General features: G+C 60.0%; 52 protein-coding genes and 1 tRNA gene (2 of these 53 only partly in view). 26 read left to right on the top strand and 27 right to left on the bottom strand.

What is annotated here, in order from left to right:
* Positions 1-851, top strand: the 3' portion of a protein-coding gene (locus RHM69_RS01580; RefSeq protein WP_020303199.1) for a LysR family transcriptional regulator. Its footprint begins 28 nt before the window's first position; 851 of the gene's 879 nt are visible here — the last part of the coding sequence; the start codon falls outside the window, past its left edge; its stop codon occupies positions 849-851.
* 205 nt (positions 852-1056) lie between these two features.
* A complete protein-coding gene (locus RHM69_RS01575) occupies positions 1057-2331 on the top strand; it encodes a glycoside hydrolase family 68 protein (RefSeq protein WP_200599412.1) in 1275 nt (424 codons plus the stop codon).
* Positions 2332-2538: 207 nt separating this feature from the next.
* Here RHM69_RS01575 and RHM69_RS01570 read toward each other — a convergent pair whose 3' ends face one another.
* Positions 2539-4248 (bottom strand): polyurethanase, encoded by a 1710-nt coding sequence (locus RHM69_RS01570; protein WP_038449729.1) that lies wholly within the window; start codon positions 4246-4248, stop codon positions 2539-2541.
* Between the two features lie 103 nt (positions 4249-4351).
* Positions 4352-5611, bottom strand: a complete 1260-nt coding sequence (locus RHM69_RS01565) for an MFS transporter (protein ID WP_200599410.1) — start codon at positions 5609-5611, stop codon at positions 4352-4354.
* A 102-nt stretch (positions 5612-5713) separates the two neighbouring features.
* On the opposite strand from RHM69_RS01565, the gene RHM69_RS01560 reads away from it, so the two are divergent.
* From RHM69_RS01560 to yecR, 5 genes are all read left to right on the top strand, one after another.
* Positions 5714-6682: an AraC family transcriptional regulator gene (locus tag RHM69_RS01560; RefSeq protein ID WP_058410182.1), complete on the top strand. Its 969-nt coding sequence runs from the start codon at positions 5714-5716 to the stop codon at positions 6680-6682.
* Positions 6683-7593: 911 nt separating this feature from the next.
* Positions 7594-7893, top strand: a complete 300-nt coding sequence (locus RHM69_RS01555) for a hypothetical protein (protein ID WP_014718001.1) — start codon at positions 7594-7596, stop codon at positions 7891-7893.
* Between the two features lie 432 nt (positions 7894-8325).
* Positions 8326-8934, top strand: a complete 609-nt coding sequence (locus RHM69_RS01550; RefSeq protein WP_014718000.1) for a hypothetical protein — start codon at positions 8326-8328, stop codon at positions 8932-8934.
* A 42-nt stretch (positions 8935-8976) separates the two neighbouring features.
* The gene (locus tag RHM69_RS01545; protein WP_020303194.1) at positions 8977-9393 is read left to right on the top strand and encodes a hypothetical protein; all 417 of its coding nucleotides are present in this window, start codon (positions 8977-8979) and stop codon (positions 9391-9393) included.
* Positions 9394-9571: 178 nt separating this feature from the next.
* Complete coding sequence (yecR, locus tag RHM69_RS01540; protein ID WP_282376524.1) at positions 9572-9754, top strand: YecR family lipoprotein; 183 nt, start codon at positions 9572-9574, stop codon at positions 9752-9754.
* Positions 9755-10017: 263 nt separating this feature from the next.
* Here yecR and ltrA read toward each other — a convergent pair whose 3' ends face one another.
* The 6 genes from ltrA to RHM69_RS01510 all read right to left on the bottom strand — a co-directional run bounded on the left by ltrA (position 10018) and on the right by RHM69_RS01510 (position 15621).
* Positions 10018-11439 carry a group II intron reverse transcriptase/maturase gene (gene ltrA, locus RHM69_RS01535; protein WP_011805433.1) on the bottom strand — a complete coding sequence of 474 codons (1422 nt, stop codon included), beginning with the start codon at positions 11437-11439 and terminating at the stop codon, positions 10018-10020.
* 469 nt (positions 11440-11908) lie between these two features.
* Positions 11909-11984, bottom strand: a tRNA-Gly gene (locus RHM69_RS01530).
* Between the two features lie 60 nt (positions 11985-12044).
* The gene (gene pgsA, locus RHM69_RS01525) at positions 12045-12605 is read right to left on the bottom strand and encodes a CDP-diacylglycerol--glycerol-3-phosphate 3-phosphatidyltransferase (RefSeq protein ID WP_003190391.1); all 561 of its coding nucleotides are present in this window, start codon (positions 12603-12605) and stop codon (positions 12045-12047) included.
* A 32-nt stretch (positions 12606-12637) separates the two neighbouring features.
* Positions 12638-14461 (bottom strand): excinuclease ABC subunit UvrC, encoded by a 1824-nt coding sequence (gene uvrC, locus RHM69_RS01520; protein ID WP_019821446.1) that lies wholly within the window; start codon positions 14459-14461, stop codon positions 12638-12640.
* Position 14462: 1 nt separating this feature from the next.
* Positions 14463-15104, bottom strand: a complete 642-nt coding sequence (gene uvrY / locus RHM69_RS01515; protein WP_003190387.1) for a UvrY/SirA/GacA family response regulator transcription factor — start codon at positions 15102-15104, stop codon at positions 14463-14465.
* 151 nt (positions 15105-15255) lie between these two features.
* Positions 15256-15621 (bottom strand): helix-turn-helix domain-containing protein, encoded by a 366-nt coding sequence (locus RHM69_RS01510; protein WP_003190384.1) that lies wholly within the window; start codon positions 15619-15621, stop codon positions 15256-15258.
* 82 nt (positions 15622-15703) lie between these two features.
* Here RHM69_RS01510 and RHM69_RS01505 point away from each other — a divergent pair, with 82 nt between their 5' ends.
* Entirely contained in the window at positions 15704-15943 is a 240-nt protein-coding gene (locus RHM69_RS01505) for a DNA-binding protein (protein ID WP_003190382.1), read from the top strand.
* Positions 15944-15978: 35 nt separating this feature from the next.
* Here the strand turns inward: RHM69_RS01505 and RHM69_RS01500 are convergent, their stop codons facing one another.
* A complete protein-coding gene (locus tag RHM69_RS01500) occupies positions 15979-16425 on the bottom strand; it encodes a GNAT family N-acetyltransferase (RefSeq protein ID WP_032905025.1) in 447 nt (148 codons plus the stop codon).
* On the bottom strand, positions 16426-17175 hold the full coding sequence (locus RHM69_RS01495) for a carbon-nitrogen hydrolase family protein (RefSeq protein ID WP_200599404.1): 750 nt from the start codon (positions 17173-17175) through the stop codon (positions 16426-16428). It abuts the gene before it with no gap.
* Between the two features lie 828 nt (positions 17176-18003).
* Between RHM69_RS01495 and RHM69_RS01490 the strand changes: the two genes are divergently transcribed.
* Entirely contained in the window at positions 18004-19083 is a 1080-nt protein-coding gene (locus RHM69_RS01490; RefSeq protein WP_014717995.1) for a 3-deoxy-7-phosphoheptulonate synthase, read from the top strand.
* 290 nt (positions 19084-19373) lie between these two features.
* On the opposite strand, the gene RHM69_RS01485 is transcribed toward RHM69_RS01490, so the two are convergent.
* The 6 genes from RHM69_RS01485 to RHM69_RS01460 all read right to left on the bottom strand — a co-directional run bounded on the left by RHM69_RS01485 (position 19374) and on the right by RHM69_RS01460 (position 29012).
* Complete coding sequence (locus RHM69_RS01485; protein ID WP_032903477.1) at positions 19374-19796, bottom strand: hypothetical protein; 423 nt, start codon at positions 19794-19796, stop codon at positions 19374-19376.
* Between the two features lie 134 nt (positions 19797-19930).
* Positions 19931-23503, bottom strand: a complete 3573-nt coding sequence (locus tag RHM69_RS01480; protein WP_416151970.1) for a transporter substrate-binding domain-containing protein — start codon at positions 23501-23503, stop codon at positions 19931-19933.
* Positions 23504-23556: 53 nt separating this feature from the next.
* Positions 23557-24183, bottom strand: coding sequence for a response regulator transcription factor (locus RHM69_RS01475; protein WP_014717992.1), 627 nt, complete (start codon positions 24181-24183; stop codon positions 23557-23559).
* Between the two features lie 289 nt (positions 24184-24472).
* Complete coding sequence (locus RHM69_RS01470; protein ID WP_200599402.1) at positions 24473-25189, bottom strand: MgtC/SapB family protein; 717 nt, start codon at positions 25187-25189, stop codon at positions 24473-24475.
* Positions 25190-25356: 167 nt separating this feature from the next.
* Complete coding sequence (gene mgtA, locus RHM69_RS01465) at positions 25357-28062, bottom strand: magnesium-translocating P-type ATPase (protein WP_038449715.1); 2706 nt, start codon at positions 28060-28062, stop codon at positions 25357-25359.
* Between the two features lie 434 nt (positions 28063-28496).
* Positions 28497-29012, bottom strand: coding sequence for a GNAT family N-acetyltransferase (locus RHM69_RS01460; protein WP_369124984.1), 516 nt, complete (start codon positions 29010-29012; stop codon positions 28497-28499).
* A gap of 72 nt (positions 29013-29084) precedes the next feature.
* Between RHM69_RS01460 and RHM69_RS01455 the strand changes: the two genes are divergently transcribed.
* The gene (locus RHM69_RS01455) at positions 29085-30047 is read left to right on the top strand and encodes an IS30-like element ISPpu17 family transposase (RefSeq protein WP_004577240.1); all 963 of its coding nucleotides are present in this window, start codon (positions 29085-29087) and stop codon (positions 30045-30047) included.
* Between the two features lie 129 nt (positions 30048-30176).
* On the opposite strand, the gene RHM69_RS01445 is transcribed toward RHM69_RS01455, so the two are convergent.
* The 3 genes from RHM69_RS01445 to RHM69_RS01435 form a co-directional block, all read right to left on the bottom strand.
* Positions 30177-30518: an FKBP-type peptidyl-prolyl cis-trans isomerase gene (locus RHM69_RS01445; protein WP_032903474.1), complete on the bottom strand. Its 342-nt coding sequence runs from the start codon at positions 30516-30518 to the stop codon at positions 30177-30179.
* Positions 30519-30686: 168 nt separating this feature from the next.
* A complete protein-coding gene (locus RHM69_RS01440; RefSeq protein ID WP_003190361.1) occupies positions 30687-31307 on the bottom strand; it encodes a hypothetical protein in 621 nt (206 codons plus the stop codon).
* 78 nt (positions 31308-31385) lie between these two features.
* Complete coding sequence (locus tag RHM69_RS01435; RefSeq protein ID WP_019821429.1) at positions 31386-32354, bottom strand: hypothetical protein; 969 nt, start codon at positions 32352-32354, stop codon at positions 31386-31388.
* Positions 32355-32557: 203 nt separating this feature from the next.
* Between RHM69_RS01435 and RHM69_RS01430 the strand changes: the two genes are divergently transcribed.
* Both RHM69_RS01430 and RHM69_RS01425 read left to right on the top strand, forming a co-directional pair.
* Positions 32558-34054, top strand: coding sequence for a PAS domain S-box protein (locus RHM69_RS01430; RefSeq protein ID WP_014717983.1), 1497 nt, complete (start codon positions 32558-32560; stop codon positions 34052-34054).
* A gap of 102 nt (positions 34055-34156) precedes the next feature.
* Positions 34157-34429, top strand: a complete 273-nt coding sequence (locus tag RHM69_RS01425; protein ID WP_003190355.1) for a DUF1652 domain-containing protein — start codon at positions 34157-34159, stop codon at positions 34427-34429.
* Here the strand turns inward: RHM69_RS01425 and RHM69_RS01420 are convergent.
* Together RHM69_RS01420 and RHM69_RS01415 are read right to left on the bottom strand one after the other, a co-directional pair.
* Positions 34392-35585, bottom strand: a complete 1194-nt coding sequence (locus RHM69_RS01420) for an MFS transporter (protein ID WP_200645961.1) — start codon at positions 35583-35585, stop codon at positions 34392-34394. The two genes, RHM69_RS01425 and RHM69_RS01420, sit on opposite strands and share 38 nt — an antisense overlap.
* Before the next feature lie 88 nt (positions 35586-35673).
* The gene (locus RHM69_RS01415; protein ID WP_014717981.1) at positions 35674-35982 is read right to left on the bottom strand and encodes an RcnB family protein; all 309 of its coding nucleotides are present in this window, start codon (positions 35980-35982) and stop codon (positions 35674-35676) included.
* 142 nt (positions 35983-36124) lie between these two features.
* Between RHM69_RS01415 and RHM69_RS01410 the strand changes: the two genes are divergently transcribed.
* From RHM69_RS01410 to RHM69_RS01400, 3 genes are all read left to right on the top strand, one after another.
* The gene (locus RHM69_RS01410) at positions 36125-36682 is read left to right on the top strand and encodes a helix-turn-helix domain-containing protein (RefSeq protein ID WP_044483173.1); all 558 of its coding nucleotides are present in this window, start codon (positions 36125-36127) and stop codon (positions 36680-36682) included.
* Positions 36683-36693: 11 nt separating this feature from the next.
* Positions 36694-38040 (top strand): glutamine synthetase family protein, encoded by a 1347-nt coding sequence (locus RHM69_RS01405; RefSeq protein WP_019821422.1) that lies wholly within the window; start codon positions 36694-36696, stop codon positions 38038-38040.
* A gap of 179 nt (positions 38041-38219) precedes the next feature.
* Complete coding sequence (locus RHM69_RS01400) at positions 38220-40079, top strand: DUF3857 domain-containing transglutaminase family protein (protein WP_322255464.1); 1860 nt, start codon at positions 38220-38222, stop codon at positions 40077-40079.
* A 132-nt stretch (positions 40080-40211) separates the two neighbouring features.
* On the opposite strand, the gene RHM69_RS01395 is transcribed toward RHM69_RS01400, so the two are convergent.
* Positions 40212-41105 (bottom strand): LysR family transcriptional regulator, encoded by an 894-nt coding sequence (locus RHM69_RS01395; RefSeq protein ID WP_014717977.1) that lies wholly within the window; start codon positions 41103-41105, stop codon positions 40212-40214.
* A 128-nt stretch (positions 41106-41233) separates the two neighbouring features.
* On the opposite strand from RHM69_RS01395, the gene RHM69_RS01390 reads away from it, so the two are divergent.
* From RHM69_RS01390 to RHM69_RS01365, 6 genes are all read left to right on the top strand, one after another.
* Positions 41234-42901: a GMC family oxidoreductase gene (locus RHM69_RS01390; protein ID WP_122301695.1), complete on the top strand. Its 1668-nt coding sequence runs from the start codon at positions 41234-41236 to the stop codon at positions 42899-42901.
* Between the two features lie 91 nt (positions 42902-42992).
* Entirely contained in the window at positions 42993-44615 is a 1623-nt protein-coding gene (locus RHM69_RS01385) for an MFS transporter (protein ID WP_060767509.1), read from the top strand.
* Positions 44616-44832: 217 nt separating this feature from the next.
* The gene (locus RHM69_RS01380) at positions 44833-46782 is read left to right on the top strand and encodes a DNA topoisomerase III (protein ID WP_200599398.1); all 1950 of its coding nucleotides are present in this window, start codon (positions 44833-44835) and stop codon (positions 46780-46782) included.
* 129 nt (positions 46783-46911) lie between these two features.
* Entirely contained in the window at positions 46912-47352 is a 441-nt protein-coding gene (locus RHM69_RS01375) for a CBS domain-containing protein (RefSeq protein WP_014717973.1), read from the top strand.
* Positions 47353-47361: 9 nt separating this feature from the next.
* Entirely contained in the window at positions 47362-48207 is an 846-nt protein-coding gene (locus RHM69_RS01370) for an NAD-dependent protein deacetylase (protein WP_200599396.1), read from the top strand.
* A gap of 597 nt (positions 48208-48804) precedes the next feature.
* Positions 48805-49134: a hypothetical protein gene (locus RHM69_RS01365; protein WP_003190335.1), complete on the top strand. Its 330-nt coding sequence runs from the start codon at positions 48805-48807 to the stop codon at positions 49132-49134.
* A 58-nt stretch (positions 49135-49192) separates the two neighbouring features.
* Here RHM69_RS01365 and RHM69_RS01360 read toward each other — a convergent pair whose 3' ends face one another.
* Positions 49193-50095, bottom strand: a complete 903-nt coding sequence (locus tag RHM69_RS01360; RefSeq protein ID WP_200599394.1) for a LysR family transcriptional regulator — start codon at positions 50093-50095, stop codon at positions 49193-49195.
* Between the two features lie 133 nt (positions 50096-50228).
* On the opposite strand from RHM69_RS01360, the gene RHM69_RS01355 reads away from it, so the two are divergent.
* Genes RHM69_RS01355 through RHM69_RS01345 form a run of 3 tightly spaced genes read left to right on the top strand, consistent with a single transcriptional unit; the run spans position 50229 to position 52811 of the window.
* Positions 50229-50927: a CoA transferase subunit A gene (locus tag RHM69_RS01355; protein ID WP_003190329.1), complete on the top strand. Its 699-nt coding sequence runs from the start codon at positions 50229-50231 to the stop codon at positions 50925-50927.
* Positions 50928-50958: 31 nt separating this feature from the next.
* On the top strand, positions 50959-51618 hold the full coding sequence (locus RHM69_RS01350; protein ID WP_005786928.1) for a CoA transferase subunit B: 660 nt from the start codon (positions 50959-50961) through the stop codon (positions 51616-51618).
* An 11-nt stretch (positions 51619-51629) separates the two neighbouring features.
* Positions 51630-52811 (top strand): acetyl-CoA C-acetyltransferase, encoded by a 1182-nt coding sequence (locus RHM69_RS01345; RefSeq protein WP_200599392.1) that lies wholly within the window; start codon positions 51630-51632, stop codon positions 52809-52811.
* Positions 52812-53073: 262 nt separating this feature from the next.
* Here the strand turns inward: RHM69_RS01345 and RHM69_RS01340 are convergent, their stop codons facing one another.
* The 3 genes from RHM69_RS01340 to RHM69_RS01335 form a co-directional block, all read right to left on the bottom strand.
* Positions 53074-53898, bottom strand: a complete 825-nt coding sequence (locus RHM69_RS01340; RefSeq protein WP_370706148.1) for an IS3 family transposase — start codon at positions 53896-53898, stop codon at positions 53074-53076.
* 8 nt (positions 53899-53906) lie between these two features.
* The gene (locus tag RHM69_RS30995; protein ID WP_014717988.1) at positions 53907-54209 is read right to left on the bottom strand and encodes a transposase; all 303 of its coding nucleotides are present in this window, start codon (positions 54207-54209) and stop codon (positions 53907-53909) included.
* A gap of 92 nt (positions 54210-54301) precedes the next feature.
* Entirely contained in the window at positions 54302-54724 is a 423-nt protein-coding gene (locus RHM69_RS01335) for a PaaI family thioesterase (RefSeq protein ID WP_014717969.1), read from the bottom strand.
* A gap of 157 nt (positions 54725-54881) precedes the next feature.
* Between RHM69_RS01335 and RHM69_RS01330 the strand changes: the two genes are divergently transcribed.
* Positions 54882-55676, top strand: coding sequence for a DUF4349 domain-containing protein (locus tag RHM69_RS01330; protein WP_014717968.1), 795 nt, complete (start codon positions 54882-54884; stop codon positions 55674-55676).
* Here the strand turns inward: RHM69_RS01330 and RHM69_RS01325 are convergent, their stop codons facing one another.
* Positions 55677-56762: a DUF1615 domain-containing protein gene (locus RHM69_RS01325; protein ID WP_200601158.1), complete on the bottom strand. Its 1086-nt coding sequence runs from the start codon at positions 56760-56762 to the stop codon at positions 55677-55679.
* Positions 56763-57035: 273 nt separating this feature from the next.
* On the opposite strand from RHM69_RS01325, the gene RHM69_RS01320 reads away from it, so the two are divergent.
* Positions 57036-57671, top strand: the 5' end (the start) of a protein-coding gene (locus RHM69_RS01320) for an RNase A-like domain-containing protein (protein ID WP_200601162.1). The gene runs 4032 nt beyond the window's last position; the window shows 636 of its 4668 coding nt (coding positions 1-636); its start codon is at positions 57036-57038; its stop codon lies beyond the right edge, outside the window.

Genomic DNA, 57671 nt, shown 5'->3' with positions numbered 1-57671 from the left:
CTGTTGCGCGGGAAGGCACTTTTGCCGCTGCCGGCAACAGAATCGGCCTGACCCAGGCCGCTGTGAGCGCGCAAATCCAGCGCCTCGAAGCTGAACTGGGCGTTGAAATTTTCGACAGAAAAGGACGCTCTGCGCATCTCAATAGAATGGGCCACCAGGTACTCTTGCAAGCTCAGGAATTGCTCAATCTTTACGACAACCTGGGCTCCTCGACAATGGGACAACCCACCCACGAGCGGGTGACTATCGGCGCTATCGCGTCGGTGCAGCGCTCATATTTGCCCGAATCGCTGGCCAGGTTTCACCAGCAATGCCCGCAATGTCGCACGCGAGTCATTCCAGGGCTGTCGATGGAATTGGTCAACCTCGTCGACGCTGGCGAGATCGACATGGCCACCATCATTCGCCCACCCTTCTCGCTTCAGAGTGACCTGCACTGGACGACGCTGGCGCGGGAGCCCTACCGGCTAATAGTACCGAGCGAAGTGCCCGGTGAAGACTGGTCGGCGCTGTTGTCCAGCCATCCTTTCATTCGCTATGACCGCTCATCGTTCGGCGGCAGGCAGGTTGATCGTTTTGTGCGGCAGATGCATTTCACGCTGCATGAGGTGTGCGAACTGGATGAGCTGGAGGCCATCCTTCAATTAGTCAAAAAGGGCGTAGGCGTCGCATTGGTGCCGCAAACGTGCAGAGATCCGGAGTGGCCTATGGGTGTTCGAGCACTCGATCTGGGCATACACACCTTTCACCGGGATATCGGACTCATACACCGTTCTCGCCAAAGCCTTACCGAACCCGTGCGGATGCTGGCTGACCTGATCAGTGACCAGTTCATGCGTGGCTTGAACTAACCACCCTCTCGCTCATGGCCATCACTGCGCCACGCCAATGGAATAACTTCTGTAAACGGGACAAGGTGAAACGTATCAGCTGAATGAAAAACTCAAAAAATGCATAAATGCATTTTTATCCTTGACCCACAGATCCGAGTCTTTTAAATTCGAATTACTGTATATAAATACAGTGACTTGAATCCCTACATGGACGAGGTTTCCTATGAAAAACACCCCTTCGAAATTTGGAAAAACACCCCATCAACCCAGCCTGTGGACCCGAGCCGATGCGCTTAAAGTGCGTGCGGACGACCCCACCACCACCCAGCCACTGGTCAGTGCGAACTTCCCGGTATTGAGTGACGAGGTTTTTATCTGGGACACCATGCCGCTGCGTGATATCGACGGCAACATCACCTCCGTTGACGGCTGGTCGGTGATCTTCACCCTCACTGCGGATCGCCACCCGAACGACCCGCAATACCTCGATCAGAATGGCAACTACGACGTCATCCGCGACTGGAACGATCGCCATGGCCGGGCAAAGATGTACTACTGGTTTTCTCGCACTGGCAAAGACTGGAAGCTCGGCGGCCGAGTGATGGCTGAAGGGGTTTCACCCACCGTGCGCGAATGGGCTGGTACACCGATCCTGCTGAACGAACAAGGCGAAGTGGACCTGTACTACACCGCCGTCACGCCCGGCGCGACCATCGTCAAAGTGCGTGGCCGCGTGGTGACCACCGAGCATGGCGTCAGCCTGGTGGGCTTCGAAAAGGTCAAGCCGCTGTTCGAGGCGGACGGCAAGATGTACCAGACCGAAGCGCAAAACGCCTTCTGGGGCTTTCGCGATCCATGGCCTTTTCGCGACCCGAAAGACGGCAAGCTGTACATGCTGTTCGAAGGTAACGTGGCCGGCGAACGCGGCTCGCACAAGGTCGGTAAAGCCGAAATCGGCGACGTGCCGCCAGGTTATGAAGACGTCGGTAACTCGCGCTTCCAGACCGCCTGCGTCGGGATTGCCGTGGCCCGCGACGAAGACGGTGACGACTGGGAAATGCTGCCACCGCTGCTGACCGCGGTCGGCGTCAACGACCAGACCGAACGCCCGCACTTTGTGTTCCAGGACGGCAAGTACTACCTGTTCACCATCAGCCACACCTTCACCTACGCCGACGGTGTAACCGGCCCGGACGGGGTATACGGCTTCGTCGCCGATTCGCTGTTCGGCCCGTATGTGCCGTTGAACGGCTCTGGCCTGGTACTGGGCAACCCGTCCTCCCAACCGTTTCAGACCTACTCGCACTGCGTCATGCCCAACGGCCTGGTGACCTCCTTCATCGACAGCGTACCGACCGACAACACCGGCACGCAGATCCGTATCGGCGGCACCGAAGCACCGACGGTGGGCATCAAGATCAAAGGGCAGCAAACGTTCGTGGTCGCCGAGTATGACTACGGTTACATCCCGCCGATGCTCGACGTTACGCTCAAGTAACGGAGGCTATGAGGTAGCGGGTTTGAGCTCGATGACAAACCCGCGGTAGATATCCGCTGCTCCCGTAGCGGTCTGACAGCCGCCATCGCAGGCAAGCCAGCTCCCACATTTTGGTCCGTGGGGCGTTAGGTAGGTATGTGTCGGCTGAGGGGCCGTCACGGGAGCAAGCTCACTCGCCACAGGTTCAACAGCCCATTGTGTGGGTATTCAGGAAATATAAATGCCTGCACCATTGAGTTGAGTCATGTTCACGCCAACCAACGTCACCGAGTTGTCGCCAAAGGACAACAGCGCATTGTCCTCGAACATCGAGACATGGGAACGGTAATCGTATTGCTGGCCCAGGTCAGGAATCCCCATGAACACCAGCTTATCGCTGGCCTGGTAGCCCTCGACCCGATCATTGCCAAAGAGGCCGTTGAACAGGAAAGTGTTGCTGCCCCCGCCCGACACCATCAGGTCATTGCCTGCCCCGCCGACGAAAACATTACTACCCTGCCCACCGATCAAATGATCGTCGCCGCCCAGACCGAACAACCATTCCCCCGCAGCATGAGCGGTGAGGACATTGTCCTGCGCATCGCCGTTGGCAGAGGCCGTGTAGGGCGTCAAGGCTGTGCCGGCCAGCAGGCCTTGGCCGGTTACGTTATAGGTGACGTCGTGGGTGCCCCAGGGGATTGAATTCCACATGATGTAGGACTGCTCTTGGCTCACCAATGCACCGATATCGCGGGTCATACTGATGCCGCCATAGGCGTCGTTGATGTAGAGCGTGCCATCGCCATCGTTGGCAAAGCCGAAGCTGGCCAGTGGCTTGTGCAGTTCGAAGACGTTATCGCCCTGCCCGCCCAGCAGGATGTTGTAGCCGCCATCATCGCGAAAACGATCATGACCGGCGCCGCCTTCCAGGAAGTCGTTGCCGACACCGCCCTTGAGCAGGTCGTTGCCCTCGGTGCCGAGGATGAAGGTATTGCCAGTGTGTTTTTCAGCGTAACGGTTCAGGTCTTGTACCCAGGTGGTTTCACGCGCAGCCTCGGTCAGGCTGGAGACCACGATGGTCGAATCCTTGCTGGTCAGGTCGTAGAACTCGGAGGACGCGATACGCCCCAAACCTTGGATGTAACCGTCCAGGGAGTGAGCCTTGGCCACGCCCCAATTCAGACTATTAGGTAAATGTGCCGAGAACGACGCGTAATTATCGGTAAAACTGACGAGGTTGTTGGCGGCCGCATCCCAGCCCCGGTCGTTGCCCCAGAAGAGTGCCGAGGTATTGATGCCTTTGCCATCAATGGCTTTGAACACCGGGTCATTTTCATAGCCAATATTCAACACCGGGGTATCACCCGAGCGTTGAGCGGGTGAGGCAAAGGTTACGTAGTTGGCATCCTGATAAAAGCCGCCCCAGTGATCGTGGCTCAAGGTCGCCAGGCTGTTGGCGCCCAGTGCGCCGAGGCTATGGCCGGTGACCAGGATATCCTTGCCGCTCAAGCCCTGGCTCGCGGCGTAACGAGCGACGTTTTCGAGCAAGGCGCTGAAGGCGAACTTGGCGTAATTGGCGGCGTATCCAGGCAGTGCTGCGGCCGCCAGGTCGCTGGCCACGTCACCCGCGCCATCCCAGGTCAAGCCAAAGGACGTGCCACGAAAGGCAATCCCCATGGCGATCAGCCTGCCAAGCCCATCGTACTGCCCCAGAATCTCGACGTTGGCCGAAGGGGCCAAGGCTGTCTCGCCCCAGAAGGTGCCTTGCTTGTCCACATGCTGCGTCACGCCCAGGGCCTGCGCACCGATAGGCGCCCAGCCACCGGTTGCCAGGGGTTGGCCGGTGGAATCATACGCGTACTCGGATAAAGCCAAGGCGTTGCTCAGCAGCGCCTTGGCGGGGTCGCCCTTCATGCCCTTGTAATCGAAAACGCCCATGCCCTTGGTCCCTTTTCAGATGACGTGCCAGATGGCCTCGATTCGGATGGCCGGGGTCGATTGAGTGCGCGTCACGGGGGACCGTCAAGGGTTACCTAGAAATTCAATAGTGCTCATTTTGAGCGCTAGCCCTCCCAGCATTGACGACATGGACAGAAGGCACCCGGACACGCAGCGCAATCAACAACGCAGCCAGCAACATCAGCACCGCCGCCGCTATAAAGACGCCCGCGCTGCCACCGAGGCTGAACACTGCACCGCCAGCGGCGGCGCCCATGGCGATGGCGGACTGCACAGAGGCCACCACCATACCCCCGGCGCTTTCCGCCTGGTCAGGTACCGCGCTGGCGACCCAGTTCGACCACGCCACCGGCACACCGCCAAAGGCCAAGCCCCATATTGCCAGCAGTACCGCCTGCCCCGGCAACGAGGGTGGCAACAGCACCAACGCCAGTGCTGCAACCCCGACCAGCGCAGGCATTAACACCAGAGTCGCCAGCGGGCGGTGCTCCAGCAGCCTGCCAGCCAACAGCGTGCCGAAGAAGTTCGCCACGCCGAACCCCAACAACATCAGCGACAGCCCTTGCGAGCCGATGCCGGTAGTACCTTCAAGAAATGGCCGAACGTAGGTGAACATCGCGAAGTGACCGCTATGCACCAGCACACAACCGAACATCCCCATGGCGATGCCTGGGCGCTGCAACACGTCGAAAACCGTGCGCAGACGTGCCGGCCGGCGCGGCGCGAGGCGCGGTAAAGTCAATGACTGAAACGCCAGGGTCACCATGCCTACCGCCGCCGCTGCAAAGAACGCGCTGCGCCAGCCGTATAGCCCGCCCAGATAACTGCCCAGTGGCACGGCAACGACCGTCCCGATGGCAATCCCACTGAAAATGATCGACAGCGCCCGAGGCAACAAAGCACTCGGCACCAAGCGCATCGCCACGGCCGCAGCCATGCTCCAGAACCCGCCCAGGGCAATCCCCAGCAAAATGCGCATCAACAGCAGCACCGCAAAGCTGGAAGAAACGGCGACCAACAGATTGGAGGCAACCATCAACGTGGAAAACCCCAGCAACACCCAACGTCGGTCGATGCCGCGGGTCAGGCCTGGCACCAACAAACCGGCGAACAACGCTACCACTGCTGTCACCGTTACCGCCTGGCCAGCCAGCGCTTCGGACACGCCCAGATCAGTCGCCATCAGTGTTAACAAACTGGCCGGAAGGTACTCCGCAGTCAGTAATCCGAACACTCCCATTGCCAGTGAGAAGACGGCCATCCACGCGGGGGCCGCAGGCTCTGCCTCCGAGAAGGCACCGGGATGGCGGTTGGATACGGCGTCACATACACAGTCAGTCATTACAGGGATCTCCCAATCATCATTGCGACCCGCAGTCTAGGCGCGCGAATCTGGATGATCTATGATCCAAAATCTCTCATTTTTGACTAAAACACCTGAACAATGTCTGCAGAACAGTTTGCTCTTTCCTCGGATCTCATCAACGAACTGTTGCGCGGTATGCGCCTGCGTGGCGTCGAATACCGGCGTATACAAACGAGTCCGAGTTTCGGTTTGGGCTTCGCTGAAAAACCTGGGCATGCCTGGTTCCATTTCATGGCCGTCGGCAATGCGGTACTGCGAATGGAGGACGGCACCACCTACGCGCTGTCTGCCGGCAACGCCGTGTTCATCTCCCACGGCGCGGCCCATCAACTGTATTCCCATGCGGACGTACCCGTTCAGGACATCGACCGCCTAGACGGCGTCCCCCTCGGTGACACCGTGAGCGCGGTGCACACCGGAACCGATGCCAGCCCAACGCCGAGCACCATTTTGTTCAGTGGTTGTATGGAGTTTGAACTGGGCAGCATCCATGGCCTCGGCAAACTGATGCCGGGCCTGATGTTGATTGATGCCGACGGCCAGCGCTACCCTGGACTGGTGCCTATCCTGACCACCATGGAACGCGAGGTCAGCGCCGCACGTGTGGGCTTCGCCGGTATCCTCGCGCGGTTGGCCGACGTGGTGGCCGCCATGGTCGTTCGCGGCTGGGTAGAGTGTGCCTGCGGTAATGCCTCTGGCCTGGTCGCCGCCTTGCGCGATCCACGCTTGGCCGGTGCACTGCTCGCGCTCCATCAACAACCGGGCCGCGACTGGACCGTTGCGCAATTGGCAGAGCAATGCAATACCTCACGCTCAGCCTTCGCGGATCGCTTCCAGGTGACGATTGGCATGACGCCGCTGCGCTATGTCACCGAACTGCGAATGCGGCTCGCAAGCCAGTGGCTGACCCTCGAAAGGCTGCCGATCGAAGAGGTAGCACAACGCTTGGGCTATACATCCCAGGCCGCTTTCAGTCGCGCGTTCAAACGTGTTACGGGCAAGACACCGGGGTTAAGTCGCAAGGTGAGGCAGCCCATTGTTACTTGACGCTGAGCGCACGTAGTCGACGGTCTGTGCCTCTGAATCATTTAATGAAAACCGCTCGTGACTACCTGATCGAAAGCCAGCACTGGGACCTCTCAGGCACCGCATAGGACCCGATCCGCGGTAGCGTCCCCCCTATCGCGTGTTTTCCACCGCCTTTGAAAGATCGCTCCTACACTTTCTCCAAACACTTCCGACGGCCCCATCTGAAATACCCAACAGTCACGAAAAACGACAAGCCCTTTTCTAAAATAAACGTTATGTATTCAGTTGTTCTGGGCAAGAAGCCCACGTCTCCATTCACCTCATGAAGAACTTGGATCATGCTAAATACCTCATTTTTTCCCTCATTGCGTACCGCCGTCAGTACAGCCCTGCGGTCCCGACAACTCAATCGAGAAGAAGAGCGCCTGGTCCACTACTACCGTTGCTTGTCGGAACAGGATCGTGAAGCGGTGCGCTGCCTAATGTTTGCGGTCAGGGAAACCAGCGAGGCGAACACCCTCCCCCATAAGAAGTGATGCCGTCATGGGTCAGCGAACGATGGAAGTACCTGCGGGTTTGACATCTAGCCGGCAGCCTGTCACTAACACCCTCGCGATGGATTTTTCTACCCAGCTAGAGCATGCCTGCGAAAGCCCCATCGCCGTGGAGGATCTGCATATCCCCATGCCCACCTTCGTCACCCTTCAGCCTCGATTTTCCCTCGGTGGCCTGACCCTCTCCCGCTCGATTTCCGTCAACTCCAACACGCTCCACCGTAGCCTCCGTCTCGATTTCCTCCAGGTGATTGTGGGGGTCTTTTACGCGCTCCTAGACTCCGCCGCCGTAGGGCAAATCCCTGTTCCCTCATGATTCCCACAGGCGGCACGCGCGCAATTTTCCTGCCGCCGTCACTCGCAAGGAGCCTCACGATGACCAAGACCTCAACCGCCCTCCTCCTGCTTGCACTGGCCAGCCTGCTGGCGGGCTGCACCACCAACCCCAACGTACTGCAGATACACAAAGTCACCGCAGAGGCGATTGGCTTGGCCTCTACGGATGAGCTGACCATGGGCCCGGTCACCAAGAGCAAGGAGGACTTCCTGGGCGGCGCTGAACTGAACTTCAAAGCCACGACCGCCAAGGGCCGTGTGTTCAACTGCTCGACGGTCATGACTCCAGGCATCCTGCTTGAGCCGCCGAAGTACTCGCGCCTGACCTGCACGAAGTAACCCTGACAGCCGGTGCGGGCATCGCGCGCACCGGCCTATGGGAACGGACGTCGGCGTGCCGGGCGCGCCACATGGCGGCGTTGCCGGCAAAGATGGTGTTCATGCTCAGCACGCTAAACCTGCGTCAGCGCTCAGCATTCGATAGATGGCCGTTTGAGGCATAAGAGTGCACGCAGTCGGCTGCCGAGGGTGAAGGGCGCCCCCAACACTTAGACACCCATTCAATTTCTGGGGCGTTTTCAATGCTTGGATAAGTCACGCACAACGCTATTGAAAGACACCTCCTACAGACCCAGCGCATGGGTTCGCAGGACGCGTCCTGATTGCGCCCACATTATTGAATGGCACGGGCGACGCTGCCTAGGATGTGCCCGCTCGCTCATTTCGTTGAGCTCTAGCCCTCCCCGCGTCCACGACAGGAGTCGATTGACCATGTACAACAACATCCCCCTCGGTTTGCGAAAGCGCCTGCTCGCAGGTTCGACCTTCGCCCTCTTATCGCTAAGCGCAGCCCCCGCAGTGGCCACCGACTGGTGGATGATCTTTGGCACCGGCGACACGCCCAACAGAGACCTGTTCTTCGCCGATGCACAGTCGGTAAAAGCCACACAACAACACCCGCAAAACACACAGCTGACGGTCGTGCAGGTATTCGAAAGCCCCAACAGCCCCAACTACGTGAGCTACGCGCTGGAGCTGCAATGCCCGGAGCGACAGCTCAGGGTGAACTCTGCCACCGCCTACCTGCGCGCCGGGGCGACCACGGTGCTGCCGGCGCCTAAACGTTGGGTGCCGGTGCCCAAGAGCTGGCTGGAGCGTGGCTATGACTTCGCCTGCGCACCGGGCAAACGCAAGTCCAACGCCATGATGCCGATGGGCGTCGGCTCCATCGATAACGCTCAACTGGTGGCGATCACGCAGCAAGGCCTCTTCAATCAGTTGCCGGGTAATCAGCCGATCCGCATTGAGTCCAAGAAGAGCAGCACCGAGGACGTGATGCGCGACCTCAACTTCCTCTTGGGCGCACCTGAGAAAAAATGACCTCCAGCGTCAACCGGCACGCTTGAATAATGAGTGATCAACATGAAATACACAGGTGCATTGGCCTTGGCCCTCGCGCTGCTGCAGACCGGCTGCGTCAGTTTTGACACCGTCCCGGAAATGTACGCGCGCAGCCAATGGAAAGGCCGCCCGGCGCAGGACGCCATCAATTTCTTTGGTCCACCCCAAAAAATGGATCGCACCGCGGACGACCAGCATGTGGTGATGCAGTGGTACCGCGACACGTCTTACAACAGCAATGAGGTGGTGGCACAAAGCGCGGAAAGGCAGGGCAATGTGATGGTGCACACCAACTATTGGGCAACCGTCAATAACCCGAATCGCTGCATCCTTTCCATCACCGTCGACCAGGACAGGAAGGTCGTCGGGTTTGAGGCCGATGAAGGCGAATTGCTGCTGTCCAGTGGCTGCCAGTCGGTCAAGTTTGGGCCGCCTTAGGCAACCGACGTTGAGACAGGCTAGTGGAAACACCTCCTACAAACGTCATGTTTTACTCTTGAAGGACCGCCCTCGACAATGAAATCCGTCATCGTCGCCATCGCCCTACCGCTCATTGCAGGCTGCGCAACGCCGAAATATTGGGGGGGCCACCGGCGGCAACCCGTCCGATGGGCTTGTGCAACTCTTCTACGTCCATACGCCGTTTGAGTACGGCCAAATCCGGGCATCCCAAGGGTTGGCGATTGCCACGGGGCGTTGCCAATTTTGGAACTACGCGCGCGCTGAGCGCGCAGGCGCACAAAAATCCGTGTGCCGCACGATGGGGCAATTCCACTGCCTGGAAACCACCGTCACTTAGGATTATCGGTGCCAGAAGTGACGCCCTCCCCAAGCGTCGAGGCGCGTCGGGAAGTTGAGCGAACAGTAGTTCGCCTGGCGACCCAGGCGAACTGAGCGGATCTAGTAACAATACGAATTTGAGCGCGCGCCCTACGGTTGTGCGCACAAACAAAAAAAGACGCCTAAGCGTCCATTCCGTAAATCACACAGGATCGAGTAGGAGGCGGATTCACATCCGCCGTCCTCTCACACCACCGTACGTACGGTTCCGTATACGGCGGTTCAGGTTATACGGTTAAGTCGGTTTATCGTATCCAGTATCGAGACCAGCCCGAGGCGGTCCCACAGCTTCTTCGGCAACGCCTGATTCATATGGGGCGCTCCCGAGTTCCACCATGGGCCTCGGCCATTGACTGCCGATTTCCACGCCCGCGCCGCATTAAGTCCCAAGCGTATCAAGTTGCGCGCCCTCGTAGAGGGCCGCTTCCATTGACGCCAGACGATACAGCGAAGCTTGTGACGCACCCAGCCGTCCAATTCCTCAAGTGGCCGTCTGCTCTGGCTCAGCTTGAAGTAGCCCGCCCATCCGCGCAGCACGGGGTTTATCCGCTCGATGACAGTCGCCACCTTGTGGCCCCGCGCTTTACGTAGCAGCTCTCTGAGCCGGTCGCGCAAGCGACCCAGGCTCATCGTCGCCACTCTCAGTCTCGGTTGCTGATGCCAGCTCATCCCGTAACCCAAGTAATCACACATCCAAGACCCGGCTACTCGGCTCTTATCCCGATTCAGCGTTAGTTTCAGGCGCTGATTCAGGAAGCGCTCAACACTGGCCATCACTCGTTCGCCAGCACGAGGGCTGCGCACATAGATGTTCGCATCGTCGGCATAACGCACGAAGCGATGACCCCGCCGTTCCAGCTCGCGGTCGAGTTCGTTGAGCAGGATGTTCGACAGCAACGGCGAGAGCGGGCCGCCTTGCGGCGTCCCTTCCTGCCGTCGGCTGGCGATCCCACCCGACATCTCACCGGCTTGGAGGTACCGCCGGATCAGTCTGAGCACGCGTTTATCTACGATTTGGCGCGCCACGTACGCCATCAGGAGATCGTGGTTGACCCGGTCAAAGAATTTCTCAAGATCGAGTTCCACGCACCAGCGATGCCCTGCCGCCACATGGGCGCGGGCTGTCTCGATGGCTTGGTGGGCGCTTCTGCCCGGACGGAAGCCGTAGCTGTAATCCGAAAACAGCGGGTCGAAGATCGGCGTGAGCTGTTGCAGCAGTGCCTGTTGGATCAGGCGATCCACGACGCAGGGAATGCCCAGTTGTCGGGTGCCGCCTTTGGGTTTGGGGATGTCGACGGCGCGTACACCTTGCGGGTGGTATTCGCCGGCCAGCAACCTCCTCTGGAGGATCGGCCAATACTGATTCACGTAGTCCGCCAAGTCGTCGACCGTCATGCCATCGGCACCCGGCGCGCCCTTGTTGCTGACCACGCGCTGATACGCACGTCTGAGGTTGGCCGGTGCAAGCACCCGCGCCATCAGCGTGTCCGGCTCCGCGTTCGTCCACGTCACAGATGCCGTCGATACCTTTGCGCTGTCAGCCGTCATCCTCGGATTCTGTCCGGGACTCGGAGTCACAGTCTTCTCTTGGAGAAATTTCTGCATTTCGGTATTCAACGAGACTCTGACGCCTACTGGCGGCATAACCTGTTCGGCCCTTGGTGGCGCGGTTATTCGCCACTTACTACGGCTTCGGCTGACTTCTGCACGCTCATCCCATCGCCTCTCGACGCTCGGTAGCACACTGGCAAACGTGCAGATCTCCCAGGGTAATTCGCGCGACCTTCCTGCTTATGCCTGTCGGATCTACGTCACAGCGTTCCGTGCAAGTATTGGGCTTTGAAGATTTTGGCCTTCTTACCCCGCTGCGCCGCCTCTATCCGCTTCCTGTTCGTCAGGCCAGCATTTTGCCTCGGGCTTCCTTCAGATTCGCAGTCACCCGCGACACCCTTGCCTCTGGCTAACACTTCCCCTTGCCGGGTGTGTAGAGGACTTTCACCTCCCAGTCACCAGCGTGGCCACCACAGCCAAGCTGGTTGCGCTTGCGCGCAACGCGCCATGCCTGGCGCACCAAAAAAAAGCCACTCGTTAGAGTGGCTTTTTCATTAATGCTTGGAGCGGGAAACGAGACTCGAACTCGCGACCCCGACCTTGGCAAGGTCGTGCTCTACCAACTGAGCTATTCCCGCTTGGTGATGCGCATTCTATAGAATCCTCAGCACCCGTCAACCCCTTGATTCAAAAAAGTTTTATTTCTTTTCAACGGTGGTTCGCAGATGGGGCCAGGCCGCACGCAGATATTGCAGCATGGACCACAAGGTCAGGCCGGCCGCGACCAGCAGCAAGGCGTAGCCCGTGAGCACCCAGAACGAGAAGTCCGACGGGTTGGCCAGCAGGATCACCAGCGCGAGCATTTGCGCGGCGGTTTTCCATTTGCCCATGTTGGAGACGGCCACGTGGGCGCGGGCGCCGATTTCGGCCATCCATTCGCGCAGGGCCGAGACGACGATCTCGCGGCCGATGATGACGGCGGCCGGCAGGGTCAGCCACAGGTTGCCGTGTTCCTGTACCAGCAGGACCAGGGCGACGGCCACCATGAGTTTGTCGGCCACGGGGTCGAGGAACGCGCCGAAGGGCGTGCTCTGTTCCAGGCGGCGGGCCAGGTAGCCGTCGAGCCAGTCGGTGGCGGCTGCGAAGGCAAATACCGAACTGGACGCGACGTAGCTCCATTCATACGGCAAATAGAACAACAAAATGAAAATCGGGATAAGCAGGACGCGTAGAACGGTGATCAGATTAGGGATATTCATCGGCACAACTGGCTACGAGGTGAGAAGGCATTCTATTCGCTGTGCAGATTGGCATAAATCAATTCAGCGAGCTTTTTACTGATACCGGGTGCTTTGGCTATCTCGTCAATGCTGGCACGGGAGAGCTCCTGCAAGCCACCAAAATGTTTAAGCAAGTCGCGACGCCGCGTCGGGCCAACCCCTGCCACCCCTTCCAGGGTTGAAGTTCGCCGGGTTTTGCCACGGCGGGCGCGGTGGCCGGTAATGGCGAAACGGTGGGCTTCGTCGCGGATTTGTTGAATCAGGTGCAGCGCGGGTGAGTCGCCCTTCAACGTGAACTCATGGGCGGCATCATTCAGGTATAACGTCTCGAAACCAGCCTTGCGCGTGGTGCCCTTGGCCACACCGAGCAGGATCAGGTCGGGCACCGCCAGTTCGTTGAGCACGTCACGGGCCATGGATAACTGGCCCTTACCGCCGTCTACCAGCAGGATATCGGGGAGCTTGCCCTCCCCGTCCTTCAACTTGCTGAATCGCCGCGTGAGCGCCTGGTGCATGGCGGCATAGTCATCGCCGGCGGTAACGCCTTCGATGTTGTAGCGCCGGTAGTCGGCCTTGATCGGCCCTTCCGGACCGAATACCACGCAAGAGGCCACTGTGGCCTCGCCGCTGGAGTGGCTGATGTCGTAGCACTCCAGGCGCTGGGGCGGCTCGTCCAGGTTGAGGACCTCGGCCAGGGCGTCGAAGCGTGCAGCGACGTGCTGTCGGTTCGCCAGCCGCGCGCCCAGGGCCTGTTCGGCGTTAGTCACGGCCAGCTGCTGCCAGCGAGCACGGGTGCCGCGTACGCGGTGGCTGATGTCCAGCTCGCGGCCGCGCAGCTCGTGGATGGCCTCGATCAAGGTGGGGAAGTCTTCGTGCACCACGTTGACGATCAGTTCAGACGGCAGGTCGCGCTCAGGGCTGCTGACGTAGTATTGGCCAAGGAATGCGGCCATGACCTCCGCCACGTCTTCGTCGATACCGGTCTGCGGGAAGAAGTTCTTGCTGCCTAATACCCGCCCGCCTCGTACGCTGATCAGGTGCACACAGGCGCCGCCCGGGTTGACGAACGCGGCGATCACGTCAACGTCACCGGTGCCGCCTTCCATGCTTTGCTGGTCCTGGACACGGCGCAGCAGGGAGATCTGGTCGCGCAGTTCGGCGGCCTTTTCGAAATCCAGGGTACTGGCGGCCTGCTCCATGGCCCCGGACAACTCATCGGTGAGTGCGTTGCTGCGCCCTTCGAGGAACATCACCGAATGGCGCACATCCTCGGCGTACTCCGAAGGTTCCACCAGGCCCACGCAGGGCGCCTTGCAGCGCTTGATCTGGTATTGCAGGCACGGCCGGGTGCGGTTCTTGTAGAAGCTGTCTTCGCACTGACGCACAAAAAAGGTTTTTTGCAGCAGGCTCAGGCTTTCACGAATCGCCCCGGCGCTGGGGTAAGGCCCGAAGTACTTGCCCTTTTGCTTCTTTGCCCCGCGGTGAATGCTCAGGCGGGGAAAGTTGCCGTCGGATAAAAACACGTAAGGGTAGGATTTATCATCACGCAACAGGATGTTGTAAGGCGGCCGCCATTCCTTGATCAGCGTCTGCTCAAGCAGCAGCGCCTCGGTTTCATTGGCGGTGATGGTGGTTTCGACCTGGGCGATACGCGCCACCAGGGCGGCGGTTTTCGGCGCAAGGCCGGTCTTGCGAAAGTAGCTCGCCAGACGGTTCTTCAGGTTCTTGGCTTTGCCCACGTAAAGCAGGCGCGCCTCGCTGTCGAACATGCGGTACACGCCGGGGCGGCCACTGCAGGTGGAGAGAAAGGCACTCGGATCAAACGGTGTGGTCATGTCAGGCGCTGGCGTCCACCATGCCGTGGCGCACTGCGAGCAGGGTCAATTCAACATCACTGCTGATGGCAAGCTTCTCGAAGATACGATAACGGTAGGTATTGACGGTCTTGGGCGACAGGCACAGCTTGTCAGAGATGGTCTGCACCTTCTGGCAACCGACGATCATCAGGGCGATCTGGATTTCCCGCTCCGACAGCGCATCAAATGGCGAATCGCTGGTGGGCTGGAACGACTTGATCGCCAATTGCTGGGCAATCTGCGGGCTGATGTAACGCTGGCCGGCAAATACCAGGCGAATGGCTTGCACCATCTCGGCCAGGCCTGCGCCCTTGGTGAGGTAGCCGGCGGCACCGGCTTGCAGCAAACGGGTGGGAAACGGGTCTTCCTCGCACACCGTGACCACCACGACCTTGATGTCCGGATGGCTGCGCAATAACTTGGTCGTGGCACCAAGACCGCCAATCCCAGGCATCTTGACGTCCATCAGTACCACATCGGGCTTCAACTCCCGGGCCTTGATCAGGGATTCCTCCCCCGACTCCGCCTGGCCGACTACTTGCAGGCCGTCGATGTCAGCCAGCATTCGTGTAATGCCTGTACGAACGAGATCATGGTCATCGACTACTAGCACCCTAATCAAGCAGACACCTCGCGATATGGTCTTATAGGTTGCTGAACACCTTAGCAAAAAACCAAGGCGCAGACCTAGTTGCAAGTGTCATATATATAGAGATTAAACGTGCTGCGGCTGTTCGCCGGCTGGCGAACAGCCCTGTTTCCTGGGCTAAAGGTCAGGATTCCTGGGGGGGCGACTTGGCTTTTCCGTTCACCACGGATGAATGCTCAGCCAAGGTACTGGTCAAGCGACGGATTGCGTCCTGGTCTTCCTTGAACATCGCTCGGTAATTGCCCAGCACTTTCTCTTCGATCTTGCTCAGGTTATCCAGCTGGATCGGCGTTGGGCTGCCGGTCAACACGTACAGGATATCCACACCTTTTTCGGCGACGCGAGACAAATAGTCGGCCTTGGGTGCACGACCACCGCTTTCATATTTGCCTTGGGCGTTCGCTTCAACGCCTCCAATTTCTCCAAAAACTTTCTGCGACAGGCCAAGTCGCTCTCTTTCTTGCCTTAAGCGCGAACCGATTCCACTCATTTGGATGTATGATCCTAAATTGGCACACCCCAAGAGGTGTCACACCATCACTTCGTTAAACAAACTTGAACGGTTTTGAACTATGCCCGGAATCCGTACTGCTGCACAAGCCAAGGCCTGGCTGGAACATCAAGGAAAGTCAGTTCAAGCGTTCGCCCGGGAACATGGCGTAGACCCGGCAACCACGTATCAAGTGCTCTCCGGGCGCAAAAAGGGACGGCGTGGAGAAGCCCATAAAGTGGCGGTACTTCTGGGCATGAAAGAGGGCGTTATCGTGGATGAGCCAAGAGCTCAATCCCACGACGAACAAAGCACTAACTGACAGCAGTATGCGCTTATTTGTAGGACGTGCATGTTTTAGTCCGATGTGAGTGCGCGACACTCACGCTCCATCCGCCAGAAGCCATCCTCTTCACCGACAATGCTCAACCCCAAGCGCTGATACAGCCTTCTTGCCGGGTTGGTCTTGAACACCGTCAAACGTAGAAAGCCCAGGCCCTCGACGCGTGCCTTGAGCGCCATTTGCTCCAGCACCCATGTGCCCGCGCCCTGCTTGCGGCAGCATTCCAGCAGGTGCAGCTCGCGGATATACAGGGCCTTGCCATCGCGGCTCAGGCTGATAAAGCCCATGACGACGTCATCGTTGCAGATCAGCCAGTTCTCGCGGCCCGCCCAGGCCACGTCGAAGCCGTCGCTGGACCACAACAAGCCGTTCTGACGGTAGTAATGGCTCATGGCCTGCTGGGTCAGGGTGCGGGCAAACGGCAGGTCCTGCTCGATGGCCCGGCGCAAATGAAACCTCATTCAGAGGGCGACCACTTGGCCGGTCCACTGCCCGCCGTCGCGACGGGCGATCACCAACGCGTCGCCGACACCGGGGGCGGCAACAAGCAAGTTGCCATCGGCGGTCCAGATCGCACTGCGACCGGCACAAGCCCAGCCTCCAGATGGGCCACCGTGGTTAGCCATCAGTACCAACAGGCCATGCTCGGCCGCATAGCCTTCAAGCAAAGCACTGTCCGCCGCGTAGCCTCCCTCGCTGATCAGTACGCCGGCGGCATACACCGTGGCGCTCGCTGCCGCCGCTTGACGTGGATGGCTGGCCTGGGAAAAGTCCGCACACACCGCCAGCGCGATGCGCTCCTCTGCCAATTCCAGGGGCTCGCCGCCCTGCCCCGCAGCAAATGCCAGCTCTTCGCCGGGGTGCAGATGCTGCTTGGTGTAGACGCCTACTGAACCGTCCGCCTCAAGCACCAGCGCGCCGATCAGCACACCTGTTTTTGGCGCCAAGCGCACCGGCATGCCCACCACGGCCGTCAACTGCAGCTCCCGCGCCAGTTCACGCAACGGCGTCAACACGGCGTCTTGCGGGTCGATGGCCAAATCGGCCGCCAGGAACGGCTCGTAGCCTGTCAGTGACAGTTCTGGAAACACCAGGCATTGCACACCCTGTTCAGCCGCGGCCCGCATCAACGCCAGGTGCCGCTGGATATTGGCAGCGATATCGCCCGGGATGGAAACGGTTTGCGCCGCAGCAAGGGTCAAGGCAGTCATGGTCGCGTCCTGGCAATCATTGTTTGAGAGCCGTCAGCATATCCACACTTGCCCCATAGCGGCATAGGTATCGCCGTTACCGCAGGAATGGATATGTACACGGTCCAACTGTGTTGACGGTCCGGCCGTCTTCGCAGGCAAGCCAGCTCCCACATTTGGATCGCGGTGCCTCAGCCAGATCAGCGCCGGCTGTCAGGCCGTCACGGGAGCAGGCTCCCTCGCCACAGGTCCAGCGTCGCAGCAACGTTGTGTAGATACCTATGCCCATAGCGGTAAGTACTGCCACGCGATAGAAATTACTGATTGAATCCACCCGCACGCCTCTAGTAAGCTCCCCCCATCATTTGGAGAGCCCCATGTTGCCACTCACCCACACTCAGGTTTGCCCTGCTGCCAGCGCCTTGCGCTCGGTGTCGGCTACCCATGTGAATGGTTCGAGCGCACTGGCCGGCTTTTATTTTGGGTATTGGTTTAGCCACTGGCGCGCCTGATACCTGAAATCGGCGCCCACTACTCAAGGGGTCGCCTACCAGAGAAATCTAAACCCCCGGTCGGCTCCCCGACCGGGGGTTTTGTTTTTTCAGCGCCTGACAATTTGTTTTTCACGCTCACTTAAAGGAATCACACCATGAACTACGCCACCTATTACCGCTACGACACTTGCACTGCATGGCGATTTAGCCAGCTCCGTTCGGGACAGCCTGCCGCCTCCGACCGGTCACCCCGTGGTGGCAAGCCAACACACGTAGCCGATACGGCCAATTGTCGAACACCCCAGTAGGCCAAGCGTGCGGGAATCGCCCGCCGCTTGCCCAGGAAGCCTTGAATATGAACTCCTCCGTCGCCGCTTTGCCCGTCTCTGCCCTCAACAGCGCCAATGAAGCCCTGACCCAGCGTTTGCCCAGCGCTCTTGAACTCAAGCACCAACTCCCGCTCAGCCCGTTCCTCAACGAACAAGTCCACGCCCATCGCCAAGCCGTGCGCGCCATCCTCAATGGCGAAGATTCACGCTTGCTGGTGATTGTCGGCCCGTGCTCGATCCACGACCCGGAATCGGCCATGGAATACGCGCGCAATCTGAAGAAGCTTGCGCTTGAAGTCAGCGACCAGATGCTGCTGGTGATCCGTGCCTACGTCGAGAAACCGCGCACCACTGTGGGCTGGAAAGGCTTGGCCTACGATCCGCACTTGGACGGCAGCGATGACATGGCCGCCGGCCTGACCCTGTCCCGCGAACTGATGCGTGAAATGCTGCGCCTGGGCCTGCCGGTGGCCACCGAGTTGCTGCAACCCATGGCCGCCGGCTACTTCGATGACCTGCTCACTTGGGTCGCCATTGGCGCACGCACGACCGAATCGCAGATTCACCGCGAATTGGCCAGCGGGCTGGGCATGCCCGTGGGCTTCAAAAACGGCACCGACGGTGGCGTCGCCATTGCCTGCGATGCAATGCGCTCAGCCTCTCACCCGCATCGTCATTTCGGCGTCGACAGCCAGGGCCACCCGGCGATCATCCAGACGCCCGGCAACCCCGACACTCATTTGGTGCTGCGCGGCGGCCATCGTGGGCCCAACTACGATGCGCAAAGCGTGGCCGACGTAAAGCATGACCTGGCCAAGTCCAAAGTAGCGCCACGAATCATGGTCGATTGCAGCCATGCCAACAGCGGCAAGAACCCGCTGCGCCAACCGGCGGTATTCAATGACGTGCTGGAGCAGCGTTTGCAAGGTGATACCTCGCTGGTCGGCATGATGCTTGAGAGTCACCTGTTCGAAGGCTGCCAGCCGCTGAGCGCGTCGATGAAATACGGCGTTTCGGTGACCGATGGTTGCCTGGGTTGGGACGGGACCGAGCAGTTGTTACGCAGTGCCGCCGAGCGTTTGCGGGAACACGGCAAAGCCGACTGATCGGTGAAAAACATTAGATCGGCCTGGAATTTCTGTTTGGCAAACTCCTGCAGTGGGCGAGCATGGGCCGGTAGTGGCGTGTGCTCGATGCCTTCTCTTGCCTGCTTCTGCGAAGATTGAACTGGCCCGTAGATTTCGTGGCATACGGTAAACACGATGCACCCTTGAATCGCCTTCGTGCAGGAGCGAGCTTGCTCGCAAAAAAACGTCAACGATAACGCGTGCTTCCTGAATAAACGCAGCGCCTGCGAGTTTTTCGCGAGCGAGCGCCTACAAACAATGGCTGTGGACTAGGCCCGGGCCACCGGCATGCGGGACAGCTCTCGAAGCCACGGCAACACCCGCAGGCCGTTGGCAGTCTCGCAGGGGTCGACGATGTCCATGAAGTGTTCGAGGTTGACGTGGTCCGGCACACCCGGCAATCGCACTCGCACAGCCGGCGTTACGCCGCAAGGGGCGCCCAGGTCCAGATGCTCGTAGACGAGTACATGACGCACCTGGGGCAGAGGCTCATGGGCTTGGGCCATCAGCCCCGCATTGATTATCAGCACGTCGAAGGGTTCGGCAGGAATGGCAGTGAGAATCCGCACCTCTTCGAATGTTTGCACCGGCACGATCCGGTAATAACCCAACTGGTTGAGCATTTTCTCGATGTACAAGCGTTGCAGATGCTGTTCATCGGCAATCAGGATGGTCAGTGCTTTGTTCGGCATGGCAAACCCCTGGGCAGGCAGTGCTCGGCAGTGAGCGCAGCCCATTCTCCAGACATATGCCGACGACAAAATCAGGCATGTTCCCGGTTTGTGTAAGAGTTTTCCCAAATTTCCCGAATGGCGATCAACCGCAGTCAGGGCTGATTGCAATAAGCTTTCAAGCCACGATGCGAAACATCAAGCGCTTCGTTCACGCCGTCAACCGCGGGCCCCAATGCCTGACGGTCGCGCTGTTCACATGCGGCCTCCAATGCTTCACACCCACTGATCAATAGGTTTGCCTTGACCATTCGCGCGCCGCCCTTGGCACGGTGGGCCAGGTCGTGCAGCTTGGCAAAATCTGCCTGGCTTGCCAGGCGTGGCAGCAAGGCACGGTCCTCCCCCAGGCTTTTAAGCAACGGCGCCAACAATCCGACAAGCGCTGCGTGATCATCGCCGGTCAGCGCGACGAGTGTGCTCAAATCGAATGTCGGCACAGGCTGCGGGCCCGCGTCTGCCAAACGCGAGGCCAGCGCCGACCGCAAGTCGTCAAGCCCGGTTGGCTTGAACAGGCACCCATCCATGCCCGCCTGCCGGCAGCGCTCAGCTTCCTCCGGCTGGGCGTTGGCGGTGAACCCCAGCAACAGGCAGGGTTCAAGACCCTGCTCACGCTCTTGCGCGCGAATGTCCTGTGCCAGCTGATAGCCGTTCTTGAAGGGCATGTTGCAATCGGTAATGACGCCATCGAACTGCCCCGCTCGCCACTGCTCCAGCCCCTGCACACCGTCTTCGGCCGTGACGATACGGTGGCCCAGAAAGCTCAACTGTCGAGCCAGCAGCAAGCGATTGGCCGGGTAGTCGTCCACCACCAGAATGCTCAGCGCACGGCCCTCAGGCGCCGCCTCTTGCACAGGCTCAATCGGGGCCGGCAGCGTGGCGGTCATGGCCAGGGCCAACGTCACGTCCACCCGAGTGCCATGCCCCAGCACACTACTCAAGTGCAATTGGCCGCCCATCATTTCGCACAAGCTGCGGCTGATCACCAACCCCAGCCCAGACCCGCTGCGTGCCGACTGTTGATTGTTGCTGCCCTGGATAAACACGCTGAACAGCCGCTGCTGGTCGGCGACGCTAATTCCAATGCCGGTGTCTTGCACCCATAATTGCACGGCCAAGCGATCGCCCTCGACCACCGCCCGTGCAACCAGGCTGACCTGCCCATGGGGAGTGAACTTAATGGCATTGCTCAGCAGGTTGGACACCACTTGCTTGAATCGCAGCGGATCGACCAGCACCGCCTGGTCAATCAGCGGGTCCAATTCAACCTGCAGCGCCAACCCCTTGGCTCGGGCCAGCCCCTCGAACACCCGTGCGACCGACGCCAACAGCTCATGCAGGTTGGCGGGCTCCAGGGTCAGCGACAAGTGCCCGGACTCGATCCGCGCGATATCGAGAATATCGCCGATCAACTCCAGCATCCCCCGCGAAGCCACCGAGGCCACCTCCAGGGCGTCGCGGTCGACCCGCCCCTGTTCGGCATTTTTCAACGCCAGCTCAATCATGCCGATCACGGCATTCATGGGCGTGCGGATCTCGTGGCTCATGGTCGCCAGGAAGGTAGTCTTGGCGCGATTGGCGGCGTCGGCATCGTCCTTGGCTTCCTGTAGCTGGCCGAGCAAGCGGTGCCGCTCGCTCACGTCGACCCAACCGGCAATCATACCCACCACCTTGTCGTCGCCGTCGCGGTACGGCAGCATCCACTGGTAAATGGTCAGCACATCGCCGTTGGGCACCTTGAGTATTCGATCATGAATCTGCGGCTCGCCCCCAGCCATCAAGCGCAGATAATCCTCATGAAACGACTGGGCCTGTGGCGGGTTTTCGACGTCGGTTTCCACCACCGTCCTGCCGATCACGTCTTCAAGCTTGTAGCCAAACACGTCGAGGTAGGCGTTATTGCAGGCCATCAGCCTCCCTTGGCGATCACGCACATAAATCGGGTGCGGCGTGCCGTCAATCAATACACTCATGAACCGCATCTGATCGCTCAGCGCCCGCTCGGCCTGCAGGCGCTTGCGAATCAGGCTGCGCAGGTAAATGGCCCAGCCCAGCGTGACGGCCAACAACAGCGCCGCCAACCCAAAGCCTTGAAGAATCACGTTGCGATAGCGCAACCAGTAACTGTCCTCGATGATGACCTCGCTGCGCCACTGGCCAATCAACTCGTCCATTTCCTGCGGGGTGATACTCAGCAGTGCCTTGTCGAGGATCGAATACAACTCCAGTTGACTGCGGTTGACCCCAAAGGTCACGCGTGCAGGCTCGGTGCCGACCGTACTGGTGACACGCAAGCGGTCGCGGTAATACCGGTTGATCAGATAGCGTGCGCTGATCAATGAGTTGACCGCGCCATCGGCGTCACCATTGGCCACCAGCGCCATGGCTTGCTGGGGGGTCTCCACGTCGACAAAGATCACGCCTGGAAAATTCTGCGCTATCTCATCGTGCAGCCCATTGCCAACCACCATGGCCAGGCGTTTGCCGACCATGTCCTCCAGCGTGAGCGGGCTGTGCGGACCGTCGCGGGTAACCAGCACAAAGGGGTTGGTCAAGTAGGGCCGGGTAAAGCGCACTTTATCAGCCCGCTCCACGCTAGGCGTGACGACCGCCAGCATGTCCGCCGTGCCCGCGCTGACAATGTTGATCTGGCGCGGCAACGAACTGCCTGGCACCACATCGAACTTCAAGCCGGTACGCAAGCTGATGCGCGACAGCACTTCGGCACTCAGCCCTTCAAATTGGCCTTGATCGCCGATAAACGATAAGGGAAGGAAATCATTGAGCACCGCGACCCTGACCCGTGGATTTTTCTGCACCCAGCGTTGTTCACTGGCGCTCAAGTGCAGCCGGTCAACGCCGATTATGCCCAGGTTACCCCCGCTCCAGCGGCGTAGAATTTCCATCTGCTCGCTGGCGGGAATCGCCTCCAGCGCAGCATTGAGGATGGGCAGTAAACGCGTATTTTCCCGGGTGACGGCAAACGCAAACGGATTGACTTCCAGGCCGGAAAAATCCGCCATGCGTACATTGTTGAGGTGGTTGCGATTGATCAGGTAGTTGCTACTGATGGCATCCCCCAGGTAGACGTCGGCACGACCAAACGCCACGGCACCAATGGCTTCGAAGGTCGAGGCAAACAGTTCCAGCTGGGCCTGGGGGTAAAACGCCCGTACGGCGTCGGGCTGCATATAGTGATACAGCATCGCCACGCGCTTGCCGGCCAGGTCATCATTCAACACCTGGCTGTCACCGCTGCGGGTCACCAGGGTCGGTTGATCGTTGGCATAAGAGCGAGACAACAGCAGTTGCGGATCGGCCGCTTCATAGCCATTGGCGGAACCGAGGAAATCCACCGCTCCCTGCTTCAGGGCCTCGATCACTTCATCGCGTGTATCGTAACGCCGAACCTCGATGGAGATATGCAGGGCCTGGCCGACCAATGCGGCAAAATCGGCCGTGATACCTTCGAGCTCGTCGTTGTTGTTAGTCAAGTCAAATGGTACGTAATCGGGCGCCGAGACGCCCATCAGTAATGAGCGCCGCTCACGCAGCCAACGCCAGTCGGCCTCGTCCAGCGTCACTTGCGGGGTTTCGATATGAGAGTGCCCCAACAGCCGCAAAGCGTGAGGCTCTTCGAGGGCCACCGCGATCAGGGGTAACAGGCTCATCCAAAGGACCGTGGCGAACCTCATCAACGCGGTGGTGACCATTTCAGTTCGGATCAGATCAGATGGTTGCGCTGGGCAAACTTGGATAAGTGCACTACCGAGGACATTCGTAACTTCTCCTTGAGTCGAGTCTTGTAGGTACTGATAGTCTTGTGGCTCAGCAGCATTTGCTCGGCGATTTCCTTGTTACCCAGCCCCAGGGCCAGCATCTGCAACACGGTCAATTCACGATCCGACAGGCAGTCGATCATCTGCCGTTCCGTTTCTTGCAGATCGTCGCGACGCACCGAACTGGTCGGCAAACTGGGGAAGCAACTGTAGCCCGACATGATGGCTTTGATAGCCTTTTGCAGCTCATCCAGTTCACCGGTCTTGGCGACGAACCCCATGGCACCGGAACGCATGCAGCGGGTAGAAAAAAACACCGCCAGGTAGGAGGTCAGTACCAGAATCTTGCATGGCAGGCCCAACGCCTTGATGCGGCTGATAACCTCCAACCCGCCTAATTTAGGCATCGCCAGGTCGAGGATAATCAGCTCGGGACGTTGCTCCCTCGCCAACTGCATGGCATCTGCGCCATCCCCTGCCTGGAAAATCTCATCAAACCCCTCCACTTTCAGGAGATATTTGACCGTCGCCCGGATAAACGGATGGTCATCCACAATTAATGCTTTGCTCATAAAACTTCCCTATGTGGACAAAATACCCTTACACATCACACCGGACCTGGGTACCTGTGAGAACTGACAGTTCCGACGAGCGGCGCTGCCTTCTGAGGACGGTAACGAGGCGGTGTCTGGCCCCTTCAATTAACTCAGCATAACCACGGACGCCGGACCTCAACGACCCAACAGCCGCAAGTGCCCAACCTTAGCAACGCAATGATGTTTCAACTGAAGGGATAATCCGGACTACATGTAGGATTTTTCCACAAACAAGCTTAGCCAATCCTGGCCAGCCCAAAGGAGATCAATCGGTGGTACTCGGGCTCCAGAAAGCCTGTACCACCAGGGTTGATGTTGAGAGGCGCGCCACCAGTGCATCCAGTTCATCGCCATCCACCGACGTGGCGGCCAGGATGGCCTCGATTTCCACTTCGTCGCTGCCGAATGGCCGCACATCGACATCACTGGCCGGGTAGTTGCAGCGGGCCAACTCGGCTTCCAGCAATGCCATCACCGCCTGTTGCTGACTGCGGCGCGCAATGACATAGAGGATATTGGTGACCTCTGCCGACACCACGTCCAAGGGTTGGCGGTTGATGTTATTGACGATCGGCCGCAGCAAGGTGTTGGTCGCCAGCACAAACAGCGTGCCCAGCAAAGCCTCGAGGATCAGATCGGCCCCGGCGCAGGCGCCCACCGCCGCCGAAGCCCAGAGGGTGGCGGCAGTGTTAAGCCCGCGTACATTGCCCTCCTCCCGCATGATCACACCCGCCCCCAAAAAGCCGATGCCCGACACCACGTAAGCGACCACGCGCACCGCGCCTTCCGCACCGCCCAGGCGGTTGGCCATGTCGACAAAGATCGCCGCGCCTACCGCCACTAGCACATTGGTACGTAAGCCGGCGGTGCGTTGGCGGTACTGGCGCTCGAACCCGATCAGGCCACCGAGAATAAACGCAGCGCTGAGGCTGACCACGGTGTCGACCAGGGAGTTGAGGTTGATGTTGTTGATTGCCTGCATAAAAAATCTCCATGAATGCAGCGACAAATTGAAAAACACCGCAGGTCCCTGTGGGAGCTGGCTTGCCTGCGATAGCGGTACACCGACCCATGAGTCTGGCGACTGATACACCGCCATCACGGGCAAGCCCGGCTCCCACAGGGTTTGGCGATGTTGCATGGGACCTGTTACTGCCAGCCAAACCTGCGGATGTAGTAGCCCTTCACCGCCTGGGTCAGCGCCATGTACGCCAGCAAAATCACCGGCAGGAACACGAAGTACAGCGACGGCAGCGCCTGCAATTTGAAGTAGTGCGCCAAAGGCCCCATCGGCAGGAATATCCCCACGGCCATGATCACGCCGGTCATCAACATCAACGGCAGCGCTGCGCGGCTTTGCAGGAATGGGATTTTTGGCGTGCGGATCATGTGCACGATCAGGGTCTGGGTCAGCAGCCCCACCACAAACCAGCCGGATTGAAATAGCGTTTGGTGGTCTGGAGTGTTGGCATCAAACACATACCACATGAGTGCGAACGTGGTGATGTCGAAGATCGAACTGATCGGCCCGAAAAACAACATGAAGCGCCCCACTTCCCCCGGCTGCCAGCGTTGCGGCGTGGCAAGCATCTCGTCATCGACGTTGTCGAACGGAATCGCAATCTGCGAGATGTCATACAGCAGGTTTTGCACCAGCAGGTGCATCGGCAGCATCGGCAAAAACGGGATAAAGGCACTGGCCACCAACACCGAGAACACGTTGCCGAAGTTCGAACTGGCGGTCATCTTGATGTATTTGAGCATGTTGGCGAAGGTGCGCCGGCCCTCCAGCACGCCCTCCTCCAGGATCATCAGGCTCTTCTCCAGCAGGATGATGTCGGCCGCTTCCTTGGCGATGTCCACCGCGCTGTCCACCGAAATACCGATATCCGCCGTGCGCAACGCCGGAGCATCGTTGATGCCATCGCCCATAAAGCCCACCACATGTCCGTTGGCCTTGAGCAGCCGTACGATGCGTTCCTTGTGGCTGGGGGTGAGCTTGGCAAACACATTGGTGGTTTCCACGGCCAGGGCCAGTTCGGCGTCGCTCATCGACTCGATGTCGTTGCCCATCAGCAAGCCTTGTTGCGCAAGACCCACTTCGCGGCAGATCTTCGCCGTGACCAGTTCGTTGTCGCCGGTCAACACTTTCACCGCCACGCCGTGGGCCTTCAGGGCCTTGAGGGCGGGGGCGGTGCTTTCCTTGGGTGGGTCGAGAAATGCCACATAGCCGATCAGCGTCAGGTTGTTTTCATCCGCCAGGCTGTAGGTATCACGCCCTGCCGGCATCGGCTGCGCCGCTACCGCCACTACCCGCAGCCCTTCTTCGTTAAAAGCCGCCGTCACCTGGCGAATGCGCGCCAGCAATTCGTCGGTCAGCGCTTCATCGACGTCGCCATGGCGCACGCGGTTGCACACCGACAAAATTTCCTCCACCGCCCCTTTGCAGATCAACAAGTGCGGTTGATGCTGCTCGGCCACCACCACCGACATGCGGCGGCGGTTGAAGTCGAAGGGAATCTCGTCAACCTTGTTGAACGCGGTGCCGACTTTCAACTCGCGATGGATATCCACATGCTCGAGCACGGCCACATCCAACAGGTTTTTCAAGCCGGTCTGGTAGTAGCTGTTGAGGTAGGCCATTTCCAGCACGTCGTCCGACTCCTGGCCCCACACGTCCACATGGCGCGCCAGGAAAATCTTGTCCTGGGTGAGCGTGCCGGTCTTGTCGGTGCACAGCACGTCCATGGCGCCAAAGTTCTGGATCGCGTCCAGGCGCTTGACGATGACCTTTTTGCGCGACAGAAACACCGCGCCCTTGGCCAAGGTCGAGGTGACGATCATGGGCAGCATTTCCGGGGTCAGGCCAACCGCAATCGACAGCGCGAACAGCAACGCCTCGGTCCAGTCGCCCTTGGTGAAGCCGTTGATGAACAGCACCAGCGGCGCCATCACGAACATAAAGCGAATCAGCAACCAACTGACCTTGTTAACCCCCTGCTGGAACGAGGTGGTCGCACGGTCTGTCGCCGTGACGCGTTGCGCCAAGGCACCAAAATACGTGCTGTTGCCGGTGGCCAGGACCACCGCCGTGGCGGCGCCGGACACCACGTTGGTGCCCATGAACAGAATATTTTCCAGCTCCAGCGGGTTGCGCGTGTGGGCGTCCTGCTGGTGGGCAAACTTCTCCACCGGCATGGATTCACCGGTCATCGCCGCCTGGCTGACGAACAGGTCCTTGGCGCTGAGCACGCGGCAGTCCGCGGGGATCATGTCGCCGGCCGACAATACAATCAGATCGCCTGGCACCAGTTGTTTGATCGGCAGTTCAATGCGCTTGGCAGCATCGCGGCGCAGCACCGTCGCGGTGTTGCTCACCATGGCCTTCAAGGCGTCGGCGGCCTTGTTCGACTTGGCCTCCTGCCAGAAGCGCAACAAGGTCGAGAGCACCACCATGGAGAAAATCACCGTGGCGGCCTTCATGTCTTCGGTCAGCCAAGAGATCACCGCCAACAGAGTCAGCAGCAGGTTGAACGGGTTCTTGTAGCAATGCCACAGGTGCACCCACCACGGCAGCGGCTGCTCGTGTTCGACTTCATTGAGGCCGTACTGCACGCGCAGGGCGTCGGCCTCCTGAGTGTTCAGGCCCTCGGTGTGGCTGCCCAGCACGCCCAGCAATTGCACAGTGCTGCGGTTGGCAGACGCCACCAGTGTCTGCGCCAGGCTGGGCGGTACTTCCCGGCTGACACTGGCATCGGTCACGGTCTCCAGCATCGCCAGGCGGCGAAAATGCCGGGCTATATGCCGGGTCCGCAGGAAACCGGCGAAGAACTCTTTGAGCAAAGTGAGGTTCATGGTGTAACTCCTGCGCGAGGAAAAACCGTCGTGCAGGTACTGCCCGTCCACACCGCGCCCGTCACACAGGCACAGCCGAACCTGGCCCGCCCGCCGTAACAGGCAGGCGCGTCCGTAGCATCCAGGCGTTACCCAGGTGCTGGTCAGCGTCGATGAGAGGGAATCAGGCGGGTGCCAGGACTGGTCACCGCCGGGATGCCGCTTCTCGCTTTGTGAGGCGAGACAACGGCATCTGGAAAATGCGCGTTACCTTGCCAAGAGGCCGGTTACCGAAACCGGCCGACGACTGTCACTCGAACAAGTACCCACTGAGGGTCTCCGGTATTGATGAAAACGCGCGAAGCTTACGCCCCGATGTTGGCGGAGTAAACCGTAGGAAAGTGGCAGCCTGGTGAATAAGAAGATTCTTCAGGATGGGTTCAGGAACGCCTTTCTCAACCCCACGTTGGGCAATCCCGTTCGACCAGCGCCAGGTAGTTTTCAATGCTCGCGCTAGCCACAACCTTCACTTGGATAGACACCCTATTCACCTGCCGGCCCATCGTGATCCCCTCACGGGTGCGCACCTGTACATAGCCAAGCCTGGGCCAAAAACGCTCGGCTCTGGTATTGCCCACCACTACCGTCAGCCGTAGCCACTGAGCGCCCTTTGCCACCGCCCACGCCTCAAGGTCGGTGTGCAAACGCTGCGCCAGCCCGCTGCCGTGCCAGCGCGCATGCACCAGCAGTAACCCGATGTGCCACACCCCGGTGGCGAGCAAATCAGCGGCGATATTCACCACGGCGACCAAGTGGCCCTGCGCATCGCGGTAACCCAGCCAGTACAGGCGACTGCAATGCCAGCCAGCGGGCAATTGGCCGCGTAACTCTTCCCGTGCTTCGGTCGGGGTAGCCGGTTCGCCATTCACCGCGATGAAGTAATCGGGCCTGAATTCATAGAATAAGCGCAACGCTTGAAACGAGAGGCAGAGAGCCAGCCACCGGTAGAATCCAGGCTCTCACACCGAAGGATTCAAGCGCAGATGACTACGCATTACCGGCAGCTGACTCAGGGACAACGTTACCAGATTGAGGCTGGCTTGAGCGCCGCAGAGAGCCAGGCGAGCATTGCAAAGCGGGTCGGCGTGCATCCCTCGACGATCAGTCGCGAGGTTCGCCGCAACAGCACCCAGAATATCTACAAGGCTGTTTCTGCGGCCCATGAAAGTGATGCTCGTCGAGCGGGTGCGCGCAAGTTTTGCAAGCCGGCGACATGGCTCAGCCATCATCTCCCGGTGTGGCTCAAGCATGGCATGAGTCCGGAGCAGATCGCCCAGCGGTTGAAGCAGGAGCAGCCAAGCCGGGCGGTCAGCCATGAGTGGATTTATCGGTTCATTGCCGCCGAACAGCGCGCCGGTGGTGAGCTTTATACCTATCTGCGACATCGCCGAAAGCGCTACCGGAAACGCTATGGAAGCCACGATCGGCGCGGGCAGCTGCGTAATCGCGTGTCAATCAGTGAACGCCCAGCCGAGGTCGAAAGCCGCGAGCGCCTGGGGGACTGGGAGGGCGATACGGTACATGGACTGGGCGGTAACCTGGTGACCCTGGTTGATCGCAAAAGCGGCTATCTGAGCGCCTATCCGGTCAAGCGCAGAACGCGCCGGCAGGTAACGCGGGCGATCAATCTGATGCTTCAGGGCCATGCCGCTCACACGCTGACGCTGGATAACGGAAGGGAGTTTGCCGGGCATGAACGCATCGCGCTACGGAGCCAGTGCCAGGTCTTTTTTGCAGACCCCTATTCATCCTGGCAACGTGGCACCAATGAAAACACCAACGGTCTGCTCCGCCAGTATTTCCCCAAGGGCAGCGACTTCAGCAAGCTGACCGTCGAAGCCGTCAATCGGACAGTAGCGAGGATCAATCTACGCCCGCGCAAGCGCTTGGGCTGGAAGACGCCGTACGAAGTGCATACAGGGGTGAGCGTTGCACTTATGTGTTGAATTCAGGGGGTGCCTGTTCAAAAAACTGCTGCAACTCAGCCTCATCGCAACCCAAAAGCTCAACCACCCGAATGCCTTCCAAGGAGCTGCCAGGCAACAGATGTAGATCAACGTCCATGTTCAACCTCTTCAATCCCGCGTCAGCACTTCCAGCAATTCAATCTCGAAGCGCAGGTTACTGTTGGGTTTGATATGCGCGCCCATCGAGCGCTCGCCATAGGCCAGGTGCGCGGGTACATACAACGTGCGCACGCCGCCAACCTGCATGCCCATCAAGCCCTGGTCCCACCCCTTGATCACGCGGCCAGTGCCGATCACGCACTGAAACGGTTTGCCCCGCTCCCAGGAGGAATCGAACACCGTGCCATCTTCCAGGGTGCCGGTGTATTGGGTGGTGATCAGCGCGCCCTTGACCACGGCTTTGCCGTCGCCCAGGCGGATGTCGGTGACCTGCAGTTCGTCGTTGCTCATGGGGTTCTCATTGAAGGGGCCAAAGGCTGGGGTTTTCCCAGAATCGGATGGGTTTGGCAAGTGCAGGGGAATGGCCAGCGTGATGGTGGACCGTTCGCTGGAATGCATACAGCCGCGTCAGAATCCACATTGAATCTGCATGCATTCAGAGGTCGCTGTGTCGACCTTTTACAACCAATGCCAGAACCGGCTCCAGAACCCACGCCCCAACTCATCCTTGCACCCGGCATATTGGCGCGCATACATCTGCGAACGCGCCTGTACCTTGCTCGCTACCGGCGGCAGCCAGGCTTTGCTGGCGTAGGTGCGCTGGCGGTAGCCGCCCCAGCCTTCGTGGTAGTTCAGGTATTGGCCATAGGCGTCGTACTTGTAGACGCCATTGATGGTGTAGGTCTTGTCCATGTACCAGCCGATGAAATCGATGGCGTCGTCGAAGTCTTCGCGATCAGCGCCACTGCGGCCGGTGGCTTTGCGGTAGTCGTTCCACACTTCATCCTTGGCCTGGGCATAGCCGGAAGCCGTGGAGACGCGGCCCCAAGGGATGATCCACAGCAGGTATTTACGCGGGGTCTTGGCGTCGTGGCGAAAGCCCGACTCCTGATACATGATGGCGAACGGCACCTGGATCGGTACGCCCCAGCGCTTTTGCGTGACCTTGGCGGCGTCGTACCAGTCGTCTTTTTCGCGCAAGATACCGCAGAGGTCGTTGGGCGTGCGTGGCGGCGAGGTGCCGCACGCCGCCAACAGGGAAGTGAGTAATAACAGTCCGACGGCTTTGCCTGCGCTCAAGGGTCACCTTTGTGGGATAAGGGTAAAATGCCAGCATTTTACCCCTTCACACAGGCGGCGTCCTTGCCGCAGACATCTTTAAGCCAAAGGCACGCGACGGGTAGTCAGCGCGATACGACCAATAAAGAAGCTCAACGCCGCACCCAACAGCAGCATGGCCAAGGTGCTCCAGGCGGCGCGGGACAGTTGCTTGGCAGCGACTTCACCGGCTTCACGGGCTTTCTGTTCAGCCTGTTTTTTCAGCTCATCGACTTTTTGCATGGCTTGCTGATAAGCCTGGGCATAGTTGTCGACGATCTGGGTGGCTTCTTCTTTGCTCTTGCCAGTGCGGGCCGCGACGATGTTGACCAGCGCCTCTTTATCCGCTGCATTCAATGCTGGCTCGCCGGACGCTTTCACACGTTCGAACCATTGCTTGAGCTCATCACCGGCCTGGGCAGGATTGGTCGCTGCATCGGTAGCCGACTGCTTGCCATCGGCAGCTGCCTGATCGGCTTTCTGCTCGACATTGGCAGGGTCCAGTTCAGCCTTGCCGCTCTGCTTGAGCAACGTATCCAGTTGGCCTTGCAGGCTGTTCCAGTCCAGCTCGATGCCCTGCTCATTCAACTGTTGCTTGATGCTATTGCCAATCCCCGGCGCGGCGGCAGCAATGCCACTGCCCGCAGCAGACAGACCTTTACCCACCACGTTGCCGGCCGTACCGACTACGCTGGAAGCCAGGCCCGCCAACAGCCAAGTGGTGAGCAAGGTGGTCAAGGTCCAGGTCAGCACCCCATGCAGACCGCCACGATCCGGCGCGGTGCGGCCGGCCACGAAGGCGCCCAACGCGATGGCGACCAGTGTCGATACAAACAGCCAGATACCCGCACCCGTGCCAAAACCGCTCAACGGGTTGCCCGCTTCCATCGGGTCAACGGCACTGGCGCCAATGGCGGTGCCCAACACGCTCAAAACCAGGTAGGTGACCAGTGCGATTGCACTACCGGCCAATACCGAGCTCCACGACACTCGAAACAGCGATCGATTGGTTTCATAGACAGTGGTCATACAAAGGTCCTTTTCAAATTGAGGAGCAAGGCAATGCGCCTTGATGGGTGTGAGTGTGGCGAAACGACATACGTTCAGTCCTGGCCCATATGCACCAGGCGCCCTGGTGCATTCGCACTGCCCCGTGGGCAATTACTCTGCACTATCCTGACGCCAGGATGTCGTAACCCAATGTGCCTTGCCCTGCCCTAATCGGAGACGTTATGACCCAGGATGTTCTCGCCAAAGAAACCAACCGCCGCCAACTGCAGACCATCATCTCGGGACTGTCCGACGGTGTGATTCTGGCCGAGGTCGACCAGACCATTCTGTGGGCCAATGAAGCGGCGTTGACCATGCATGGGGTCAGCGAGGTCAAGGAACTGGGCGCCAATACCGAGGCGTACGCCAAGCGCTTTGCCCTGCGCTATCGCAACAACCATCCCTTGCCACTGGACAGCTACCCCCTCAGCCGCGTGGCTGCCGGTGAAGAGTTCAGCGATGTGGTGGTGGAAGTCACGCCCGCCGACGACGAACATCGCAGCTGGGTGCACCGCCTGCGCAGCCTGGTGCTGACCGATGCCCAGGGTGAGCCGGAGTTGCTGGTGCTGATCCTCAGCGACGCCACCGAATGGGCCAGCGCTGAGCAACGTTTTGAGAAAACCTTCAACGCCAACCCGGCGCCCGCGGTGATCTGTCGCCTCAGCGACCTGCGCTACATCAAGGTCAACCAGGGTTTTTTGGAGATGACCGGCTACAACCGCGACCAGGTCATCGGCAAATCCGTGTATGAACTGGATGTGCTGGAACAGGCCGAGCGCAAGGACCTGGCGATCCAGCGCCTGGGCGAAGGCGCGACCATCCCGCAGATGCAGGCCGAACTGAGACTGCCCGAAGGTGGCAGCAAACTGGTGATCGTCGCCGGCCAACCGTTGGACATGAACGAGGAAGACTGCATGCTGTTTTCCTTCACCGACCTGGAGCCACGGCGTAAAGCCGAGATCGCCCTGCGCCAGAGCGAAGAACGCTTCGCCAAATCCTTCCGCCTGACGCCCGTGCCGACCCTGGTATGCAGTGCCGACAACCGCCAGGTGGTAGACATCAACGAAGCCTTCATGAGCATCACCGGCTATATCAGCGAGGAACTGATCGGCAAATCCATCGAAGACATCAACTTCATCGACAGCCCCCAGGCCGGCGCGCAGTTGTTCGCCACCCTGGAAAAAGCCGGCAACCTTGAAGGCCAGGACCTCAAGGTGCGCAAGAAAGGCAACGAGGTGATCGACTGCGTGGTATCCGCCGACACCGTGATTATCCAGGACGTGCCCTGCTACCTGATGGTGCTGATGAACATCACCGAGCGCAAACGCTCGGAGCTGGAACTGGTGGCGGCCATCGAGGAAGTCATGCAGGACGCGTCCTGGTTCAGCCAGACCCTGATCGAGAAGCTGGCCAACGCCAAGAGCGTCAACAGCCCCAACCTGCCGAATGTTTCCTTCACCGACCTCACCGCCCGCGAGCGCGATGTATTGGGCCTGATCTGCGAGGGCCTGGCGGACAAAGAGATCGCCTCGCGCCTGAAACTGGCGCCCAACACCGTGCGTAACCATGTGGCCACGGTGTATTCCAAGCTGGGGGTGCACAGCCGTAGTGCAGCGATCGTCTGGGCTCGTGAACGCGGGCTGTTTGCCGGTGATTTGCGCCTGAAAAACAAGCCCTGACCCTGCAAATGCACTAGTGCGTCTAGTGCGAATTCGCCTTATTGAGCGGCGGTGCAAGCAATAACCTTCAAGGGATCGTATTTATGCCTAGAAGGAACCCGCATGTTTACCCTCTCTCAGCTGCGCAACTGCATCGAAGAAGGCCTGTCACCGCTGACGTGCGAATTCACCCTGTGCCGGGACGCGTCCTTGACCCTCAAGGTCTATGATGCCGAGACCGGCCGCGTCGACCTGGTGGTCACTGGCATCAGCACCAACCGCCTGCAGACCCCGCAGGAAGTAGCGAAAATGGTGGATGAATTGCGCTACGAGCTGCAAAGCAACAACGTCGGCAAGCTCACGCTGGATGATTTGCCTTTATCGCCGCTCCCATGAAATAAAACACCCCGCCGGCAACGATAAACGCCCCCAGCATGTAGAACATGTAATGGGCCGGCAGGCTGGCCAACACCAGCCCACACAGCACCGGCCCCAGCGCGGCACCAAGGTTGGACAGGTTTTGCGCCCCGTAATACATGCCCCGCAGGTGGTCCGGGGCAATTCGGTCGATAAACATGTACTCGGCCGGGAACACGATGATCTCCCCGACGGTGAACACTGCCATCGCCAGCACCCAGCCCAACACGCTGGTGGACAGCCCGAAGCCGATCAACCCCAGCATGAACATGCTCAAGCCAGCGCTCAGCCACTGGCTCAGGTAACGGTGCGAGATGCGCCGGCCAATCAGGTACTGCAAGGCAATCACTAGCACGGCGTTGGTGGTCAGCACCGCGCTGATCACCGTGTAGGTGTATTCGGCGGTCGTGGTGGTCACCAGGTATTGCGACAGGTAGGCCGTGAACTGGCCGAACACCACCGCGCTGAGTAAACCGCCGAGGGTGAAGCACACCAGGCGACGGTCCTGCAGCAAAACGCGGGCGACGGCAAGGAACGGCAGCGGCTTTTGCGTGGCGTCCACCGTGGCCAAGTTACGGTCACCCCAGCGCCCATACAGCAGAAAAAACCCCAGCCCCAACAGCGCCGACAGAACAAACGGCAAGCTGATATCCAGCTTGGCCACCATCGCGCCAAAGAACGGCCCTACGGCATAGCCGATATTGGTGAGGGTGTACTTGATGGAAAATACTTCGCTGCGCGCGTCTTCGGGCAGCAGGCTGGCGAAGCCGGCTTTCACCGCAATATCAATGACGGCGTAGGCCAGGTTGATCAGGATCAGGCAGCCATAGAACGCCCAGATATTCTGCGCCAGCACCGTACCGATAAACCCCAGCACAAACACCAGGCTCAAGCCGAGCAACAGGCGATAGCTGTTGATGCGGTCGACCAGGAAACCGCCGTAGACACTGAGTAGTGAACCGACGATCAGCGAACTGCCGATTACCAGGCCGACCTGGGTAATGTCCAAGGCGAAATGGCTGGTGAGGTAGATCACGAGATAAGGAAAGGTGATGGCCTTGGCCAGCGTCAGCAGCAACGTGGCGCACAGCAACAGGTTCACAGTGCGGGGGTAGTTTCTGATGGTGGCAAGCATCCTGCTCTCGTTCTTCAAAGGTAACGCGACCATTGCGGTCGGTTACCTTAACGCAAGAAACATGAAGCGAGCAGGTGCCCCGGCGGAATTATTTCTTGACTGGCGTAATCTCCAGGATGGTGCCGTTGGTGGTCTTGAGCAGGACGTACTTGTCACCTACACGCGCCCATTGGCTTTCTTCTTCGGGCTGTTTGAGCCCGCGTTTTTTCCAGTCTTTAATCGCTGACTCCTCGCGCATCAAGATGTCCGGGGCGCGATCACCCTCTTTCAAGTCACGGGCGTTGATGTTTGAAGGTTGCACGGTTTCCTGAGGGGTATCGCCGGCCTGCACGACAGCGCTGACGGAGGAAAAGCTGGCAGCGACCAGCAGGCAAGCGGCTAAGGTTTTCGACTTCATGGGTGCTCCTTCAATTAATGGTGCGTACCCAGGTTCCGACCGCGGCGGCGCGCAATCATTCAGCCGGGTTTCCCTGTGGCCAGAGATTGCCTTCGTGAAATTTATCATGTAATTTTTCATGAAATTATTCGATATAAATTTCATGACCCCACAAGAAGAACTCGCCACCCTCGCGGCGCTGATCCACGACCTGCGCAAGCACAAGAAGCTCACCCTGGCCCAACTTGCGCAAAAAATCGAACGATCGGTGGGATTTCTGTCCCAGGTCGAACGTGGCCTGTCGCGCCCGACCGTGGCCGATTTAACCGCCATCAGCCACGCCCTCGACGTGCCCACCACGTATTTCTACAGCCTGCCCAAACCCAAGGCGGTGGATTGGGTGACCCGCCCCAACGAGCGGCGCACGGTGTATTACGCCAACGGCATCACCGACATCCTGGTGTCGCCGAGCATGAACGGTGCGTTCTCGATGCTTGACAGCCTGTTGGCCCCCGGTGCCAACAGCGGCGAACAGAGCATGAGCGACCGTGCCGAACAGGCCGGATTTGTGCTCGAAGGCGAGTTGACCCTGTGGGTGGATGACGAAGCCGAGCCAGTCACCCTCGGCCCCGGCGACAGCTTCCACCTCGCCAGTTTCGCCCACTGCCGCTACGCCAACCTGACCGACCTGCCCGCCCGCGTCTTGTGGGTTTACAACTAGGAGCTGCACCCGTGAAAAGCCATTCCTCCACGTTGCTGGCCGAAGTACGGAGCTTTCGCCAGAACCACCCCGACGTGCGCTATGTCGACCTGATCGCCCTGGACATTCCCGGGCATTTCTACGGCAAGCGCTACCCAGTGGAGATGCTTGAAAAAATCGCCGCCGGCAGCCCGCTGAAGCTGCCGCAGAATGCGGTGCTACTGGGGGCCCAGGGTGGGCTGTTCAAGATTGGCGACTACTGCTTCAACGATGGCGACCCGGACGCCAATCGCCGATTGGTGCCCGGCACGCTCAAACCGGTGAACTGGGAGTCGCAGCCATTGGGGCAAATGCTCATCACCTCGGACGGCACCGAAGCGCCCATCGAGTTCGAACCCCGCGAAGTCCTGGCCAAGGTGCTGGAACGCTTGCAGCATCAGGGCATTCATCCCGTGGTGGCGTTTGAGCTGGAGTTCTACTTGTTCGATAAACAGCTGGAAAACGGCCTGCCGCAATTTGCCCGCGACCCGCTCAGTGGGGATGCCGACGACCAGCCCAACCTGCATATCGAACGGCTGTCGCGTTTCAGCGACGTGCTCGACGACATGGCGCAAACCGCCAAGGACCAAGGCATCGACATCACGGTGATCACCGCCGAGATCGGCCCCGGCCAGTTCGAGATCAACTTCGGCCACTGCGATGACGGCCTGCGCGCCGCCGACTGGGCCGCCCTGTTCTGCCGTAGCACCCGTGGCGTCGCGCTCAAGCATGGTTACCGCGCCAGCTTCATGGCCAAACCCTACCTGCAATTTCCCGGCAGCGGCATGCACGTGCATGTCAGCCTTTACGACGCAGCGGGCAATAACTTGCTAGCGGCCCATCAGCAGCAGCCATTGCGCCACGCCGTAGCCGGTTGCCTGGAATTACTGCCCCACTGCATGCCGATTTTCTCGCCCAACCACAATGCCTTCCGCCGCCTGGGCGGCACGGTTAACGCTGCGACGCGGGCGAGCTGGGGCTTTGAAGACCGCGATGCCTGTGTGCGCATCCCCGAGTCCGACCCGCGCAACCTGCGGATCGAGCACCGCCTGGCCAGCGCCGATGCCAACCCTTACCTGGTGCTGGCGGCGATCCTGGTGGGCCTGGAGCATGGGCTTGAGGCCAAGCGCGAACCCATCGCGCCACTGAACGAGGACCGCAACAGCGGCGCCGATTTCCCGGTGGAAATGCTCGACGCCGTGCGTGCCATGCAGCAACAACCAGTACTGCGCGACAAGCTGGGCGCGGAATTTGTCGAGGTGTATTGCGAGAACAAACGCCAGGACCACCTGGCTTTCCAGCAGGAGATCCAGGCGCGGGAATATCGCTGGTTCCTCTAAGCGCGTGACGCGCTCGCGGCATAAAAACCTTGATCCAAATCAAAGAAAGGCTCTAGCACGGGCCTTTCAGCCCGATAAATTGTCGAACAATCCTGGCCTTTGCCGTTGAGATCCATTATCATCCGGCGCCTTCTCGCTACCCGCCGGGTAGCTGTTTCAATGTGTCACCCGAGGCGCCCATGTACCGTTTTCCGTTTCACCGCCCTTTGATTGTCATCAGTCTGGGGCTGGTTTCCCATTCCGTCAGCGCGGCCCTGCAACCCATAGCCGAAGCCCCGCTGGCCAGTGACACCGAGCTGCACTGCCACTTCAACCGCGACGCCAGCACTGACTGCACCACCACCTACCACTACACAATTCTCAAGGCCAACGGCCGCGAAATGCTCTCGCGCATCGACTTCGACTACTCCGAAGCCGACACCTTTGAAGTGGTCAGTGCACAGTCCACTCAGCCTGGCGCCAAGCCGGTCGCCCTGGCTGCCACGCAAATCGATACCCGCAACGCACCCAACCCGGACCAAGGCTTCAGCCGCGACAAGCAAACCTCCCTGGCCTTCCCCAACCTGCGCGTGGGCACGCAGATCCGCTACACGGTACGCCAGCATTACCCGGCCAAACCGCTGATGACTCAGTTCCACTATGTGCTCAAATTCGGGCCCAGCTCAGCCCGCCGCGATCGCTTCAAGGCGCGCTTTACCGCCGAACGGCCGATCCAGTGGCGAAGTGAATTGTTCGACGGTTTCAAGGTAACGCCTTCGAGCAACGGCAAGACCCTGGACGTGGTGCAAAAAGCCCCGACCTACCTCAACTACATCAATGAATCCTCCGCCGCCGCACTGCTGCGCGTCCCACGCCTTGAAGTGGGCAGCGCCGTGGACCGCCAGGCGTACTTCGGTGATTTCGCCCAGCGTTACAACCAGATCCTCGGCGCCACCCTGCCGGCGCAAGCCGCCACCGCGGTGGCCGCCGCACGCAGCCTGGCGCCGGCTGAGCAAGTGGCCGCGCTGATGCAGCACATCAATGATCACTACCGCTACCTGGGTGACTGGCGGGCGACCGAGCGCGGCTATGTGCCGTTCAGCCTGGCGGAAATCGAGCAGCACGGCTACGGCGATTGCAAGGACCTGGCGACCCTGCTGACGGCCATGCTCAAGGCCAGCGGCATCAAGGCTGAGACCGCGTGGGTCAGCCGTGGCGACGTGGTCGATGCCTTGCTGATCCCCGGCACCCAGGCGCCGAACCATGCCATCGTGCGTGCCGAAGTGAATGGACAGGTGTGGTGGCTTGACCCGACCAACCCGGTCTTCGCCCCTGGCCAAACCATGCCCGACATTCAGGACCGGTGGGTATTGGTCAACGATGCGCAGGGCCAGGTGCGTGAAGAACACATCCCACTGGAGCGCCCCGAAGTCTCGATACGCCTGGACAAACAGGTGCAGTACGGCAAAGAGGGAGATGGCGCGGTCAAGGCGACTATTACCTTCAGCCGCTTGCCGTTGATGCAACTGAGCGTCGCTGACCGCCAGCAAGGCACCACCGCCACCGACCAGAACATCTGCGCCAACTTCGGCAATGACATCAGCGACTGCCAGATCACCCGCGAACCCACCCGCTTTGTGGTACATGACGGCTACAGCGTCACCGCCCGCATGAACGATCAGCGCGCCCTGGAAAAACTGGCCAATGACTATGTCTACACCGACCCGTCCTTGAAAGACCGCTGGGAGGGCTACATCAACTATCGCCGCCAGGGGCAACAGGCTGACCTCTACCTGGGCAACCCAGAGACCTACGACTACACCTACACCCTGGCTGGCGGGAAGATGGAAAAAGCCATCCCCGGCTGCAAGGTGCGCTCGCCCTGGTACGACCTCGACCTGGACGGCAAACTCGAGGACGGCTCGCTGCGCTACCACTATCGCCTGAGCCAGAAAAAGCGCTGGCTGACCCATGCCGAAGTCACCAGCGATGCGTTCGGAAAGATGATTGAAGAGGCTCGGGCCTGTGCCGAGCAGGTGCATCAGGTAGTAAAGTTCTAGACTGCCCCTGACACACCCCGATCCAAATGTGGGAGCTGGCTTGCCTGCGATGGCGGTGTATCAGCCACTCATGTGCAAGCTGACACGCCGCCATCGCAGGCAAGCCAGCTCCCACCGTTTAATCCGTGTGCGTCAGCGGGATTCACCGAGCAACAAGCCCTGCTCCCGCGCGCACAACCCCACTACATAATCCCACAACACCCGCAACCGCACCGACTTGTGCAGCTCCCGGCGCGAGCTGATCCAATAGCTGCGCTGAATGCCCTCTGCCGGCAACAACGGCACCAACGCCTCATCGCCAGCTGCCATGAAACACGGCAACACCGCAATGCCCAACCCCGAACGCGCCGCCTGGTGCTGGGCGATCACGCTGGTGCTGTGGAACACCACCTTGGGGCTACGGCAGAAGCTGTTGAGGAACTTCAGTTCCTGGCTGAACAGCAAGTCGTCGACATAATCGATCCAGGCATGGGCAGCGAGGTCTTCACGTTTTTCGATGGGCGGGTTACGCGCCAGATAGGCACGGCTGGCGTACAGCGCCAGGCGATAATCGGTGAGTTTGCGCGTCACCAGTTGGTCGGCGCTGGGGCGTTCCAAGTGAATGCTGATCTCCGCCTCGCGGTTGAGGATGCTGACAAAGCGCGGCACCGCGACCAGCTCCACCTCCAACCCTGGGTAGCGTTCAAATAGCCCGCCCATGCGTGCGGCCAGAAACATCACGCCCAGGCCTTCGGCTACGCCGAGGCGGATCTTGCCCAGGGGCGCAGCAGAATGGGTGAGTTCATCTTCAGCCAGCAGTGCCACATTTTCCATAGCCTCGGCATGCTTGAGCAGCGCTTCGCCGGCGGGCGTCAGTTCATAGCCCTGGGCGTGCTGCACAAACAGCGCCGTGCCGAGGCTTTTCTCGATGGCGTCGATGTGCCGCGCCACGGTGGCATGCGTGGTTTTCAGGCGTTGGGCGGCGGTGAGCAGGCGGCCACTGCGCTGCAACTCGAGAAAAAACCGCAGGTCATTCCAGTCGAACATATCGCCTCCAGAGCCTGGGCCAGCCGGCGTTGTTTAAAAACGCACAGCGGGTGGGTAAAAACTAACATTTTTAAGACGAAAACTAACAACTAGGATGGGCCCAATAAGAAAAACAAGCGAGACCCCAGATGCCCAATGCAACTGCTGAATACGATTACATCGTCGTCGGCGCCGGCCCTGCCGGATGCCTGCTGGCCAATCGTCTGTCCGCCAACCCGGCTCACCGTGTCCTGCTGCTGGAAGCCGGTGGCCGCGACAACTACCCCTGGATCCATATCCCCGTCGGCTACCTGTTCTGCATCGGCAACCCACGCACCGATTGGTGCTTCAAGACCCAACCCCAAGCCGGCCTGCAGGGACGCGCCTTGAGTTACCCTCGGGGCAAAGTGCTGGGCGGCTGCTCGTCCATCAACGGCATGATCTACATGCGCGGCCAGGCCCAGGACTACGATGGCTGGGCGGCGGCGGGCAACGCGGGCTGGGCTTGGAAAGACGTACTGCCGCTGTTCAAACAGAGCGAAAACCATTTTGCCGGCGGCTCTGAATTCCACAGCGAGGGCGGCGAGTGGCGCGTCGAGCAACAGCGCCTGTCGTGGCCGATCCTCGATGCGTTTCGTGAGGCGGCGGCTCAAAGCGGCATCGCCAATATCAATGACTTCAACCAGGGCGACAACGAGGGCTGTGGCTATTTCCAGGTCAACCAGAAAGCCGGTGTGCGCTGGAATGCGGCCAAGGCGTTTCTCAAGCCGATCCGCCAGCGCCCTAACCTCACCGTGCTGACTGAGGTAGAGGTTGAGCGTGTGCTACTGGAGAACGGGCGTGCTTGCCAGGTACTGGGGCGTCAACACGGCCAGTCGATGAGCTGGAAGGCGCGCAAGGAGATTGTGCTGTGCGCCGGCTCCGTGGGTTCACCGGGGATTCTGCAACGCTCAGGGATCGGCCCTTCCCATGTGCTCAAGCCGCTGGGTATCAACGTGGTGCACGAGCTGCCAGGGGTTGGTGGCAACCTGCAAGATCACCTGCAACTGCGCCTGATCTACAAGCTGGAGAATGCCCGCACCCTGAACCAGATCGCCGGTACCTTGTGGGGCAAGATGGGCATGGGCCTGCGCTACCTGTACGACCGCAGCGGCCCGCTGTCGATGGCGCCCAGCCAGCTTGGCGCGTTTGCCCGCTCCGGCCCGGAGCAGACCTCGGCCAACCTGCAATACCATGTGCAGCCACTGTCCCTGGAACGCTTTGGCGAACCGTTGCACGGCTTCCCGGCATTTACCGCGTCGGTCTGCGACCTGCGCCCGCAAAGTCGCGGCCGGGTGGATATCCGCTCGACCAACCCGGCGGATGCGCCGCTGATACAACCTAATTACCTCAGCCACCCCGAAGACTTGCGCGTGGCCGCCGACGCTATTCGCCTGACCCGGCGCATCGTCGCCGCTCCGGCCCTGAGCCAGTTCAAACCGGTGGAATACCTGCCCGGCGAAGCCCTGCAAACTGAAGAACAACTGCACGAGGCCGCTGCACGGATCGGCACCACGATTTTCCATCCGGTGGGCACCTGCCGCATGGGCGATGACAAAGACGCCGTGGTCGACAGCCAACTGCGCGTACACGGCATTCCCGGCCTGCGCATTGCCGATGCGTCGATCATGCCGCGCATCACCTCCGGCAATACCTGCTCACCCACGCTGATGATCGCGGAGAAGGCCGCACAGCTGATTCTGTCACCCAACACTGCAGGAGCGAGCTTGCTCACGAAAAGCCCACCAGCACCGCGCACCACAGGGCACCCCGCGTAATCATTAACGCTATATGAAGTTGAAAAACACCGGCGCCGAGGTTGGCGCCGACAGTGGAAAAACAATAAATAATCACTGTGAGGGACACCCGATGTCAGAACATGCTCAACCCCTGGGCTCGGCGGCCAGTGCAAGTACCGCCAACGAATCAAGAAAGGTCATCTTCGCCTCCTCTTTGGGGACGGTGTTCGAGTGGTATGACTTTTTCCTCTACGGCGCCCTGGCGGCGGTGATCAGCAAGCAGTTCTTCGCCGGGGTCAACGACACCACGGCGTTTATCTTTGCCTTGATGGCTTTCGCCGCAGGCTTTGTGGTGCGGCCATTCGGAGCGCTGGTGTTCGGCCGGCTGGGCGATATGATCGGGCGCAAGTACACCTTCCTCGTGACCATCATCCTGATGGGCGTGGCAACCTTCTGCGTCGGGTTGCTGCCGACCTACGCCAGCATCGGCATTGCCGCACCGATCATCCTCATTGTGCTGCGCATGCTGCAGGGCCTGGCGCTGGGCGGTGAGTACGGCGGCGCCGCTACCTACGTGGCCGAGCATGCGCCACCGGGCAAGCGCGGCCTGCACACCAGCTGGATTCAGTCCACCGCCACCCTCGGCCTGCTGCTGTCGCTGCTGGTGGTGCTGGCCTGCCGTTACTTCACCGGCGATCAGTTCGAGGTCTGGGGCTGGCGCATTCCGTTCCTGTTTTCCATCGTGCTGCTGGGCATCTCGACCTGGATCCGCATGAGCCTGCACGAATCGCCCGCCTTCTTGAAGATGAAAGAGGAAGGCAAGGCCTGCAAGGCGCCGATTCGCGAGTCCTTCGGCAAGTGGGAAAACCTCAAGGTGGTGCTGATCGCGCTGTTCAGCATCAACGGCGGGCAGGCGGTGACCTTCTACGCAGCGCAGTTTTATGTGCTGTTCTTCCTCACCCAGTTCCTGCGCATGGACCCAGCCCTGGCCAATATGCTGTTGATCATCAGCGTGGTGATCGGCGCACCGTTCTTTATCCTGTTTGGCTGGCTATCGGACAAGGTCGGGCGCAAGCCGGTGCTGATGCTCGGCCTGCTGTTGGCGACCGCGCTGTACTTCCCGATCTTCAAGGGCCTGGCGCACTACACCAATCCCGCAATGGACCAGGCCAGCCAACAGGCGCCGATCACCGTACTGGCCGACCCGGCCACCTGCACCTTCCAGTTCGACCCGGTGGGCAAGGCACGTTTTGACAGCCCCTGCGACAAGGTCAAGACCTTCCTGGTCAAACAGGGACTGCCCTACAGCAGCGCCGCCGCCCCTGCGGGCAGCCCGGTGCAAGTGAGCGTCGGCGATGTGCGTATCGACGGTTTTGATGAAGCGGCCCTGCGTGGCGCCGTGGCCCTGGCCGGTTACCCGTCATCGGCAGATGCGGCCCAGGTCAACAAGCTGATGGTGGTGGTGCTGATCGTGGTGCTGATCTTCATCGCCGCCATGTGCTACGGGCCCTTGGCGGCGTTGATGGTGGAGCTGTTTCCGACGCGCATCCGCTACACCTCGATGTCCCTGCCCTACCACATCGGTAACGGCTGGTTTGGCGGGTTCCTGCCCACTGTGTCGTTTGCCCTGGTGGTGTACACCGGCGATATCTTCTATGGGTTGTGGTACCCGGTGGTGGTGACGGGCGTGAGCCTGATCGTCGGGTTGTTCTGCCTCAAGGAAACCCGGCATGTGGATATCGAAAAAAACTGATACCTCTTCCTTGTAGGAGCTCGCTCGCGAAGAACCTGAGAGCAACGCGGGGCACCAGGCGCCCCGCGGCATCGTTAACGACCTTCGCGAGCAAGCTCGCTCCTACAGCGACGTATGGCACCCACACAAATTGCTGTACATCCATACAGATAATGGTTGCTCAAACCCCTTCAAATAAGCATCCTGCAAGGCATCAACCCGATCTGATGTGATGACCATGCGGCTGTACCTCTGTGAAAAACCCTCCCAGGCCAAGGATATCGCGGCTGTGCTTGGCGCCAGCCGCCGTGGCGATGGGTGCTGGCTGGGTAATGGAGTCACGGTCACCTGGTGCATCGGCCACCTGCTGGAAACCGCCCCGCCCGACGCCTACGACGCCAAATACAAACGCTGGGTGCTGGCCGACCTGCCGATCGTCCCGGAAAAATGGAAGATGCTGGTCAAGCCCAAGACCGCCAGCCAATACAAGGCCGTCAAGCGCTTGCTGGGCGAAGCCCAGGAACTGGTGATCGCCACCGACGCCGACCGTGAAGGCGAGATGATCGCCCGTGAACTGGTAGAACACTGCCGCTACCGCGGGCCGATCCAGCGGCTGTGGTTGTCGGCGCTCGACGACGCCTCCATTCGCAAGGCCCTGGCGGCGCTCAAACCCGGTGCAGAAACCTTCAGCCTGTATCATTCGGCCCTGGGGCGCTCGCGTGCCGACTGGCTGATCGGCATGAACATGAGTCGCCTGTTTACCCTGCTGGGGCGCCAATCCGGTTACCAGGGCGTGCTGCCGGTAGGCCGCGTGCAAACCCCGACCCTGCGCCTGGTGGTGGACCGTGATCGCAGCATTGCCGACTTCGTGCCGGTGGCCTATTGGGCCATTGATGTCGACCTGCGTCACAAGCACATGACCTTCACCGCCCAATGGCGCGCCCCTGACGATGCCTGTGACGACCAGGGCCGTTGCCTCAACCCGCAACTGGCGCGGGACGCCGCCGACGCCATGCTCAACGCCGCCACGGCGCGACTGGTGAAACTGCGTACCGAGCGCATGCGCGAAGTGGCGCCCCTGCCCTTCGACCTCGGCACCTTGCAGGAGATCTGTTCGAAGAAGCTCGGCCTGGGCGCCCAGGAAACCCTGGACATCGCTCAATCCCTGTACGAAACCCACAAGGCCATCACCTACCCGCGCAGCGATTGCGGCTACCTGCCGTTGAGCCAGCACAGTGAAGCGCCGAAGATTCTTGCGGCGCTGGGCCGTAGGGACACGGCGGTCAACGAGCTGATGTCGCACATCGACCCTCGGCGCCGTTCGCGGGCCTGGAACGACGCGAAAGTCAGCGCCCACCACGGCATCATCCCCACCGGAGCCGGTAAGGAGGTCAGCCAACTGACCGGCAAGCACCGTGCGGTCTATACGCTGATTCGTGCGCGCTACCTGGCGCAGTTCCTGCCCAACCATGAATACGACCGCACCCAGGCCGATTTGGACTGTGTCGGCCACGCGTTGCGCGCGGTGGGCAAAGTCATCATCGAGCCGGGCTGGAAACGCGCCTTGCCCGAAGCGCTGGCACCCGCCAAAGGTCGCGAAGCGCCTGCGCCCCAAGCGTTGCCGACGCTGGTGCAGGGCCACGACTACGCCGTGGCCAAGGTCAACCTCAAGGACCTATGGACCCAGCCGCCCAAGCCCTTTACTGAAGGCGACCTGATCAAGGCCATGAAAAACGTCGCCAAGCTGGTGGAGGACCCGTTGCTTAAGCAAAAACTCAAGGACACCACTGGCATCGGCACCGAGGCCACCCGCGCCGGGATCATCCAGGGCTTGCTGGACCGCGGTTATCTGGTGAAAAACGGCAAGGCCCTGTCGGCAACCCCGGCCGCGTTCAGCCTGATTGACGCAGTGCCCCGCGCCATCGCCGACCCCGGCACCACCGCCATCTGGGAACAGGCACTGGACATGGTGCAAAGCGGCGAAATGAGCCTGGAGGAATTCGTCGCCAAGCAAGCGGCGTGGATGAGCAAGCAGGTGGCACGCTGTAACGGCATGCGCATGACTATCACTGGCCCCGCCAGCCCGGCTGGACGAGGTGCAACGCCCTGGAAAAAGAAGCGCAAGGCCGCCCCGCGCAAGGCCGGCGCCAGCCCCAAACGCGGGAAAAAACCGGTAAATGCGGGATAGATACCAAAAAAAACCGGCACATGACGTTTTTCGACAGGTTTAACGCCGCATTGGCCCTTGCTCCGGCGAGTTCGGTCTAGGATTCTGTAGGGGATCTGGACTACCAACAACAACACCGGAGTGGCCGCCATGAAGACCGTTGCACAACTGCTGAAAGCCAAGGATCAGAAAAACCAGGACGTCCACACGATCAAATGGGACCACACCGTGTTTGAAGCGCTGGTGCGGATGTCCGAGAAAAACGTCGGTGCCTTGCCAGTGGTCAAGGATGACGTGGTGGTCGGCATCATCAGTGAACGGGATTACGCGCGCAAAATCATGCTCAAGGGCCTCTCATCGGTCACCACCAAGGTCCATGAGGTGATGAGCTCGCCGGTGATCACGGTGGATACTCACAAGAGTGTCGAGGCATGCATGAACATCATGACCGACAGTCACCTGCGCCACCTGCCGGTGGTCGAAGACGGCAAACTGCTGGGCCTGCTGTCCATCGGTGACCTGGTCAAGGAAGCAATTGCCGAACAAGCGGCCTTGATCCAGCAACTGGAACAATACATCCGCGGCGAATAGGGGGAACCCATGCTCGACACGCTGGACCATCAGGAAGATCATCTCGACACCCTGCACCGGGCCATGACCGGCCGGCGTTTCCTGGTGCTGACCGGCGCAGGGATCAGTACATCTTCAGGTATCCCGGATTACCGGGACGGGGAAGGTGTACGCCGGGGCAAGCCACCGATGATGTACCAGGAATTCCTCGCCACTCCCGAGGCGCGGCGCCGCTACTGGGCGCGGGCGATGCTGGGGTGGCCACGGGTGCGCATTGCCCAGCCGAACAAGGCCCACCTGGCGCTCGCGACGCTGCAGCACCGTGGCCACATCAGCGGGCTGATTACGCAGAACGTCGACACCCTGCATGACCAGGCCGGCAGCCAGGGTGTGATCGAGCTGCATGGCAGCTTGCATCGGGTGCTGTGCCTGGATTGCCAATTGCGTAGCGAGCGCGACGTGATCCAGCGGCAGATGGAGGTCGATAACCCGCACATGGCACAGGTTCATGCGGTGCAAGCGCCGGATGGCGACACCTTGCTCGATCCGGCCTTTGAACAGCGCTTCCAGGTACCCCACTGCCCACATTGCAATGGCGAACGGCTGAAACCGGATGTGGTGTTCTTTGGCGAGAACGTCGCACCAGCGACGGCGCTCAAGGCAATGACGGCGGTAGAGCATGCCGAAGGACTGTTGGTGGTGGGGTCATCGCTGATGGCCTATTCGGCGTTTCGCCTGTGCAAGGCGATGGTCGATCAGGGTAAGCCGGTGATCGCCATCAACCTGGGCAAGACTCGGGGTGATGAGCTGTTGCAGGTGAAGATCCAGGCCTCGTGCGAGCGGCTATTACCCTTACTGTCCGAGAGATTGAGATAGCGACGCATCAACATGTGGGAGCTGGCTTGCCTGCGATAGCAGTGTGTCAGGCGAACATGTACTCACTGACACATCGCCATCGCAGGCAAGCCAGCTCCCACAGGGGATCTGCGTAAACTCGCCACCAAAACCCTGCGACCCACCGCACAGAAAATGACGCCCAAGTCACGTTTTCGCGCATTCCCCCGTCCCCGCGGCAATTTATGTAGTGAGCAAAAATAATCACTACATAACCGTTGACGTAACCTTTTTGTCCTTGCATGATCTAGACGTCTCTCGGATCGAGAGCATTGGTAACAAGCGTTTTGAACAGGCTCGTCTGACCGCCGAGCTGTTTTTCCGGATGTGCACTGCCCACAAGGCAGATTGATGAAGCTGACCGGCCCCGGAAGGGACAGGTACAAGGCGCTCAAACGCGGCTTGTCTTCGTGATCAGAGCATTGCGTAGCAGTCCATCAGCAAGACTACATGCATCAGCTTCAAGACCCTGCCCGTATTCGGCAGCCCGTCGCTGACGCCCGGTTTTAGTGACCGGAGACAACTTACTGGTATTAACGAATCAACTGATAGATCGCCAACTGGTCAAGGGGCTTACACATGAATCTGAACAACCAACCCACTATCGATGAATTGGCTGAGATGTTCGCAGCGCAGAAAGACACACTCGACGACCATATCCTGTGGATTGGCAAATCCGGCGAAGTGCAAATTGACTGCCTGGCGCCCCATACCGAAGAAGCCGAGTTTGACCGTAACAACCGTGAGCTGGCGGCGCGCCTGAAGATGTACCGCCGTGGCCAGGGTTATGTCGGCAAGAAGGCCGCCGCTGATCGCAACTTTATCGAGCAAGTGTTCGACACACTTAACAATGCCTGGGCGTCTTTCAAAGACAGCTCGCAAGTTAAAGTGATCGACCGTTACTACTAAGTAGTACTCAATCAATGTGGGAGTTGGCTTGCCAGCTCCCACATGTGTATTTACTGATTTAAAAAGTTGGAAACCTGCCCTTCCCCGCCTCATCCCGAAAGATATCAAACAACACCTGCGCCGCCGCCGACAGTTCATGCCCCGGCTTGGTCAGCACCCCAATCGGCCGCTCGATCACCGGGCCAGTCAAGGTAATGCAATGGGCTCCCGCCTCCTCCATCTGCCTGGCGCATAACGCTGGCACTGCACTAACCCCCAAACCGCTGGCAACCATCTTGCCCACCGTCGCCAGTTGATGGCTTTCCAAGGCAACGGGCAATTTCATCTGCAAGGCGCCGAGGTGTTCTTCCAGCATCACCCGCACAGTGGAAGGCCGCTGCAGGGTGATGAACGGCTGCTCCAACAAGGCTTTCCAGTCGATTTCAGCACGCTGTGCCAAGGCTGAATCTCCTGGGACCACGGCGACAAAGCGATCCAGGTACAACGGCGTGAACGCCAATGACGAGCCCTCAGACGGCTCGAAGGCCACCCCCAGCTCCACTTGACGGTCGCGCACCATCTCCAGCACTTGCTCATTGATCAGGTCATGCACCGTCACGTTCACCTGAGGGTAACGGGCGCGGAATATCTTCAGGATGGGCGGCAGCAGGTTGCCAGCAAACGATGGCATCGCTGCCACCGTGACACGCCCCCGTTGCAAGGTAAAACGTTGGCGCAGTTCGTCCTCAGCGTTGTCCCAGTCGGCAATCAACCGGCGGGCCAGGGGTAACAGGGACTCACCTTCAGGGGTCAGCGCGACGTTACGGGTATTACGGCTGAACAGGCGCCCGCCCAAGCCTTCTTCCAGGCCCTTGATGGTCAAGCTCAACGCCGACTGGGAGAGGTGCAAACGCTCGCAGGCAGCGGCAAAACTCAGACTCTGAGCAACAGCGAGAAAGGCACGCATCTGTTTAACGGTCATGACGCAGCTCCGGACGACGACTGGACTATGCTGTTTTCTAAATCAATCAACCTTAAAAAACAACTTAACAAATCAATCCGCTGGCGCAACACTCAACTCACTGGCTGGACCACAAACAATAAAAGAGGTGCATATGGCAGGTTTCGATAAACGCGTGGCGTCCTATGAAGAAGCGCTGGCAGGCCTGGAAGACGGCATGACCGTGCTCTCCGGTGGTTTTGGCCTGTGTGGCATTCCGGAAAACCTCATTGCCGAAATCAAGCGCAAAGGTACCCGCGACCTGACGGTGGTCTCCAACAACTGTGGCGTCGATGGCTTCGGCCTGGGTGTGCTGCTGGAACAGAAGCAGATCAGCAAAGTGATCGCTTCCTACGTGGGTGAAAACGCCCTCTTCGAGAAACAACTGCTCAGCGGCGAGATTGAGGTGGTGCTTACCCCTCAAGGCACCCTGGCAGAAAAAATGCGCGCAGGCGGTGCAGGCATCCCGGCCTTCTTTACCGCCACCGGCGTCGGCACCCCCGTTGCCGAAGGCAAGGAGACCCGCGAATTCAAGGGTCGCCCGTATCTGATGGAAGAGTCCATCACCGGCGACTTTGCCATCGTCAAAGGCTGGAAAGCCGACCACTTCGGTAACGTTATCTACCGTCATACCGCCCAGAACTTCAACCCGCTGGCCGCCACCGCCGGCAAGATCACCGTGGTCGAAGTCGAGGAAATCGTCGAACCAGGCGAGCTGGACCCGGCGCAGATCCACACCCCTGGCATCTACGTCGACCGGATCATCTGCGGCACCTTCGAAAAGCGCATTGAACAGCGCACCGTCCGCAAATAATCCCCGTCCAGAACAATAAGAGGAAACAATCATGGCGCTTACCCGCGAACAAATGGCTCAACGCGTTGCCCGCGAGATGCAGGACGGTTACTACGTCAACCTCGGTATCGGCATTCCGACCCTGGTGGCCAACTACATCCCCGACGGCATGGAAGTGATGCTGCAATCGGAAAACGGCCTGCTTGGCATGGGCCCGTTCCCGACCGAAGAAACCATCGACGCCGACATGATCAACGCCGGCAAGCAGACCGTCACCGCACGCATCGGCGCCTCGATCTTCTCCTCCGCCGAGTCGTTCGCGATGATTCGCGGTGGGCATGTCGACCTCACCGTACTGGGCGCATTCGAAGTGGACGTACAGGGCAACATCGCTTCGTGGATGATCCCCGGCAAACTGGTCAAGGGCATGGGCGGTGCCATGGACCTGGTGGCCGGCGCAGAAAACATCATTGTGATCATGACTCACGCATCCAAAGACGGTGAGTCCAAGTTGCTCAGCCAATGCAGCCTGCCGCTGACCGGTGCCAACTGCATCAAGCGTGTGCTCACGGACCTGGCGTACCTGGAAATCGAAAATGGCGCTTTTGTCCTCAAGGAACGCGCACCTGGCGTCAGCGTTGAAGAGATTGTGAGCAAGACCGCCGGTAAACTGATCGTCCCGGACCACGTTCCAGAAATGCACTTCCAGTGAGGACAGATTCCATGCAAGACGTCGTGATTGTTGCTGCCACCCGCACCGCCGTGGGCAGCTTCCAAGGTTCGCTGGCGAACATTCCGGCCCCGGAACTGGGCGCCGCCGTAATCCGTCGCCTGCTGGAGCAGACCGGCCTGGACCCGGCGCAAGTGGATGAAGTGATCCTCGGCCAGGTGCTCACCGCAGGCAGCGGCCAGAACCCGGCGCGCCAGGCTTCGATCATTGCCGGCCTGCCCCACGCCGTGCCGAGCCTGACCCTGAACAAGGTCTGCGGTTCGGGCCTCAAGGCTTTGCACCTGGGCGCACAGGCCATTCGTTGCGGCGACGCCGAGGTGATCATTGCCGGTGGCATGGAGAACATGAGCCTGGCCCCGTACGTATTACCTGCCGCACGCACCGGGTTGCGCATGGGCCACGCGAAGATGATCGACAGCATGATCACCGACGGCCTGTGGGATGCGTTCAACGATTACCACATGGGCATCACCGCCGAGAACCTGGTGGACAAGTACGGCATCAGCCGCGAAGCCCAGGACGCCTTTGCCGCCGCCTCCCAGCAAAAAGCCGCCGCCGCTATCGAAGCCGGGCGCTTTGCCGATGAGATCACGCCAATCCTGATTCCCCAGCGCAAAGGCGACCCGGTGGCCTTCGCGGTGGACGAACAACCCCGCGCCGGCACCACCGCCGAATCCCTGGCCAAGCTCAAGCCTGCGTTCAAGAAAGACGGCAGCGTCACCGCCGGCAACGCCTCCAGCCTGAACGACGGCGCTGCGGCCGTGCTGCTGATGAGCGCCGACAAAGCCAAGGCTCTCGGCCTGCCCGTACTGGCGCGTATCGCCAGCTACGCCAACGCGGGCGTCGACCCGGCCATAATGGGCATCGGCCCGGTCTCGGCCACCCGCCGCTGCCTGGACAAGGCCGGCTGGCAGTTGGCTGATCTAGACCTGATCGAAGCCAACGAAGCCTTCGCCGCGCAATCCCTGGCGGTGGGCAAAGAGCTGGAATGGGACGCGCAGAAGGTCAACGTCAACGGCGGCGCCATCGCCATCGGCCACCCGATCGGTGCTTCAGGCTGCCGCGTACTGGTGACCCTGCTGCACGAAATGATCAAGCGCGATGCCAAGAAAGGCTTGGCAACGCTGTGCATCGGCGGCGGCCAAGGTGTCGCCCTGGCGCTCGAACGCAACTGAACCGGATCGCGGTTGTGGCGAGGGAGCTTGCTCCCGTTGGGCTGCGTAGCGGCCCCCATGCCAATAAGAGCAACACAGAAAAGGCCCGGCTCCACGAAAAGCCAGGCCTTTTCTTTTATCGATATCCCCTGAATGAACTCGATAAAAATGTGGGAGCTGGCTTGCCTGCGATAGCGGTCTATCAGTCAGATCATTGCTAACTGACACACCCCTATCGCAGGCAAGCTGAACTGGTCAAGTAATCTTGGACACCGATTAAGGTTCACGCCGCCAACCTTTCCTTCGCGACCGGCGACCGGTAGTCGTTGTAGCTGTGAGGCCTGCTGATGTTGTAGCGCGAGACATAGCGCTGCACGTCTGCCCGGGCCTCATGTTCCAGTTTGTAGCCCGTTTCAGGAACCCACTCTGATTTCAAACTACCAAAGAAACGCTCCATGGGGGCGTTGTCCCAGCACTCGCCTTTACGGCTCATACTTTGTCTAAATCCGTGTTTCACAAGCTCGTTTCGGAATTTATGACTGGTGTACTGACAACCTTGGTCTGAATGAAACAACACATCCTGGGGGCGGCCGCGTAGCTCAACCGCCATGCGTAGCGCTTCGCAGGTCAGATTGGCATCAGAAATCATCGAGAACGACCAACCCACGATCCTCCGAGCGTACAAATCCAGAACGGCGGCGAAGTACATCCATCGCTTGCCGACCTTGATGTAAGTTACGTCGCCACACCACACCTGGTTAACCGCCGTTACATCAAATTTTCGCTTGAGCACGTGCGGCGCAACCAATGCCTCAACGCCCGGCGACTTGTACTTATGGCGCCTGCGCTGACGACTAGCGATGCCAGCTTCGCGCATCAAACTGCGAGCCATATAACGTCCGATACGATGCCCTTTGGCTTTTAGCTCCTTGGACAAAGTACGTGCGCCGGCCGACTCTCTGGACGCCCTGTGGTGCTTGACCAGCGCGGCTTTGAGCTTGTCCCGTTCAGGATTTGCTCTGCCCTGGCGCTGGCGCCAGGCGTAGAAACTACTACGGTTGATCCCAAACGCCCGGCAACACCTTTTAACGCCGTATTGCTCGTCCAGCTCATCGATCAGCGTGAATGATCTTTGGCGTCCAAAAGCAGGAGAGCACTGGCCTTTTTTAGGATTTCAATGTCCAGGTCTTTCTCCCTGAGTAGGGCTTTGAGCCTCTGGATTTCTCGCTGATCAGCGGTAATCGCCTTGGCCCCTACCGGGGTCGAACCCAGGCGTTCTTTCTGCACTTGATCGACCCAGCGGCGTAGAGCAGTGGGGCCGATATCTAGGCTGGCACAGACCTCAGTAACCGGCTGGCCTTCATCCAGCACCATGCTGGCAGCCTTGAGCTTGAACTCACTCGAATAAGATTTACGCATATCCAAACACCTCAGATTTGAGCGCTATCATAACGCCCGATTGAAGTGTCCAAAATCATTAGGCCAGTTCAAGCCAGCTCCCACATTTGATCTCACTGCCTGTCAGCTTGCGGCACCGCAAACACCGCGCTCGCCCGCAGCACCACGCGCTCCTCCACTTGCAAACTCAGCGTGGCGAACGCCATCTGCCGTCCGCGCTTATGGCTTTCCAGACGCACCACCATCCACTCCCCTACCTGCACGGCGCCCAGGTAATCCACGGTCATGCTGGCGGTAATCAACGGCAACGGCGGCTCACTGGAAAACGCCATGGCGTACCCCATGCCGATATCGGCCAGCGTCGCCAGCACCCCGCCGTGCACCGTACCTCGCCCATTGGCGTGGCGATGATCGGCGCGCAGGCCGACTTCCAATTGCAAACCTTCGCCACGGCAATACGCCGGGCCGAGCAGTTCCAGCAACGGGCTGCTGCGCGGCAATGGGACAAAGCCTTGGGGGACGGTCTGAGCGTTCATGGCGGATGCTTCCCTGGTGTGAGGCTTGAGGTGTACGCCAGCCTCGACCCGGCAGCCACCACCATCAGCCGGGCAAATCCCGGGCAATGCTTTGCGTTAATGGGTCAGACCCGCTTTAATCTCGGCCAATTTCTCCTGCACATTTCAAGGAAACGCCATGCGCCACCTGGACGGCAACTCCCACCCGCTTCGCGCGCCGCTGTTGATCTTGCTTGCTGGCCTGGCCTTGGCCGGTTGTTCCCCCAAGGACCATTCTCGCGCCACCGTCATCAATGGCGAACAGGGCAAGGCCGGGGCGCAACTGGCCTATGAGCATGAATTGACCCTGGCCCTGCCCGGCGGCCTGCTTGCGCCGCGTATGCAGGCCACTCGTGAGGCGTGTGAAACGGCGCGCTTTGGTGCCTGCAATATCCTTGGCATTACCGAAGACGGCCAAGGTGGCCAGATCATCCTGCGGATCGCGCCCACGGGTGTGGAGCCGATGGTCGCCCTGGCGGCCGAAGGCGGTAAGCTCGGCCAGCGCATCACCACTGCCGAAGACCTGGCCGATGCCGTGGCGGATGTGCGCCGCCGCCAGGACCGCCTGCAAGCTCAGCAGCAACGCCTCGATGAACTGGCCAAGCGCAAGGACATCACCGTCAGCGATCTGATCGTCCTGAGCAAAGAGCAAGCCGGCATTGAAAACGAGCTGCAGGAACTGGCTCAGGTTGCCGCCGGCCAGCAACGCCGCCTCGACACCAACCGCGTGACCTTGAACTTCCGTTCCTCGGACGGCGCCAACCAGGTGTCAAGGTTCACCCGGATGTTCAGCAACCTGGGAGACAACCTGGTGAACGGCACCGCAGACGCCCTGGAACGTGCCAGCTATGTGCTGCCCTTCGTGATCTTGGCGTTCCCGGTGGTGTGGTTGTGGGTGGGCTTGTGGCGCCGGTTCGTCAAGCGTCGCGGTTGATCAGCGCTTCATGCAGCGCTGGTAACGCTCATCCACGCGCTTGGCAAACCAGGCCGTGGTCAGGTTGCGGGTGATCTTCGGGCTCTTGAGCACAATACCCGGCAGGATCGCCCGAGGCAGCGGCTTGCCGGCCGCCTGGTCGGCCAGGCTGAAAACGCGCTTGTACAAGGTGGTGTCCTCGAAATCCAACTGCTCGCCCTGCTCCAGTTGGCTGCGGATGCTCGGGTTGCGCATATCCAACTTCGCCCCCAGTGAACGCACCGCCAGCTCGGTGGTGCCGGGCAGCAATGAGCCATAGCGGATCAAATCCCCATCCAACGCCAGCTCTTTGCCTGAAGCACGACTGACTGCAGCCTGGAACGCGGCATTGCGGCTGGCGTACCAACCGGCGTTGAAGTCGGCAAAGCGGTACAGCGGCTGGTCGTAGCTCACCGGGTAGCCGAGCAAGTGGGCGATGCCGAAGTACATGCCGCCGCGACGGGTGAACACTTCGCGGCGAATTGTGCCGTCCACCGTGTAGGGATAACCCCGCGCCTGTTTCTGCGCAAAGTCGATACTGACCTGCATGGGGCCTGCGGTGTGTACTGGGTTGAACCCGCCAAACAGGGTGTTGCCCAGGGGCACCATGCTGATGAAGTCGTCGAAGATGCCGCTCAAATCCCTCTCCGTACGGGCGGCATTCAAACGATCGGCGTAGGTTTTGCCGGTGGGCGAGCGCAGTTGCAAGGCGCTGCGCACCACGAATGCCGGCACATGCACCTTGGCGGCGCGGCGCAGGATTTCATCCTGGGCGATCTTGCCCATGCCCGGCACCTGCGGGTCGACCTGATAGGTGGACTCCTGCTCGGTCACCGCCAATACCGCACAGATGTTTTCGCTGCTTGGGTAGATTTTCTGGGTGTCGAAGGCGGTGTAGATGTCCTGGGCCCAACCGTTGCGGTCCGACACCTTGGCCGGCAGCAGGCGCACGATCTGCGCCTTGACCTCGGCTTCACTGCGCTCGGGCTGCTGGGGGCCACGGGAGGTGGAGCAACCGGCCAGTACCCACAACGGAATAAGGCAGAACAGCAGACGGGTTGAATACATGAGGCTTCCTTGGTTAACGACAGGCCGGGCAGTGCTGATATCGACAGGTAAGTCTAACCGGGGTTCGTCGGCATGCCGAACCCAGTGTCTGGCAGTAACTGAAACATCCCACACCACTGCCGGATAAGCTCTACTCCTCACCCCGGCAAACCTCTGCAAAGTCCCTCGCCTGATCAAACAGTGCGAGGGAATGCAGATGGTTTTTTTCGTGACGCGTGCGGTTGACGGGGCCGCCACTTGAACCCGGCCATTGGCAGGCTGGCGCTGACGCCAATGAACGTGGAAACGGTCGACGTCGAGGGCGTCTTCCGTGACTTTCGCGATTGCTTGGACACCTTTGACGAGTGGGCCAAAAGCTTTTGGAGCTTCTCCGCGCTGGACGTCGAACAGGTGTTCAAGGTCGGGGATGACGTCGCGCTGGTTGCCCCGATCAATCGCTCCCTGTTTCCCAGCAGCACCGTCGCCACCTGCCAGGCCACGGGTGCCTTGACCCTGGTGCATATGTTCCAGAGCACGAGGTTCGTACCCATCGGCAACACCCCGGTGATCGTGCAACGCGTTGATCCAGACGGCGGCCCGCTGGGCGAGCCCCTCCATAAGACCATCGGCCCGAGTGGCATCCTCGAAGTCACCGAGTGTGATCGCAACCAGCAATACCGGGTGAGTTTCTACCCCAACGTTTCCCAGGATCACCTCAAAGCACTGTATGCGTCCTACCAGTCAGTGATCGCAGCGTTGGAAGCCCGGCTGCGCAAAGAGTGGACCGACACCTTCCAGGCCCAGTGGAAAAATTATGCAGACGCCCGCCCGCTTGAGCGGCGCCGCTTGCTGGAAGCGGCTTTTGCCAGTGGGTTAGGCAAAGCGCTTTACAGCCTGTGGGACAACATTGGCGAGCTGTCTGCGCTGCTG

Origin of the sequence: Pseudomonas sp. CCI1.1 (assembly GCF_034348165.1) — a bacterium.
GTDB lineage: Bacteria > Pseudomonadota > Gammaproteobacteria > Pseudomonadales > Pseudomonadaceae > Aquipseudomonas > Aquipseudomonas paracarnis.
This window is presented reverse-complemented; position numbering and strand designations above follow the sequence as displayed.

What these genes read in the sequence shown, in the direction of transcription:
- RHM69_RS01575 (WP_200599412.1), top strand. Translation starts at nt 1,057, where the DNA reads ATGAAAAACACCCCTTCGAAATTTGGAAAAACACCCCATCAACCCAGC.
- RHM69_RS01570 (WP_038449729.1), bottom strand. Translation starts at nt 4,248, where the DNA reads ATGGGCGTTTTCGATTACAAGGGCATGAAGGGCGACCCCGCCAAGGCG.
- RHM69_RS01565 (WP_200599410.1), bottom strand. Translation starts at nt 5,611, where the DNA reads ATGACTGACTGTGTATGTGACGCCGTATCCAACCGCCATCCCGGTGCC.
- RHM69_RS01560 (WP_058410182.1), top strand. Translation starts at nt 5,714, where the DNA reads ATGTCTGCAGAACAGTTTGCTCTTTCCTCGGATCTCATCAACGAACTG.
- RHM69_RS01555 (WP_014718001.1), top strand. Translation starts at nt 7,594, where the DNA reads ATGACCAAGACCTCAACCGCCCTCCTCCTGCTTGCACTGGCCAGCCTG.
- RHM69_RS01550 (WP_014718000.1), top strand. Translation starts at nt 8,326, where the DNA reads ATGTACAACAACATCCCCCTCGGTTTGCGAAAGCGCCTGCTCGCAGGT.
- RHM69_RS01545 (WP_020303194.1), top strand. Translation starts at nt 8,977, where the DNA reads ATGAAATACACAGGTGCATTGGCCTTGGCCCTCGCGCTGCTGCAGACC.
- ltrA (WP_011805433.1), bottom strand. Translation starts at nt 11,439, where the DNA reads ATGCCGCCAGTAGGCGTCAGAGTCTCGTTGAATACCGAAATGCAGAAA.
- pgsA (WP_003190391.1), bottom strand. Translation starts at nt 12,605, where the DNA reads ATGAATATCCCTAATCTGATCACCGTTCTACGCGTCCTGCTTATCCCG.
- uvrC (WP_019821446.1), bottom strand. Translation starts at nt 14,461, where the DNA reads ATGACCACACCGTTTGATCCGAGTGCCTTTCTCTCCACCTGCAGTGGC.
- RHM69_RS01510 (WP_003190384.1), bottom strand. Translation starts at nt 15,621, where the DNA reads ATGAGTGGAATCGGTTCGCGCTTAAGGCAAGAAAGAGAGCGACTTGGC.
- RHM69_RS01505 (WP_003190382.1), top strand. Translation starts at nt 15,704, where the DNA reads ATGCCCGGAATCCGTACTGCTGCACAAGCCAAGGCCTGGCTGGAACAT.
- RHM69_RS01500 (WP_032905025.1), bottom strand. Translation starts at nt 16,425, where the DNA reads ATGAGGTTTCATTTGCGCCGGGCCATCGAGCAGGACCTGCCGTTTGCC.
- RHM69_RS01495 (WP_200599404.1), bottom strand. Translation starts at nt 17,175, where the DNA reads ATGACTGCCTTGACCCTTGCTGCGGCGCAAACCGTTTCCATCCCGGGC.
- RHM69_RS01490 (WP_014717995.1), top strand. Translation starts at nt 18,004, where the DNA reads ATGAACTCCTCCGTCGCCGCTTTGCCCGTCTCTGCCCTCAACAGCGCC.
- RHM69_RS01485 (WP_032903477.1), bottom strand. Translation starts at nt 19,796, where the DNA reads ATGCCGAACAAAGCACTGACCATCCTGATTGCCGATGAACAGCATCTG.
- RHM69_RS01480 (WP_416151970.1), bottom strand. Translation starts at nt 23,503, where the DNA reads ATGAGCCTGTTACCCCTGATCGCGGTGGCCCTCGAAGAGCCTCACGCT.
- RHM69_RS01475 (WP_014717992.1), bottom strand. Translation starts at nt 24,183, where the DNA reads ATGAGCAAAGCATTAATTGTGGATGACCATCCGTTTATCCGGGCGACG.
- RHM69_RS01470 (WP_200599402.1), bottom strand. Translation starts at nt 25,189, where the DNA reads ATGCAGGCAATCAACAACATCAACCTCAACTCCCTGGTCGACACCGTG.
- mgtA (WP_038449715.1), bottom strand. Translation starts at nt 28,062, where the DNA reads ATGAACCTCACTTTGCTCAAAGAGTTCTTCGCCGGTTTCCTGCGGACC.
- RHM69_RS01455 (WP_004577240.1), top strand. Translation starts at nt 29,085, where the DNA reads ATGACTACGCATTACCGGCAGCTGACTCAGGGACAACGTTACCAGATT.
- RHM69_RS01445 (WP_032903474.1), bottom strand. Translation starts at nt 30,518, where the DNA reads ATGAGCAACGACGAACTGCAGGTCACCGACATCCGCCTGGGCGACGGC.
- RHM69_RS01435 (WP_019821429.1), bottom strand. Translation starts at nt 32,354, where the DNA reads ATGACCACTGTCTATGAAACCAATCGATCGCTGTTTCGAGTGTCGTGG.
- RHM69_RS01430 (WP_014717983.1), top strand. Translation starts at nt 32,558, where the DNA reads ATGACCCAGGATGTTCTCGCCAAAGAAACCAACCGCCGCCAACTGCAG.
- RHM69_RS01425 (WP_003190355.1), top strand. Translation starts at nt 34,157, where the DNA reads ATGTTTACCCTCTCTCAGCTGCGCAACTGCATCGAAGAAGGCCTGTCA.
- RHM69_RS01420 (WP_200645961.1), bottom strand. Translation starts at nt 35,585, where the DNA reads ATGCTTGCCACCATCAGAAACTACCCCCGCACTGTGAACCTGTTGCTG.
- RHM69_RS01415 (WP_014717981.1), bottom strand. Translation starts at nt 35,982, where the DNA reads ATGAAGTCGAAAACCTTAGCCGCTTGCCTGCTGGTCGCTGCCAGCTTT.
- RHM69_RS01410 (WP_044483173.1), top strand. Translation starts at nt 36,125, where the DNA reads ATGACCCCACAAGAAGAACTCGCCACCCTCGCGGCGCTGATCCACGAC.
- RHM69_RS01400 (WP_322255464.1), top strand. Translation starts at nt 38,220, where the DNA reads ATGTACCGTTTTCCGTTTCACCGCCCTTTGATTGTCATCAGTCTGGGG.
- RHM69_RS01395 (WP_014717977.1), bottom strand. Translation starts at nt 41,105, where the DNA reads ATGTTCGACTGGAATGACCTGCGGTTTTTTCTCGAGTTGCAGCGCAGT.
- RHM69_RS01390 (WP_122301695.1), top strand. Translation starts at nt 41,234, where the DNA reads ATGCCCAATGCAACTGCTGAATACGATTACATCGTCGTCGGCGCCGGC.
- RHM69_RS01385 (WP_060767509.1), top strand. Translation starts at nt 42,993, where the DNA reads ATGTCAGAACATGCTCAACCCCTGGGCTCGGCGGCCAGTGCAAGTACC.
- RHM69_RS01380 (WP_200599398.1), top strand. Translation starts at nt 44,833, where the DNA reads ATGCGGCTGTACCTCTGTGAAAAACCCTCCCAGGCCAAGGATATCGCG.
- RHM69_RS01375 (WP_014717973.1), top strand. Translation starts at nt 46,912, where the DNA reads ATGAAGACCGTTGCACAACTGCTGAAAGCCAAGGATCAGAAAAACCAG.
- RHM69_RS01370 (WP_200599396.1), top strand. Translation starts at nt 47,362, where the DNA reads ATGCTCGACACGCTGGACCATCAGGAAGATCATCTCGACACCCTGCAC.
- RHM69_RS01365 (WP_003190335.1), top strand. Translation starts at nt 48,805, where the DNA reads ATGAATCTGAACAACCAACCCACTATCGATGAATTGGCTGAGATGTTC.
- RHM69_RS01360 (WP_200599394.1), bottom strand. Translation starts at nt 50,095, where the DNA reads ATGACCGTTAAACAGATGCGTGCCTTTCTCGCTGTTGCTCAGAGTCTG.
- RHM69_RS01355 (WP_003190329.1), top strand. Translation starts at nt 50,229, where the DNA reads ATGGCAGGTTTCGATAAACGCGTGGCGTCCTATGAAGAAGCGCTGGCA.
- RHM69_RS01350 (WP_005786928.1), top strand. Translation starts at nt 50,959, where the DNA reads ATGGCGCTTACCCGCGAACAAATGGCTCAACGCGTTGCCCGCGAGATG.
- RHM69_RS01345 (WP_200599392.1), top strand. Translation starts at nt 51,630, where the DNA reads ATGCAAGACGTCGTGATTGTTGCTGCCACCCGCACCGCCGTGGGCAGC.
- RHM69_RS30995 (WP_014717988.1), bottom strand. Translation starts at nt 54,209, where the DNA reads ATGCGTAAATCTTATTCGAGTGAGTTCAAGCTCAAGGCTGCCAGCATG.
- RHM69_RS01335 (WP_014717969.1), bottom strand. Translation starts at nt 54,724, where the DNA reads ATGAACGCTCAGACCGTCCCCCAAGGCTTTGTCCCATTGCCGCGCAGC.
- RHM69_RS01330 (WP_014717968.1), top strand. Translation starts at nt 54,882, where the DNA reads ATGCGCCACCTGGACGGCAACTCCCACCCGCTTCGCGCGCCGCTGTTG.
- RHM69_RS01325 (WP_200601158.1), bottom strand. Translation starts at nt 56,762, where the DNA reads ATGTATTCAACCCGTCTGCTGTTCTGCCTTATTCCGTTGTGGGTACTG.